Consider the following 43697-nt stretch of genomic DNA (forward strand, 5'->3'; position numbering starts at 1 on the left):
CCCCAGCCTGGCCTCGCTCCGCTGGGGAGTGGGCGTGCTCCAGATAGCTCCCGATCACCTGAATCCCGCCCCCCCTCCCAACCTCCCCCCGCTGGAGGGAGGAACGCACTTACCCAGGCGGCAATCTGGGCAAATTATTCTTTATCCCCTCTCAACCTCCCCCTGCTGGGGCTATGCATTACCCACAACTGGTGTCAACCACGTGTGTATCAGCGGGTATGATCGCGCCATAGGTGCTGTTTTGAGCGACTGGCCCGGTGGCAGCGTATTGCTCCAGCACGTGCCGGCACGGCTGGAGCGGCGTACTGCCACGCCGTCAGGTCATTCTCCGTCAAGCGGTAAGAGCAACTGATCGCCGTTGGTGTTGGTTCCCGGTGGAGGTGGTGGTGGCGATGGTTGTGGTTCTGCCGTTGTTCCGATCAATGCCAGCAGACCAGCTTCGTCGATGACCGGAATCCCTAACTGGAGTGCTTTGGCGAGCTTACTCCCGGCATTGGCTCCGGCCACCACATAGCTGGTCTTTTTGCTCACACTATCGGTCACCTTACCGCCATGGGCAACAATGAGTGCGCTGGCTTGCTCACGGCTCAGCGAGGGTAGCGTTCCGGTCAAGACAAATGTCTTGCCGGCGAGCGTGTCGCTCTGGCGCGTTGGACCACTCACCCCACCCATCTGCACCCCGGCTGCCCGCAGCTTCTCTATCAGCGTCCGGTTTGCTGGACGTGAGAAGAAATCAACAATACTGGCCGCTACCACCGGGCCAATACCGGGAATCTGTTCCAGTTCTTCCTGGCGCGCTGCCATGATCGCGTCGAGTGATCCCAGCGCCGCAACAAGAGTTTGGGCGGCGACGGTGCCGACGTAGCGGATACCCAGCCCGACCAGGAGCCGGTCGAGTGGCCGTTGCCGGGCAGCGTCAATGGCGGCGAGCAGGTTGGCGATCCGTTTCGGGCCGAATCCCTCCAGTTCTGCCAGTTGATCGGCTTTCAGGAAGAAAATGTCTGCTACATCACGAATGAGACCGCGCTGGACGAAGAGTTCTGCCTGTCGCTCACCCATCCCAACAATCTCGAGGGCTGATCGGCTGACGAAGTGTTCAACCCGGCGTACCAGTTGGGCCGGGCAGATGCTGAAATTGTTGCAGCGCCAGGCCGCCTCACCTTCTTCGCGCTCAAGCGGTGAGCCACAGGCCGGGCAATGGGTTGGGAATTGCCAGGGCCGCTCACTGCCATTGCGGCGGGCGATCACCGGGCCGACTACGTAGGGGATCACGTCACCGGCGCGTTTGACGATGACATAATCGCCGATCCGAATGTCGCGCTGGGCAATGTAATCGGCATTGTGCAAACTGGCGTTTCGTACTGTCACGCCGCCGATCTGCACCGGCTCCAGTTCAGCGTTGGGTGTGACGACGCCGGTACGACCAACATTGACCGTAATATCGAGCAAGCGGGTGATCGCTTCGCGGGCCGGGAATTTGAAGGCAATTGCCCAGCGGGGATCGCGACCGACAACACCCAGTTCGCGTTGCTGGGCGAAATCATCGATCTTGATCACCACCCCATCGGCTTCGTAAGGTAGATCGTCACGTTTGGCCATCCAGGCTTCGCAATAGGCCAGGACTTCAGCGAAGTCGGTGAATCGGCGAACATCCTGGTTGACCGGAAAGCCGAGTGTGCGCAGATAGCGGAGCGTTTGCCATTGACTGTTGAGTGAAATACCCTCCACGACACCAACACCGTAGGCAAAGAAGCGGAGCGGACGGGCCGCGGTAATTGTGGGGTCTTTCTGGCGCAACGAGCCGGCAGCAGCGTTGCGTGGGTTCGCGAAGATTTTCTCTCCGGCGGCGGCAAGCCGATCATTCAGCGTCTCGAAATCAGCCGTGCGCATGTAGACTTCACCCCGCACCTCTATCGTGGCCGGCAACGTCATCGGCAAGTCATCATCCTGGGGCGTACCGGTCGCTTGAAGTGTCAGCGGGATACTGCCGATAGTGCGCAGATTTGCCGTCACGTCTTCGCCAACCTCACCGTCGCCACGGGTGGCCCCCTGTACCAGACGGCCATCGTGGTAGGTCAGCGCAACGGCCAGGCCATCAATTTTTGGTTCGACCACATAGGCTACCATGGCATCGGGGCCAAGGAGGCGTAGTACCCGATCCCGCCATGCCAGGAGATCAGCCTTCGTAAAGGCATTACCGAGTGATAACATCGGCTGCGGGTGTTGTACTTTGGCAAACTGAGATGCAGGTGTCCCGCTTACCCGTTGGGTTGGCGAGTCGGGAGTGATTAACTCTGGGTGTGCCGCCTCCAATGTGCGCAATTCAGCCATCAGCGCATCGTATTCAGCATCGCTGACGATGGGATCGTCGAGCACGTAGTAGTGATAGTCGTAGCGGCGGATCAGGCTGCGTAGCTCGTTGATGCGATCAGCGACAGTCGTATGGCTCATTGGAAACTCCACGGTTACGGTAGAAGTTCGTCGGAGGTACTATAAAAAAATGGTCTAAAGTAGTACCGTTGGGGGGTTGCCAAAAAGTAAAAGAACCGTTATCATATAGATAACCCCCCCCACGCGAGACCCGCTGGCAGTTGTCAGGGGGTCTCGTGTTTCTCCAGCATTTTTTATACGAACATACGTGCATTATTGTAACACAGGTTTTCGGGAACGATGTCGGAGTCGCGTTTTGATACGCCCATCGCGTGTGGGGCAATGCGAATACACCGGCAACGAAATGTGTGTACGGCGATAACCACTTGCTGGTTGGAACGCCACAGGGTAGCCTGTGGCATCTGAGCAAGGTGGCTGGCGATCTTGTGTGGCAAGTGCCTGATTACTTCGGCGCCTGTGACAGCACCTCGTACCCATCGGTCGTGATGAGGGCCAAATCCTCAATCCGCACCCCACCCCATTCTGGCAGGTAGATGCCCGGTTCTATAGAAGTCACCATTCCGGCCTGCAACGGCGGGCTGGGAGGTGCGTCAGGGGCGGTAATTCGGAGCCAGGGTGCTTCATGGATCACCAGGCCAACGCCGTGGCCGAGGCTGTGCGCGATACCTTCAGCGTAGCCGGCCTCGCCGATGACGCGGCGAGCGATGGCATCAGCTTCAGACCACGGTAATCCAGGGCGAAGGGCTTGCATGGCAGCCTGTTGTGCCTTGAGGGTTGCCGCATACACTGCCCGAAAGGTGTCGTCGGGTTGACCGAGCACAATCGTGCGGGTCAAATCGGCGTGGTAGCCATCAAGACGGGCTCCCATATCGATGATGATCGGTTGGCCTTCACCCAAAACATCATCACCCGGCGTATGATGTGGGCGGGCACTATTGCGACCGGCAGCCACGATTATCGGGAAAGACGTTCCTTCGGCACCCAGGTCGTGCAGTGCTACTTCGAGGCGCCATGCCGCTTCACGCTCGGTCATGGTAGGGGTGAGTGAGGGTAGCACTGCGGCCAGGGCAGCATCGGTGATAGCGGCGGCCCGGCGCAGGAGCGCAATTTCACTTTCATCCTTGACCATCCGTAGTTCTTCCACAATATTCTCGGTGGGAACCAGCTCGATAGTATTACCAAGTGCAGCGGTGTACTGACGATGCTCAGCAACGGTCATGACTGCCGCTTCAAAACCCAATCGTTTGATGCTCAGTTCGTTCACCACGTCGGCGATCAGGGCGGTCATTGGTTTGGCAGGAGGACGTACCTCACGCAGGGTAAAGTGCGGTGCTTCAGCCGCAGCTCGTATCAGATAACGACCGTCGGTCAGCAAGAAGGCGGCTTCGGCACTGATAAGCAAAGCACCGGCGCTACCGGTGAAGCCGCTGATGTAGCGACGACTGGTTGGCGCAGTGAGCAACATTGCCGGTAATTCGCGTGCGGCTAGTGTTGCCCGTAATTGTTGCAATCGGTTCGTCATTATCTGTCCTTTCGTCTTTCCACGTAATCGTGTGACCCTGTTATCCTACACCATATATGCAGAGTGTGTGACAAACCGGTAAAGCAGACTGTGTGCGGTAAGGGGCACTATCGAATCCTGGTAGGTCGAGCGGGCTCCTGTCGGGACTCTCAGTGTTGAGTGACCAGTGGATGGGGCCTGCTCCATACTTTCGATGGGAGGCAGCTCATGTGAGCAGCCAGGCTTCTTCTGAGCAGAATGCCGACATGTGAACTGATTAAGGTGTGAAATTCGCACGGCATGCTCATAGTAGCGACCTTTTGCCTTCAGGCAGGAGTTGTGCAAAGCCAACAACCGGCTGTCTGGCAATACAAAGAGCGGGTTACCGATGCGTATGTGGTAACTATAACGGAGGACACGACATCACAACGCTTAGCCGTCGGCAACGAATTGAGATGAAGCTAACACACATTAGTCGGGTTGTCGGCGATTTTGTGGCGATTCTCCGTCGGATTATCGGGGAACGAATTGATATTCAGCTACAGCTTGCGTCAGATCTGCCACCGGTGCAGGCGGATGTCAATCAGATTGAACAGATACTGCTGAGTCTGGTGATCAAGGCGCGTGATGCCATTGAAGGCAACGGGACGATTACCATTACCACGGTGTCTGTGCAGGTTGGAGACGCTGAATTTCCCTGCCTCTCTCATATTCCACCCGGTCATTACGTCATTTTACAGATTAGTGATACCGGCTGTGGGATCGATCCGGCGATCCGTTCACGCATCTTTGAACCATTCTTTATCACAAAGCCGTCTGGTAAAGGTACCGGGCTTGGCCTGGCGACGGTTGCCGTGATTGTGAAGCAGCATCACGGCTACATCGATGTGCAGAGTTTGCCCGGTCAGGGTTCAACGTTTCCTGTATACCTGCCGGCGCTGATGGATACAGTGGCGGTTGTCGAAGATGTTGCGTTCGGTAAAGATCAGCTCTTTGGTCACGAGACGGTGTTGGTGGTTGAAGATGAACCGTCACCGTTGCACCTGATTGCCAGTGCGCTACGTTTGCATGGGTATCAGATAGAGGCGACGGATGTGTAGTATGGGTTGGGTTTAGCTTCCAGCCACGTGGGAACTATCGATCTTCTGATCACCGACGCGATGCTGCCGACGCTCAATGGTGGTAAACTGTATCAACGGCTTCGTATATTGCATCCGAAGGCACGGGTGTTGTATATCTCGGCCTATGTGGACAGCGAATACGTAGGTTCTGACATAACACCAATTCTGACGAAGCCGTTCACCCTGCAGCGTCTCCTGCAATAGGTACGCGCTATTCTGACGGCAGCGGTCTGATCAGGAGTGGTTCCAGTCGCCCCTGCCGCCAGACACCGATCACGTCAACGTAACCGTAGCGCACGTTGCCCCTGGCCTGTAATTGGCTCAAAGCTGCTTGATCACTCTCGCCATGCAAAAGTTTGACCTGACGGGCACCGGCCGCCGGAATACCGCCAGCCCCGATGGAGTCGACCAGTAAGCTGGTACCATCAGCCAGCAATAGCGCAGCCCTCACCTGCACCAGGCGTCCTTCGTAGCGGTTGTCACTGAAGAGTTGCCCCAGTTCGACACTATCTGGGATGATGGATTGAAACGATGGCGTGATGAGGGTGTAGGGCCATTGTCCGCCTGGCCCGTAGTTGCCGGCAGATTGCCAGTTTCCCTTGGCGATGACCAGCCCGTATTGCACACCAGCTTCATTAGTCAGAGATATATCAGCCGGTGGATCGAGACCACCGAGCCAGACCTGTCGCTCAGGTGGGTCAAGTGGTAGCGGACGATCTGCACTGACACTCAGACTACTCACCAGTCGTCCCCCTTGTTCATCGTAGTAGAGAAAAGCGATCATCTCCTGCGCGCCAGACGGCGTGCGGGTGAGCAGCTCAGATAAGAGCGGTGGCAACGGCGTTGTTGCACAGGCGCTCAGGTAAGACAGGACTACGACGAATACGAACAGACGTTTGTACATCACGTACTCTATTGTACCATACGTCAATCCACGCACAGTATAGCTCTCATGACAGCAACCAGACAGGCGTATGATAGGTTTTGACAGTTGTTGTTAACCGTTTCACGACTATTGTCGTGGTATCGTAACAATGGAGGGTAAATACGTATTGAGAGAAGGAGGCGTCCTCATATGGGGACTAAGAGTTCTCGTTTACAAGGTTTTTATCAGCTTAATCCATTTGAGCGACTGCAAATGGTGAAATCCTTTGATGGATTAGTCGATGAAGACTTACGCGCCTTGCACGGCGGTTATGGTGGTGCGCTCACGATTGAGCGTGCCGATAAAATGATTGAGAATGTGATCGGTACCTATAATCTGCCGCTCGGTATTGCAACCAACTTCCGCATCAATGGTCGTGATTATCTAATTCCGATGGTGGTTGAGGAGCCGTCAATTGTGGCCGGGGCCAGCTACGCGGCGCGGATGGTGCGAGACGGGGGTGGGTTTGAGACGAGCAGTACCGAACCACTGATGATCGGTCAGGTACAGTTGGTCAATGTTCACGACCCCGATCAGGCCCGGCAAACGATTTTGTCGCGTAAGGAAGAGATTCTTGCCCTGGCCAATGCGCAAAGTCGCTCGCTGGTCAGTCTGGGTGGCGGAGCACGCGACGTTGAGGTGCGGTTCTTCCCCACCAGCCCGATGGGGCCGATGCTGGTTGTGCATTTGATTATCGATTGCCGCGATGCGATGGGCGCCAACGCGGTGAATACGATGGCCGAGGCGGTTGCGCCGCTGCTGGCCGAGATGACCAGTGGTAAGGTCTATCTGCGCATTCTCTCGAATCTGACCGACCGTCGGCTGGCTCGTGCCCGTTGTGTGGTGCCGGCGGCATCGCTGGCCCGCGACGGTTTGAGTGGCGAAGAGGTTGTTGAAGGCATTCTCTGGGCCTATGCGTTTGCTGCGGTCGATCCCTATCGGGCGGCAACCCACAACAAGGGCATTATGAACGGCATTGACCCGGTGCTGGTTGCAACCGGTAACGACTGGCGTGCGGTAGAGGCGGGTGCGCATGCCTACGCCAGCCGCAATGGTCACTATACGTCACTCTCTCATTGGGAGCGTGATGCGCAGGGTAACCTGGTTGGTACGCTCGAAATGCCGCTGGCGGTAGGGATCGTGGGCGGCGCAACCAAAGTCCATCCCACCGCCCAGGCCGCGTTGAAACTGCTCGGTGTGCGTAGCGCTGCTGAACTGGCCGAGGTCTGTGTCGCTGCCGGTCTGGCGAATAATCTGGCGGCGATGCGTGCTCTGGCCTGTGAGGGTATTCAACAGGGACATATGAGCCTGCATGCCCGCCAGATCGCGATGGCTGCCGGCGCCAGTGGTACCCTGGTTGATGAAGTTGCCCGGCGTATGGTCGCCGAGCGGAATATCAAACTGGCGCGGGCTGAAGAGATCATTGCCGAACTCGAAGGGCGCACGATAGGTAACCCCACGCACAACTAATGTGATACCTCTGGCGGCTTGTTCTGCAGGCCGCCCCGACACCAACAGCGCGATGATGCGCCTGTGTTCACCGGCAGGTTGCCCGGTGAAGGGACTCTCTGTTTCCCGATAACAGATGAGGATTCGGTACGTATTGGTTCGCCTGCGGAAGGTGAGCCGGTCTGGGTATGCCTGACATCTGCATGGAGTACAGTTCATGATGAAACCACAGCATCCTGTCGGTATTGTCGGCTACGGTGCCTATATCCCGCGGTACCGGATTGCTGCCCGCGAGATCGCCCGAGTCTGGACTGATGGGCAGAGTGGAACGCCAATCGAGGCGAAGAGTGTTCCGGGTCCTGACGAAGATACGATTACGATGTCTATTGAAGCGGCCCGCAATGCGCTGGCCCGAGCCGCCATCCCGGCGACGGCGCTGGGTGCAGTCTGGATCGGTAGTGAGAGCCATCCGTACAGCGTGAAACCTTCGGGGACGGTGGTTGCCGATGCGCTGGGAGCCGGCCCCTGGGTAAGCGCCGCTGACTGGGAGTTTGCCTGCAAAGCCGGTTCTGAAGCGCTGACCGCAGCGATGGCGCTGGTTGGCAGTGGTATGCAACGCTATGCGCTGGCCGTCGGCGCCGATACAGCGCAGGGCCGTCCCGGTGATGCGCTGGAATACACCGCTTCCGCCGGTGCCGCAGCGCTGATCGTTGGTCCGGCCGGCGAGGCACTGGCAACCATTGATGCCACGTTGTCATATGTGACCGATACGCCCGATTTTTATCGTCGCGCCGACCGGCCCTACCCGGTGCACGGTAATCGCTTCACCGGCGAACCGGCTTACTTCCATCAGATTCAGTCAGCGGCTACCGAATTGTTACGCCAGCTCAACCGCACCGCAGCCGATTTCACCTATGCTGTCTTTCATCAACCCAATGCCAAGTTTCCGCAAGTGGTTGCCAAACGCCTGGGTTTCACCGATAAACAAATTGCCCCCGGCTTGCTCAGCCCTCAGATCGGTAACACCTATTCCGGGGCAGCGCTGCTTGGTCTCTGCGCTATCCTCGATGTGGCACAACCGGGTGAGACGATTTTTATGACGACCTACGGCAGTGGGGCCGGTTCCGATGCCTATGCACTTACTGTTACCGAAGCCGTTCTGGAACGTCGTGAGCGGGCATCGCTGGTCGCGGCCTACCTGCAACGGGCGGTGATGATTGATTACGCCGTCTATGCGAAGTGGCGTGGTAAGCTGGTGATGGGATAGTCTATCAGGAGTGCAACAATGACCAATGTCTATATTGCAGGGATGGGGGCAACTGCCGTTGGCGAACATTATCGCCGTGGCCTGGCTGATCTGGTGAGTGAGGCAGCGCGGGCGGCACTGGCGAGTGCGCCAGAGATTGCGCCGCATCAGATTGGAGCGCTCTATGTTGGCAGTGCCTTCAGCGAGGAACTCTACGGTCAAAGCCAGGCTGGTGCGTATCTGTCCAGCATCCTGGGGCTTTCACCGTCGATTCCGGCATATCGCGTTGAGGCGGCTGGTGCCAGTGGAGCGCTGGCGTTGTACCAGGCGGTGCAGTCCGTGCAAAACGGCGTGGCGGTGGCGCTCGTGATCGGGGTTGATAAGGTCACCGATCATCTCGAAGATGAGATCGAGGCCGCGCAGGCAATGGCTGCCGACAGCACTGAAGAGGCGTTGCACGGGGTGACATTAACGGCACAATGGGCGATGCTGATGCGCCGGTATATGCACGAGTATGGCTATACCGCCGATGCATTTGCGCCGTTTCCGATCAATGCTCACGCCAACGGTGTGCATAACCCGCTGGCGCTGTACCGCTTTGCGATTGATGCGAATAAATATCGGAAAGCCGCCCAGATCGCTTCACCGTTGAACATGCTCGATTGCAGTACGCTGGCCGACGGTGCTGCTGCGCTGATCGTTGTGAGTGAGCAGATTGCCCGTGAACTCGACCGCCCACGGTTTCGCATTGCCGGTTCGGCTGTTGCCACCGATCATCCGGCGCTCCATCGGCGGCGAAATCCGCTCGACTTGAGTGCAGCGCGGGCGAGTGCCCATACTGCGCTTGGCCGGGCGCATCTGGGTGTTGGTGATGTACAGGTGTGGGAATTGACCGATCCGCACGGAATTGCTGCCACCCTTGCCTTGGAGGCAATTGGCTGCTACGAACCTGGAACAGCACCGCGCTATGCAGCCGAGGGCGCAATCACCCCAACCGGGAAGACGCCAATTGCTACCTTCGGCGGTTACAAAGCACGCGGTGATGTGGGGGGTGCCAGTGGGGTCTATCAGGTGATCGAACTGACCCGTCAGCTTAGTGGGCAGGCCGGCCCGACCCAGGTGAGCAATGCCCGGATTGGTCTGAGCCAGTCACTCGGCGGGATCGGGGCGACTGCTGTCAGCCATGTTCTGATTCGCGAATCGTAAGTTCACCTCTTCACAGAAATGCTTGTGTCAGGTACAATAAGGTTGTCTTCGGCCTGTTGTACCCAAGGAGCGTTCCCGTGATTCAGGAAATGGTCAATGGTAGTATTGCTGTCCTTAGCCGGCCGTCGGTTCAGTCGTTCGAGCAACATGAGCGTGACAATCTGGTCTGGGCGTTGATCTATGCGGTCATTGCAAGTGTAATCAACGGTATCCTTGCAGCAATTACAGCACCTTTACGAGTTGGGGAGTTGCGTACGCAACTTGAGACGCAAGGTGTGCCACCTGATGCCATTGAAGCGGCCATTGCTCAGCAGAGTAATCCGATCATTGCTATCTTTGGAGGGATTTTCGGCACGATTATCGGTTCACTTATTATTTGGGGTTTCATCTATCTGTTAGGCAGGGCTTTCGGCGGTACTGGTAGCTTCGGTGAGCTGGCCTGGGGCATCTCGCTCTTCTCGTCACCGCTGGCAGTAGCTCAGAGCATTGTATCTGTCATACCACTGGTCGGCAATATTCTGTTGCTCGGTCTTTCCATCTATGGAGTGTATCTCACCTATCTGGCAATTCAGTCCGGCATGAACCTACCATCGCAGAAGGCGCTTTACATTGCCATCATTCTGCTGGTTATTACTTTGCTGTTCTTGTGTGTTACCGTTGGCCTTGCTGTTATAGTTGGCCTGATAGGAGGTCTGGCACCATGAAGATAGCCCGTCACTGGCGGGATCGGGTTCCGCGATACCGTCTCGAAGGACAACGTCACCGTTATACCGGTGAGATTCGTTTTCCGCCGCAGCCACCCGCGCTCGACGAAGATCCGAACGATTGGCAGCCGTATCAGTTGAGTGGGCGAGGTGAAATCTACAGCTTCAGCGTACTGCGACAGGCTCCCGAAGGATTCGCCAGTTTTGGGGTCTACCCGGTTGCCCTGGTGCGCCTGGAAGAAGGCCCGCTGGTAACGGCTCAGTTGACCGACTGTGATGAGGTCGATCTGGCAATCGGTATGCCGGTCGAGATGGTTACCCGCCGCTTGATGGATTCTGGTGAAGATGGGGTGTTAGTGTACGGGTATAAGTTTCGCCCTCGCCTTGGATAACCTCAATGCTACACGTGTGTGACAGGGTGTCCACATGCGGACACCCTGTCGTGCTGTAAGGTGTCTCATGCATCGCTGACAGACTCTATGATCGTAACGACCACCCCCAGCATCCCCGTGACCAGCAAGGTCAACCGTTTGACACGCACCCGGCATGAAGCACGGCTGGCGCGGCAGCATGGTTGTCACACTCCAAATGCCGCGCCACGCGCATGACGGTCGGTAATGACTCAATCCAATGAGTGATGGCTCTGGCTATGGTCGTCAGCCCTCCTCACTGCCATATCAGCAGCCTGAAAGTTGGCAATTAGTAAGCGTTATGCGCCTGTGCGACCGTCTGGGAACACGACCGCACAGCTTTTATGAGTTCTACTGCCCGAACACCGTCGGGTAGCCGGCGGCCTTCCATTCATTCATCCCACCGGTCACATTGATAGCCTGATAGCCGCGCTCTTTGAGGAGGTTGCATGCAACTGAACTGCGGTTTCCTGAACGGCAGATACAGACGACGGGTTTGTCGGTTGGCAGTTCACTCAGCCGTTGCTCAAGCTCCTGAAGTGGGATGAGCGTGGCCTGAGCGATCCGGCCATCCTGGACAAATTCGGCGGGTGTGCGTACATCGAGCAGGAAGAAGGTTTCGTTCTGGTCGAGCATACTCTTCAGCCGGGCAACGGTAATGTTCGCCGGTGTGCTGGTGGTCGAGGTTGATGCAGTGGTGGTACCACATGCAGTTAATAATGCCAGGCCGATCATCAGCATAAGCAGAAAACGGTATTTCATGGTCGAAAACCTTTCGGCATAGAGCTACTCAATTGAGTGGGCGAAGGTGTTGGCTTCACCCACTCGCAGAATGGTGTTTTCGATAAGCTGCTAATCCTGGCAACCCAATGCCAGCATAGCAGTATGGGTCGTCAGATGAATATGATCGTGACCGATTTTGTCAATTAATTCTGATTGCTTGAGCCGATCCATCACCGGCCCTTTGATGTCGGCCAGATGGAATTCGACGTCGGCATCACGCAGTTCGTCAATGAGATGTTCAAGCGTATGAAGTGCACTGGAGTCGATAAAGTTAATCGCTGAGCCGATCAACACAAGGTGTTTTACCGATGGTCGTTCAGCAACAATCTGCAACAGGGCACTTTCGAGGTAGCGGGTATTGGCAAAGTAGAGGCTCTCATCAACGCGCACCGCCACGACGTGCGGCCACGTTTTGACCTGATACCGTTCAACGTTGCGGTACACTTCACTGTCACCCAAGCGACCCACCATCGCGATATGAGGGCGGCTTGTGCGCCAGAGGTAGAGAACGAGCGCCGAGGCAACACCGGCGAAGATACCGGTTTCAATACCAAGGGTGAGGACCGCCAGGAATGTGATCAACCAGGTGAAGGCATCGCCACGGTTGGTGCGCCAGATACGGCGGGGTTCACGCAGATCGACCAGTCCGATGACGGCGACGATGACGGTGGCGGCCAGGACTGCCTGCGGCAGGTAGTAGAAGACTGGGGTGAAGAAGAGCAGAATCACCGCGATTCCGAGGGCAGTGATGAGTGACGCCAGACCGGTGATGGCGCCGGCCTGTGCATTCACCACCGAGCGGGCAAAGCCACCGGTAACCGGATAGCCACTGAAGAAGCTGGCAGTGATGTTGGCAGCTCCCAGTGCCACCAGTTCTTGATCGGGATCAATAGCCTGCCGGCGTTTACTGGCCAGGGCCTTCGCTACCGCAATAGACTCGACGACACTGATCAGCACGATGGTCAGGGCAGTTGGTAAGAGCGCCTGCGCATCGGCCATGGAAAATGCCGGTACACTGATTGGCGAGAGACCCGCCGGAATTGCTCCTACCACCGCAATGCCGGCTGTTTGATCCAGGAGGAAGGTTTGGGCGACCAGGATGCCCAGGATGACGGTGAGCAGCGGTGCGCCGCTTACAATCAGCGTGATCGCCAATGGCGGGAGACCTGTCCGGCGTAGCAAGGGCCGTAAACCCTGACGGAAAAAGACGAGGAGGCCAATGCTGACCAGACCGATGGTCAGTGTGACCAGATTCGTCTGGCTTAGACCGGCAATTGCCTGGCCGATGGTCTCGTGGATGTGTTCGCCGCCGATGCGGTAGCCGAGAATATATTTGAGCTGACCAACAGCAATGATCAGTGCTGAGGCACTGGTAAACGCTGTCAGTACTGGATGCGAAATAAAGTTGAGGATCGCTCCCAACCGGAGCACACCAAATGCCAGCTTGATCGCACCAACCATGAACGCCAGTAACAGCACTAACTGGATGTAACGTGCGCTGCCTGGCTCGGCCAGACTGCTGACACCGCTGAACACGAGGAGCGAGGTGATGGCAACAGGACCGACCGAGAGCTGACCGGAGGTGCCGAGAAGCGCGTAGACGATGAGCGGCGCAACAGAGGCATAGAGGCCGATCTGGGGGGGCAGACCGGCCAGTTGAGCGTAGGCCATGCTTTGGGGAATGAGCATGATCGCCGTCACAATGCCCGCAACCACATCGCTCGGCAGGTGTTCACGACGGTAATGACGTAGCCAGTTGAGGAATGGGAGATAGCGATAGATCATCGCTAGCAATGCTGCTTGCACATCGGGTCGATGAGCTGAAACGGGCGCCATAATTTCACTCCCTATGCCTGTGCCCCGACTCGTTCAAAGAAATCACCGGCGCAGAAGTCGAAGGTCTCGATAGCATCATCCTCGTAACCGGCTGCACGCAATTCGGCTTCAGCCTGCTCGCGGCTCCAGCCCTGATGTACCATTCGATAGAGCATCCAGATCAGGCCAACGCGCGTAGCACTGCGGCAGTGGAAAACCAATTTGCCGGTGGCCGGGTCTTCTACAATGCGGGCAAATTCGGCAAGATGTTCTGGTTCCAGTTCATAGGCCGGCCACGGGGCGTGAATGTAGCGTAACCCGGCAGCGCGGGCATTGGCAGCCTGTTGCGCCGCCCGTTCGGGATCGCTGCGAATATTGAGCACGGTTTGATAGCCGGCCTCAACAAATCGTTGCCAGTCTTCTGGCTGCGGTTGGGCAGCCAGCAACACGTTCTCGGTAACCGCGTAGCTGCGTAATGGTGCAACTTCGGTCTGGTGCTGAAGTGTATTGCATGTAGTCTGATGTTGCATAGTGGTGTCCATATCTTGTAAAACAAGAGCGATTCAACCTTAATATTGGCGACTCACCGGGTAACCGGCTCGCTGCCAGGCAATCATACCACCAACGACGTTCGTAACATTGGTGAAGCCATGACGCTGAAGCATCTCACAGGCTATCTGGCTACGATTACCTGAACGACAGATACAGACAATCGGCTGATCTTTTGGTAGTTCATTCAGGCGTGTGGCTAGCACTGGCAGCGGTAGCAGACGGGCACCGGATACGTGGCCGTCGTAAGCGAATTCTTCAGGCTGGCGTACATCAATCAATACCATCGGAGCACGGGCATCCAATTGTGTTTTCAGCTCCTGAACCGTCATAGTGGCAATGTGATTCTGGGCTGCATCACGGCGAAAGAGTTGTCGAAACATGGTCTCAATATCCTTTCACAAGAAACGACGGCGCACTCTGCTTGCGAAGTGATCGCGCCGTCGCCGATCAATGACTTTGCTAATGTTACCTGTTCTTTTAAGAGCCTATCCGGAAAGTAGGGCGAGATGCCATCTCGCCCTACGAAAAGTGCCTCAGAAGCGATTTTTGCGGATAGGTTCTAAATGAACAACGTTACTTTGGCCCGGGCCGCGTCGCCGAGGAAGGTTGCTACCCCACCGGTTTCCAATCCATCAACCAGCTCTTCATCTTTAATGCCGAGCAGCTCACGCGACATATCACATACGACCATCCGTACACCCAATTCGCGCGCCATGGCGAAGAGTTCTTCCGGCGATGCGACATCGTGCTGTTTCATCAGGTTGCGAATGATCTGGGCGCCGGCGCCGAAGAAGTTCATCTGCGATAAACCGAGTTCACCCAGTTTGCCGGGGAGCATAGCGGTAAAGCCCTGTTCGAGCAGGTTCTTTCCGCTGAAGACCTTCTGCTTCTTGACGGCACCAATGCCCCAGAAGGTGAAGAACATACTCACTTCCAGACCCATCGAGGCAGCGCCGGTAGCGATAATGAATGCGGCAATTGCTTTGTCGAGATCGCCAGAGAAGACGACCATCGCCAGCCGATCTTCGATGCTCTGGGCCGGTGATTGCTCGAGTGCGGCTACCCGCTGCTCCAGTTCGGCAATCCTGCTCAGCAGCGCCTGCATGTCAACTGTTTCTGTCATTGGTGTTGTCATTGTTTTCCATCCTCTGCCTGTGTTGATCTACCAGCGCAACCGAATGTGGGGTCAGGCGGTGCGGCGGAGATAGTGGACGTACAGCTCCTGACCATTCTCCTGTACCGTCTCCTGGGCGATCAGTTCGACATTCTTCGCCGTCTTGGCCCAGCCCTGAAAGTCGGCTACCGAGCCGCGGTCAGTCGAGATAACTTGCAGAATCTGACCTACCGGCAGTTCGGTAATCGCCTTGCGGCTCTTCACCAGTGGCATCGGGCATTTTGCCCCTTTGACATCAAGCGTTTGATCGAAGTGTGGCATATGATTCTCCTTCCTTGTATTGTACTGTATATGCGGCGGCAGTAGCGTGATCTGCCGCCAGTGCTCATACCTTTGTACACCGTTACCCGGCCAGTGCACAGATATTCTTGCCTAGCTCAAGCTCGCTGGCTTTGCCCTCACAGGCTTCGACCAGGCCAATGTTGACGCGTTTGATTTCCACGTACTCTGGTGGGAAGACCGGCAGGTGGCTCAGGACGTAGCTGGTAAACTCTTCGAGCGACCGCGGTTGCAGGCTGTCGTTTTGGGCACGAACCTGAGCAAACGGTGCGGCAAAGATGCCATTACCGGCGCCCTCATCGAGTGTGCTGAAGTGGGCCGGCAGGATCACGGTGTCGTCGGTCAGATGCCGGGGCAGCCACTCGAACATGCTGCGGTAGAGGATGGGGGTCCAGGCTTCACCCTTACCACCGAGGTCGGGACGCCCGAACGAGCGCAGGAAGATTCCGTCGCCGGTGAAGAGGTAGCGTCCGCCATCCGGCGTCTCGGCGAGGAAGTTCACCTGGCCGAGGGTGTGGCCGGGATACCAGATGGTGGTGATACGTACCTGACCGATCTGGAAGGTTTGCCCGTCGCGGAGTGGCTCGTAGGCGATCACAGCCGGCAACATGTCGATGGGGTGAATGGCGTCGTAGGGGTGGATATAGTACGGAGCACCGGTCTCTTTGCTGAGCGCAGGGCCGCCGCTGATGTGATCGGCGTGGACGTGGGTGTCGAGAATAGCAGTTAATCGGGCACCCGCGTTTTCGATCAGTTCGCGGTAGACCTGAATGTGGCGCAGTGGATCGACCAGTGCTGCCTGACCATCGCTGATCACGGCAAAGCTGAGATCGCCACGGGCAGGTCGGGCAATCTGAACAATGCGTCCCCAATCGGCCTTCACCACGTCGCGGACATCGTAGTAGTTGCCCCAACCGATCATGCCTTCGCTAAGCGATACGGCACGATAGCCATGATTGTTCAGTACCTCGGCTACGTACTGGGAAGCGCCGCCCTTGGCACAAATCACAATGACTTCTTCAATATCTTTTGGCAGGCGTGCCAGAGCTGCCTCTTCATCCTCGATGAAATCAAAATAGGGCAGATTGAGCGTGCGCAGCGTTGCTTGACCCTCAACTGGCATTCGCTTAAACTCCTCTTCGTTGCGCACGTCGAGGATAAAGAGTGGTTGCGCACTCAGCAAGCGGGCATACAGATCGCGGGGAGAAATTTCAGTAACCGTCGATTGTTCTGGTGTGAGTGTCATTACTTACTTACCCTTTCGTCAATTTCGTGAACCGACATACTTTTTTTGTTCACTTGTAGCATACCGCGCCAGCGTTAGAGTCTTACGAGGGTTTTGTTAGGGTTTGGTAAGGATTGGCGGCAGATTGAAGTGGTTGATACGATGATGGTGGGGTACTGGCAGATGATGGTATTGATATCTCAGCAACAAAGCATGTCAGGGAGCGCCACTTTGTATAGATGACCGCACAGGGTTTTGCCCTGATTGCTGCTCAATCACCACGATCCGTCGGGCGGACGATCCGTGATCGGTACGACAGCGCTACGATGGAAGCTGTCATAATTGAACGATCAGCGGTGAAACAAGGTAAGGAACGCTACTATGACCTCGTCGTCAGAGACGGTGTTGGCCCGCTATGCCCAGCGCAATTTCTGGTTAAATGTTCTCGATGGGAGTGCCTTTACGTTTGGGATTAGCCTGGTCTCGCGTTTTACGGTATTGCCGTTAATTGTCGAGCGCCTGACCGATGCCCGTTGGGTGCAGGGACTGATTCCGGCCATCTTTTTTGCCGGCTGGTTGCTACCGGGCTTATTTACCGCACCACTCATTGCTGCACAACCACGCCGCAAACCGTGGGTATTGATGGCAACCATTGGTGAACGGCTACCGTTTCTGGCGTTGGGCATTATTCTGCTGACGATGCCCGATCTACCGGCAAGTGTCCTGTTGGTGATTGTACTGAGTTTATACGCGATCTTCGCAACGAGTGCCGGTCTAACCTCAATCGCCTGGCAAGATTTGATTGCCCGTATCATTCCGGCGCAGCGCTGGGGTGTCTTTTTTGGTTTGCAGGCCGGTCTGGGTGGTCTGTTCGGGATCGGTGGTGGTGCCCTTGCCGCAGCAATTCTGGCGCAACAGCCCTTTCCTCAGAGTGCAGGCATACTGGCCCTGATCTGCTTTGCTGCGATGGTGGTTTCATACATCTTCCTGGCACTAACGGTAGAGCCGGCCCAGGCACCGATACCGGCCCGTCCCTTTCACGTCTTCTTGCGTGGCCTGGGGCCATTACTGCGCCGCGATGTTGCATTTCGCCACTATCTCTTTTGTCGGGCTGCGATTGCCTTCGGTTTGACCGGCCATAGCTTTCTCACGGCGGCTGCCCTAGAGCGGTTTCACGTACCGGTGGCTGATATTGGTTTGTTCACCGGTGTGATGCTGGCCGCTCAGGCGGTCGGCAATATCGGGCTGGGAGCGCTGGCAGATCGCTGGGGGCACAAACAGGTGCTGGTGCTGTCAGCCGGCACGGGTATGGCTGCGTTAGTGCTAGCATTGCTGGCCCCTGTCAGTACGTGGTTCTTTATCATCTTTGCGCTGGTTGGCGCGGCCCAGGCCGGCTATCAACTCTCCGGCTTCACGCTGGTTTTTGCATTCAGCCCATCTGCGGAACGGACAACATACATTGGGGTAGCGAATCTGGCATTAGCACCGGTAGCGGCGGCAGGGCCAGTTCTGGTCGGGGTGCTGGCAACCTTTACTGGCTACGGGATGATCTTTGTCTTACTGGCAATCGTCGGCTTGATCGGCATGGCAATGTTGCACTGGCAGGTGGCGGTGCCGGTGCGGGCCGAGCAGGTGGCGTGATGAGTGCAGATACGTGTCTGAGAACACACGCCTTTAGATCACACCAGCGCATCTCTTCTGATATGGTCTGGTGAGTAGTTACCGTCACACCCAATGTACGGTTCGCTCGCCGCTCGGCCTGGCGTATCAGCCCACCAGGTTGTACCAGAGTGATCTGGTCGTGGCGATCCATCTCTTCCACGTTGCCATACCGGTAGCCTGGGAGCAGGCTATGCTGCGTTGGCGCCCGGGCAACAGACTGGGAGCACGATAGCACAGCTTGTATGAAATAAGTTCTACATTAGCTTGAGAGACGTATCTTCTCCTGCATTGATACCACGCAGGCGCACGAGTACTGATTCTCGCATCCGTACCGTGACGGCCCTGTCACTCAGGCCCCGCAGTGATACCACGCAGGCGCACGAGCACTGATTCGCGGATGTGGTCTAGTACCCAACCTGATCGATGATGCAACCCGCAGTGATACCACGCAGGCGCACGAGCACTGATTCTCGCATCCGTACCGTGACGGTCCCTGTCGCTCAAGCCCCGCAGTGATACCACGCTGGCATCAGAGCGCTAATACCCCTTATTTCATGCTCAGTCATATTGCCAGAAGGCAATGCTGGCATTGCACCCTGCTTCCTGTGCTACCAGATGAGGTATTGTCCGTCTTCCATGCCGGTTCGTCACACACCCGGCGCGAACGATGCTGAATTGTGTGGGGTTGCTGGTAAGGGTAATGGTAACGATGGCCCACAGTAGTACAACCGGTCATCGCGCCAGTCGGCAAGCCCGATCTCGGTAAGCCAGGCGGTGACTGTGGATGCGCGTCGTTGGGCGGTTGATTCGGCCAGGGGAGCCAGTTGTTGCAGGATACGGGCAACATCGTTGCGGCTCAGACCTTCGGGGGCGTTGCGGAGGGCGGCAATGACGGAACGGGTTGGCTCGTAGCGCAGGAGCTGGCGGCGTAGTGCGGAGCGCTGATCGGCACGGTTATAACGGGTGAAGGCAAGTCCGAACTTGGTGAGTTGGGCTGTTTCGGTTTGCTCGCTGATTTCAATCAACCCGATGATGCGAGCGGCTTGCATGTAGTAAAGACCTTGACGCTGACCTTTTGCGCCGAGATAGGCGCCAATCTCCTCAGCCGTCATCCGCCCGCGAGCGATTGCTTCGGCGACACGCGCTACATCCCAAAGTACATCGGCCTGTGGAATATCTGCTGTGGTCAGCATCATGGTTCCTCCTCTTCCTTGCACGTACTTACTCGTACTACACTTTTACCATATCATACTCGAACGTTTGTGTCAATAGGGATTTTTAACACATGTTCGCATGATCTGGAATCCCGACAGCCTGTGCGGATTGTCGTGGCGGGGTAAGTGGCTCTGTTCAGCAGTTGTGGCGAAGGCAGGGTATTCGTTACGGTGAACTTCCTGGTCGTGGTCTGGACACTTGTTGATCATCCAGAATGTTCTGCCGTCAGTCATGTACATCGAAGTTGAGATGGTTGTACCTGTTTCCAGGTATGATACACATGGAATAATTCAGATCGTCAACGGAGGAAAGAGTTCATGCACTACGAGGAATTACCGCTTACGGCTGAGCACGACGTGGCAATCGTTGGTGCCGGCCCGATTGGTCTCGAAGTAGCGGTCTGTCTCAAACAGGCCGGGGTTGATTATATTCAGTTCGATGCACATCAGATTGGTTATACGATGACGTGGTGGCCGCGCAATACCAGTTTCTTCAGCACGACCGAACGGCTGGCAATTGCCGGGGTGCCGATTCAAAACAATCATCAACAACGGATTACCGGCGAAGAGTATCTGGCGTATTTGCGGTCGGTCGTCGAGCTGTTCGATCTGCATATCCAGAGTTACGAACCGGTAAGCGATCTGATTCCCGACCACGAGGGTTTTACGCTGATTACCCGACCGCACAGCGGTGAGCGTCGTTATCGTGCCCGGCGTGTGGTACTGGCTATCGGCGATATGCACTACCCGCACCGGCTCAATATTCCCGGTGAGGATTTACCGCACGTCAGTCACTATTTTCGCGATCCACACGACTACTTTCGGCGTCGGTTGCTGATCGTTGGTGGCAAGAATTCGGCGGTAGAGGCGGCACTGCGTTGCTGGCGTGCCGGTGCTCAGGTGACGCTGGCGTATCGCCGATCTCAGCTTGATTCGCAGCGCGTGAAGCACTGGTTATTGCCCGATTTTCTGGCGCAGGTCGAGGCAGGTACAATTCGGTTTTTAGCATGCACAACACCCGTTGCTATCGACAGCAGCGGTGTGGTGCTGGCACATACTGACGAAGAGGGTCAACCAACAACCGATCATTTCTACCACCCGACCGATTTTGTGTTGCTGGCAACCGGCTTTCGTGGTGATCAGCGTCTGCTCGAACAGGCTGGCGTGGTCTTGCAAGGGCCGAATCGAGTTCCGCTCTACAATCCGGCAACCATGGAGACGAATGTGCCGGGTTTGTATCTGGCCGGTACCGTTGCCGCCGGGATTCAGCAGCGCTACACGCTATTCATCGAGAATTCCCACGAGCATGCCGGCAAGATTACCAAGGCTCTGACCGGGCGCTGGCCGTCACGGTTGGGTGATGTGGCAACCCGAAATTATCAATTGAGTTTTGAGCAGATTGCGGCGAATTAAGCATTCTACTGCCGGATCGATCTTGCCAGAATTGCCCGGTTTGCAGTATAGTATGGGAATACGGGGCTGTAGCTCAATGGATAGAGCACCGACCTTCTAAGTCGATGGTTGCGCGTTCGAGTCGCGCCAGCCCCGCCATACTGTTATTGCTCATGTGCCTCTCGCTGAACTATCTCCGCCAACAATTGCTCAATCCGGGCAAGACGCTCATTAATCATTGCTAAATCGGCCTGACTGCGATCAACCGTATCTTCTTCAACAAAGAAGGCTGCTACGTTAGCTGTTAGTAGCCCGAAGAGAGCAATCCCCGCGATCATCAGAAATGTGGCAATTCCCCGTCCCAATGCGGTCACCGGATAGGTGTCCCCATAGCCGACCGTTGTGATAGTGGTCAGTGCCCACCAGATGGCATCGGCGAACGATGTGATCGGGCCACTGGAACCCCGCTCGGCGATGAACATCAGGGTCGCGGTAATCAATACCATAACCAGGCTACTTACCCCGATGAATGCCGGCATCTTGCGGCGTAGAGCACGCTGCGATTGCTTCCAGAGACGAGCGAGCACGATGGGTAGCCACAGCAGACGCAGGGGGCGAAGGAATGGTAAGACGATGATGATGACTTCAAACCAATGTGAGCGTAGATAGTGTAGACGATCAGGTGCCAGGTAGAGTTTTGCCACCAGTTCAGCCAGGAATATCCCCCAAATGAGCCAGAGCAGTCCATCAAGAACCAGGGTGATCGTTGCTTCAAACACGTTGCTCTCAACCAGGAAGAAGATGATCAGGAAGCCAAATGACAGCAAGAGCATCGGCAGTTCGCTCATCCGCTCAAATCGATACAAGAGGGTGGCACGTTGTTCCGATGACATTGTCACCTCCTTGGTAATCAACGATGGAGATACTGTAACGATAAACAACTTTTGGCTTTCAGGCAAGGATGTAGTCTTCTCCATGCGCTGACGCTCCTGCGAAAAGTCTGTTCGCTCACGAAGACACAAAGACGCTAAGACACGAAATAGCGGTTCTGCGCCTTCGTACCTTTAGGAGCATAAACTCTTTTTGCAGTGGACGCATGCGCTCGTTCGTCTGCCGATGGCCGGTGTTGAAACAAGTTCTCTCCACCAGACGATGTTCAGACGCACTACTTCCATTGTACAAGTTTGCCGGTGCTATAGGTTGAAACAAGTTCTCCTCACCAGATGATGTTCAATCCGAATCGCACGCAGGTGTGTCTCTGGTCTGGATGAACGGCGTTCGGATGGCTTTGTCATGCTGTCGCTTGCATCGAATGCCGTGGAGGATATTTGCATATAGTGGTGATCTGAAGGTATGCTACCCGTGCTGATATGTTGCTGCGGGCACCATCGGCCATACCGCAAATACGGTTTGTCGTTGGGAGAGTATAATACCTGCGAACCGCTATCGTATCGAAGGGACAATGACTATGCCGACAGTGAAAGAACGTAGCGCAATCCCCGATCAGTACAAGTGGGATCCATACAGCATTTTTCCGTCACAGGAGGCGTGGGAAGCGGCAATTGCCGAGACCGATGCCATGATCGCCAGTGCTGCTCAGTTTCGCGGTCGCCTGCATGAAGGGCCGCAGGTGATTGGCGAGTTCCTGGCGCTGAGTGAGGACATCCTGCGTAATGTTGGTCAGATTACGGTATTCGCTACCATGTTCTATACCGTTGACACCAACGACCGCGAAGCAAGTGCGATGCGTGATCGTGCGCTTGGTTTGCAGGCACGTGCCAGTGCAGCGCTGGCATTTGGTGAACCGGAGTTACTGGCCATCGGTGGAGATCAGTTGCTGGCGTGGGCCGAGCATGATGAGCATCTGACTACCTACTACCACTATTTCGAGCGTCTGATTGCGCGGGCAGCTCACATTCGTTCAGCCGAGGTTGAAGAGTTGCTGGGTCAGGTGCGTGATCCCTTCGCTGCCGCCAGTGCCGTACATGGCGTATTGGCCAATGCCGAGTTGCGTTTTCCACCAGCATACGATAGCAATGGAGAAACCCACGAAATCACTCAGGGTACGATCAACGCATTAATTACGCATTCAGATCGTACACTTCGTAAGAATGCTTGGGAAGGCTATGCGGATGCCCACATTGCGGTGGAAAATACGATGGCGCAGTGTCTGGCTGCCGGGGTGAAGCAGAATGTTTTCATTGCCCGTGCTCGTCGTTACGCTTCAGCCTTGGAAGCTGCCTTGAAACCGAACTTTATTCCGCTCGAAGTCTTCCATAACCTGATTGCGACCTTCGAGCGTCATCTGCCGATCTGGCACCGCTACTGGCGAGTCCGACGGGCAGTGCTGGGGGTTGATGAGCTGCACGTCTACGATACCAAAGCTCCCCTGGCGACACCGATGGTTGTGCCCTACGAGCAGGCTATTGATTGGATCTGCGAGGGTATGGCGCCACTGGGTCGGGAGTACGTCCAGATTATGCGGCGTGGTTTGCGTGAACAGCGATGGGTTGATGTCTACCCAAATCGTGGCAAGCGAGCCGGCGCTTTCTCGACGGGTGCGCCCGGCACTCACCCGTTTATCATGATGTCGTACAACGATGACATCTTTGGTCTCAGTACCCTAGCCCACGAATTAGGCCATTCGATGCATTCGTACTATACCCGACGCATCCAGCCCGTGATCTACACGAATTACGGCCTCTTTCTGGCTGAAGTTGCTTCAAACTTTAATCAGGCACTGGTGCGTGATTATCTCTTCAAGACCTTAACTGACCGTAATGCACAAATTGCCATTATCGAAGAGGCCATGGCCAATTTTCACCGCTACTTCTTCATCATGCCGACGTTGGCACGCTTTGAGCTGGCGATCCATCAGCGTGCCGAACGTGGTCAACCCTTGACTGCTACCATTTTTAATGACCTGATGGCCGATCTCTTCGCCGAGGGCTACGGTACCGAGGTAGTTGTTGATCGGGCACGGGTCGGGAATACCTGGGCACAATTCTCAACCCATTTGTACGCGAATTTCTACGTTTACCAGTATGCAACCGGCATCGCTGGTGCGCATGCGCTGGCTGAACCGATTATTGCCGGCGAGCCGGGAGCTGCCGAGCGTTACATCAACGAGTTTTTGAAAGCCGGTGGCTCACGCTTCCCGCTCGATATTTTACGGCGGGCTGGTGTTGATCTGGCTTCCCCCAAACCGGTTGAACGCACCTTTGCCGTAATGGCTTCGTATGTTGATCGGTTAGAGCAACTGGTAGCGAGTGCCGGCTAAACTGGCACTTGAGAGGTAGCCAACCCGCAGAGACGAAGCGTTGCTTTGTCTCTGCGGAGTATGGTGACTTCTATCCGATGCTCGTTAGCACGCTGGTCATGGGAGGGGTTGAAAGAGGTTTTGCATGCATTGGTCTGCCGGAAGGTTACAGATCGCTCTCGTAATCTGCCTGACATGGTTTTTCTGGCTTATTGCCACCCCAGTCTTTACCCAACCTCCGTATCGTGTTCATCTGCCTTTAGTGGTACGTCCGGCCCAAAATCCACTGCTGAGCGGTGAAGCTACCTTCTATCTCGAAGCCGATGGCAGCGGGAGTTGTCTATTTGATCCCATTCCTGGCGATAAGATGGTTGCCGCGATCAGCTATCTCAATTACGGAAATGCCGATTACTGCGGTGCGTATGTTGAGGTCTTCGGGCCGCAAGGTAGTGTCGTGGTACGGATTGTTGATATGTGCCCGGACAACCCCGGTTGTGGGCAAAACCATCTCGATCTCAGCCCCGAAGCCTTTGATCGCATTGCCCCGCGCACCTGGGGAAGAGTTCCGATCACCTGGCGTGTGATCAGCCCACCACTTAGCGGGCCGGTGCAATTTCATCTTAAGGATGGCAGTAATCCGTGGTGGCTGGCATTTCAGGTTCGCCATCATCGTAATCCGATTGCCCGCATGGAATATCGTACACCCCAGGGACAATGGGTACAACTGAACCGAACTACATACAACTATTTCATCAGGCAGTGTCAGTGTGCAAATGGTGAATTCGGCCCCTTTACCTTGCGCATAACTGACATTTACGGTAACGTCCTGATCGAGACGGTACAGTTTACGACACTATCAAGTAGCAGTCCTTCGCCAGGTGAACTGGTGAGCGGGACGGGTCAGTTTCCTTACGGGCCGTAGGTTACAGACTATGCCTCATCCTCTGCTGATCGCTGGAGACAATATGTCGTATGGGAATGCAGACAAGAACAACACCTTTACCTGATCGGTAAAAGGTGTTGAACTGTTTTCTTCATCTGTCGGATGTGAATAGTGTTACCGTCCAACGTGTGGCTGGGCAAAGCTATGGTCAAACCAGAATTTGCTCAGCTCTGCATTCCCATTCAGGAAGGGGGCAGAGGCATGTATGAACTGCCCCTGCTGTGCTGTCAGACAAACTCAAACCGTTCCAGCTCACTGCGTCGGAATGAAGCATAAACTGACAGATCACGAATGGTACGCTGAATCATATCACGCTCGATAGGATCATTGTAACTACGGACAAGACGCCGGATTGCCTCGTGCCATTCCGGCGGCGGTGTATATCGATACACGGGTTGACCACCTGTGACCTGGGCTACTGACAGGAAGCCGGCAGCGGTCAGGTCTTCAAGCGCCTGCTCTACACTCCAAATATCACGGAAGAGCCGCTCGGCAATTGCGGCTGCGGTCAATTCACAGCGTGGATGTTCGTGGAACATCAGGAGCATGTGCAGCTTGGTTGGTGTGTCGAGCACCTGCTCTAGCAAGCGTTGGACGAGTGGGTCGATCATAGTGCTGCTTCCTCCTTATGTGATCGACAATGATCACGTACTACACTACCTGACGAACGACTCCTGCGTCGTGGGAGGAGCATGAAACGGGGCAAAAATGAAAAATGTTTCTGGTAGCACAAAAATTATACATCATCGTTTCGTAAAATGCCATCCCTTTGCCGACTTTTTTCACAACTTTGATGAGCAAATTACAACAGATTTTGTTGTGTATGCAACTGTTCAGAAGCGGGTATAATGTGGGGTGACAATGTACTAGCGCCAGGAGGTTACAGATGACAACAATTCCGGTTGCAGTGCTTGGTGCCACCGGTGCAGTGGGCCAGCGCTTTATTCAATTACTCGAAGGACATCCATTGTTTCAGGTTGTTGCATTGACCGGTAGCGAGCGCAGTGCAGGGAAGAAATATCACGAAGTGTGCCGATGGGTACTCGACACCCCGATGCCGGCAGCCGTCGCCAATCTCACAGTACTCGATGCCGATGCCGATCTACCGGCTCAGCTCGTCTTTTCTGCTCTCCCCAGCACGGTCGCCGGCCCGATTGAACAGCGTCTGGCAGCAGCCGGGCATATTGTCTGCTCCAATGCTTCGAATCATCGCATGGAGCCGGATGTACCTCTGATTATTCCTGAAGTGAATCCCGATCATCTGGCCCTGATTCCGGTACAGCGCCGGCGCCGTGGTTGGTCAGGGGCGATTGTGACCAATCCTAACTGTACGTCCACGCCGGCAACGATGGTCTTACGCCCACTGCTTGATACGTTTGGAGTGCGGCGGATGCTGTTGGTAAGTATGCAGGCTCTCTCTGGTGCGGGCTATCCGGGTGTGCCCAGCTACGATGTGGTTGACAATGTCATCCCCTATATCGGTGGGGAAGAGCCAAAACTGGAAATTGAACCTCAAAAGATGCTCGGTCGGTTAGAGGGGGAGACGATTGTGCCGGCTAGGTTCGCGACCTCAGCCCATTGCAATCGGGTACCGGTGTTAGAGGGACATCTGGTCTGTCTCTCAATTGAGCTGGAGCAAAAAGCTGATCCAGCAGAGATTGCGACGGTGCTGAGTAATTTCCGTGCTTTACCCCAGGAATTGCGGCTGCCTACCGCACCAGAGCAACCGATTATCGTGCGCCACGAGCCGGATCGGCCACAGCCACGCCGTGATCGCGATGCCGGACGTGGTATGGCAACGGTTGTGGGCCGCATCCGTCCATGCTCATTGTTTGATATCAAGCTGATTGCACTGAGTCACAATACAATTCGTGGCGCCGCCGGTGCCTCTATTCTCAATGCCGAACTGATGCACGCACAGGGGTGGCTGGCATGAGTGCCTGGGCAACGATTGCTGATCTGACTGAAGATCGCGTCATTTATCGCGATTTACAACCTTGCGATGCCAGCTTGCCCGGCTTGCCGGAACTGCGCACGACTCTCGGCTTACCGGCCAATGCAACGCCGCGGAAGCGTGATACGGCGTATGCGCGGGTCATTCTGGCACTGGCACGTGCTGCTCAGGCGTTGCGGAATGGGCCACCGCTTACCCACGTGGTTGTGATCGGGGATACCGAGAATGATCGACTCTTGACCCTGCACCTCCAGGCGCTTGCCGAGGTCGCTGCGTATGGCTTCATCGGTGTTGATCGCCCGGTTGCACCGGCGACGCTCGATTGGGAGGGCGTGGTGGCAACGGCGACCCGTTGGGCGCTTGTGCACGAGTGGGCAGCCACGTTGACGGCTCGTGGGGTGCCGTGGGCGCAGACTGCGGTGTTAATCGATATCGATAAGACCTTGCTGGGACCACGTGGGCGTTCTGACGGAGCGATTGACGATGCACGGGCTGAAGCGGCCCTGATCGTAGCAACAGATTTATTAGGGGATCGGTTTGATCGCACCGTTTTTCGTCAATACTACACCACTTTGTGTCGCCGCGAATGGCACGCAATTACGCTCGATAATCAAGACTACACCGTGGCGATGGCTCTCTTCGCCACAGTTGATGTGTTCGATCTACCGGCAATTGAAGTGCAATTAGCAGCCGGGCTATCACCAACGCTGCTCGAATTGCTGATCGCTGCTCAGCAGGTGCCGGTTGAGTTACAGGCATTACGCCGGCAATTGATCGAGCAGATTGAAGCCGGTAACCCTACACCGTTCACCCAGTTTCGACGGGCTGAACTGGTCACGACCGCGGCGCGTATGGCAGATGGACGGTTGACGTTGAGTAATGAGCTGTTTACGCTGGGACGACGGCTACAGGCGCAGGGTGCTCTCTTAATGGCCGCCTCGGATAAACCGGCTGAATCTGCGTTACCCTCTCCTGAACAACAGACCGCCGGTCTGCTGCCGCTTCACCGGACACCTGCACTGCTGGATTGAGATGTAACGGGGCAACCGCCAGGGTTGCCCCGATGAGCGCTATTGAGCCTTTTGCGAGGTTGCAGGTAGTTGGTGACGGAGACTAACCATTAATAATCCGTTCTCGCATTTGTTTACTGCCAGGCAGAAGTTGCTTAATGTTCTCGATCAGTTCATCGATGAAGAAGGGCTTGGTCATGTAGCTATCAATAGCAGCTTCCTTCACAGCCTCGCGAACTTCTGCTGAATCGTAGGCGGTAACCACGAGGGTTGCCGGGTAATAGCCTCGTTCACGCAACGTCTTGACCAATCGCACACCATTCATACCCCGCAGATTGTAATCGCTGATTAGCAAGTCGAATGGCTGAGCCTCCCAGCGTTCGAGTGCTTCTTCCGCACTGAGAACCGACTCAAACTCGTAGGGCGTATTAATGCTGCGCATTGCCAGTTCAATAATCCGCCCGATATTATTATCATCCTCAACGAGGAGAATCCGCACCGGATGACCATTTGTGTTGACCATGAGACACCCCCTGACCCCTACCCTGCGCCGTTGCAAAGGTTGTCAGTTGAGAGGTGGCGCCAGTGACAATAGTACTTTTCTCCTAAATTCAGTTTAGCACAAATGGTACCTAAACACAATAACAGTTTTGTCAAGAAATAGCTGTTCAGGATGAGGAATAAGGCAGAAAATTCACAAATAGTTTGTTGGTTTGTCAAACGTATCTCGTAAAACTGTGCTGTGGTAATACTTTGTTGTCGCATATAACATGTGTGCTACTCGTGGATCAGGCTGGATGCCTGATCCTCAGCCTTCCTCCGCTCTCGTTTCGTGACGATGGTACAGGTGATGGAAGCGTGCGGGTAGGAATCCCACCCCTCGGAAAGGGTCAAATGCCATCATTGGACTGATGAATAACGATTATCAGTAGTATCAATTTCAAAAAATGGCTACGAGAAGGCATCTCATTCATCCTTGACCGACTCTATGATTGCGACGAGCACCCACCGCATCCCCGTGACCAGCAGGGTCAACGGCGTGCCACGCGCTCACGTGCATGATGAGCGGGCAAGGCCCCTAATTCAGCGTGCGATGGCACTGGCGATCGTCGTCAGCCCTCCTCGCTGCCAGACCGGCAGACTGGCAGCAGAATATGCTGACGTTAGCGATTGGCAAGCGTTCATGCGCTTGGGCGACCGTCTGGGAGCACGACTGCACAGCTTTTGTGAAATAAGTTCTAGTATCAATGAAGATGTGATATTACGTGGCATGCGAAGCGGATAAGGGTTCATCAGTGAGTGTGCTTTGGGTTTGTGTCGTACCGGGTATCTACCCGTCAATCATGCGGAAAACGTATTAAGCAAATTCTCATTTTCAATGACCTTCTGACGTTAGCGCTGGGATCCATCTGTATGGCCGTGACTCTGCCATTCTCAGGCTCTGGCCGGTTCATTAGTCGCTGTCTTCACCGTCAGATTTCAATATAACGCCATGGCTTTGACAGGCCATGAAAGCGAATCTATAATCAACTATAGGGGCTACCGAATGGTATGACCCATTTATCAGGGATATACTACTCTATGTTTTCCGATCAGTCTATACTACAGAATTTGCGTCGTGCTGTTGTTGCCCTCTTTGCTGTCTACCTCTTCATTTATCCCTTTGCAATCGTGTTGGTAGCGCTTGATAAGGTGCCGGTGTGGGGGACGTGGATGGGAGGAGCGCTGCTTATCTTGCAAGGCACGCTCATGGGGTTCTGGTTGATGGTTCGTTATCGGTGGTGGGGGGCGATTGCTGCTGCTCTGATCCTGGTCGTATCCTGGGCGGTTGAGCATGTGGGGGCAACCACAGGTTTCCCTTTTGGTAGCTATTCGTACACCGATGTGCTGCAACCACAAATTTTTGGCGTGGTGCCGCTGGCAATCCCGTTTGCCTGGCTCTTGATCGTGGTTGCGGCAGTGGGTGTCGCCGAGCGCATCGGCCACCGCGATGGTAAGCCGGTCAATGATCATCAGCTTCATCCAACTCGCGTGCTGACAGCGGCATCATTCGCGTTGTTACTTGACGTAACTATTGAGCCGTTTGCCGTCTATATCAACCGTTACTGGGTCTGGTCAAGTGCAGAGGGTGGAGTTTATTACGGCATTCCGGCTTCCAACTTTATCGCGTGGTGGGTGACGAGTCTGATCCTGTCGTGGGTGTTGCTCCATCAGCGACGATCAGCCGCTCGCCGTGGTCATACGCCACAGCCGTTTATGATCTGGCTGCCACCGGTGCTCTACCTGACCAATCTGACGATGTTTGTCGTAGTTAATCTTGCCCGTGGTCAGGTCTTGCCCGCTCTGATTGGTGGTTTGATTATGATCGTGCTCGCAGGCGATTGGCTGCTACCGCGGCTGGCCCGTCGTCTCCGCCGCGTCGCCGAAACCAACCCCTGACTGTGTCCCAGGTGCGGTCAATGCCCCAGCGTCCACTGAGTAGCGGCTGAAAGCGACCGAGCCGCTGCTCGATCACATCAGTACGTAATCGGTCAACCGCATCCGTCAGGCGCATTGCCACATCGCGCCGGATTGCTTCAATATCATCGCGACTGGCCGGTGGATGGGCAGGGCCAATCTGGACGAAAGCGTGTGGCCATTGCTGGCCCAGAAATTCGTAGCGTAAGGCAATCGGACAGAGGGTTACATCGCCGACCATTGCAGCAATGCGGGCAATGCCGGGATAAACGGTCAGTGGCCGATAGTCGTTTGCCTCGATCCGTCCCTGCGGAAAGATGTAGATCGCCCGGTCACGCCGTTCGCGCAACAGATTCGCAGCGTAGAGCTGCGAGCGTTGCGCATCATCAGGATCGCGTCGTTCAATAGAAAATGCACCGCACCAGGTGAAGAAGCGGTAAGCACGTAGTTGTCGCTCTTCCATCATGACATAACTATCAAACGCACGGTGCATGATGGCGCGATGGATCAGCATGAGCATGTACCCATCCCACCACGCCGAGTGGTTGAGGTAGAAGATGTACGGGCCGTGACGGGGGTCGGGCCGTGGGCCGTATTGAGCAAACCAGACGTGATCGAAGCTCCGTTTGAGCGCCGGACGTGCGAGCAGGTAGTAGATCGCTTCATCGGCGATCCAGATTTTGTTTGCCGGAATGCGTGGGGTCGTCATAGCCTATATGTGCTCTTCTCAGTGTGGCAGTGCTTGAGGGGCAAGAACGGCGCGTGCAGTAGCGTAAGCCGCCTGTACATCGGCAAGGGGTGGTTCATCGTCAGTGTTGGCAGCGCAGGTGCTGGCTATCCGCAGACCGCACGTGGCTGCCGCAGCCTGCAAAGCGGGTAACACAGCAGCGGCATAGGGTCCGACGGCGATCAGTGCGGCAAAGCGATCACCAACCCCGGCAGCGTAAGCCGCTCGCAAGAGATTGTTGAGGCGGTCTGGGAGTTGTGGCGTGGTAGCCGGCGTGACGATCACGATCAACTCGGCGTCACGCATGTCGGTGATTATCTCTGAAATAAGCTGATTGGGTTGATCTGGTCGAATTGTCCCTAGAAATGCAGCTCGTTTGACCGGCGGTAGCGCGGCCAGCAAACTGTTTAACATTACCGGCCCCGGATCATCCTCTTCAGCGCTGCCACAAATCCCCAGTGTAAACAGATACCCGTCATGCATACTACTGCCTGTCTGCTTTCTTCGCTCTTTCACTGTATTCCATAGTATCACAACTGGCAGGTCTTTAGGTCTCTTACATCAGGGCAGTGTGATTGTTCTGAGAGTGCAGGCCGCAGGATCGCGCCGGTGAGCAGTGGCTATGAAGCTTGCAGGTGGCAAATGTGTGACCAAAGGCGAGTTTTAGGTTTATGATAATGCTGCGCAATAGCCTGACCCCTCGCCTCTCCGGGAAGCCTGGAGAAGGGAGGGGCCAGGAAGCGATGAAGCTACGATCCTACCGCATAATCACCGGCAAATAGATACGAATTTCAGGCTGGTAGGTCACCTCGTTGTCAGTACTGGTACTGGCCGTATTCCCGTTCCCTGCCAGGTCTTGCACGACATTCGCCGGGATACTAGCGATGACCGTACCGTTGCCGTTCATCCCACTGACTACTACCTCGAAGGTAGTGCCGTTGTTTGGCGCAATCTCGGTGATGGTGACTTTCAGTGTGCCGGGTGCGCTACCACTGAGCGTAATATCGTCGGCGGTGAAGGTGGTCGGGTTAATCGGCTTACTGAAGATCGCGATGAAGCGGATCGAGCTGCTGATGGCTGGGTCGGTCTACACTAGAGCATAGTTGGTGTCATTGGTCAGAAGGCTCCGCTCACCTGCTGTTCAGTCGCCGGTGAACGGGTTGCCGTGTCGCCGATGAACAGGTTTCCGTGTCACCGGCTACCGCTTATCCGACAAACGGCTAATCCGCCGCTACCATCTCCCGCACAACTCGCTCCGATTCGAGGAATGGGGCAAAGAATCGTTCGATGGCGTCACGTGCCTCGACCAGGCTGGTTGAGGTGTGAACGGCTACCCGCAGGTGATTGCTGCCGGGCAGACCAACCTGAAACTGACCGATCAACTGCTTGATCTTGTTAAGCGCCAGCCGCTCCGGCAGTTCCTCGGCGCAAATTGTCATGTATTCGAGCAAGAGGTTTCGTTTGTCTGCCGGTGTCGGTACGTATGGCATCACGCCTCGTCTCAGATCAGCGATCTGGCGAAAGATCCAGGGGTTGGCCATTGCTCCCCGACCGATCATGACCCCGTCGGCACCGCTGTCGCGCAGACGGACAAGCGCATCGTGAGCGCTGGTCACGTCACCACTCCCGATCACCGGGATAGAGACTGCCCGTTTGAGCGCGGCTACTCGTGACCAGTCGGCCTGACCTTTGTACCCCTGCTCGCGCGTCCGTGGATGCAGGGCCAGTGCAGATACGCCAGCCGCTTCGGCCCGCTTCCCGGCTTCAATAAAGTTGAGGCTCTGCTCGTCCCAGCCGGCACGCAGCTTGAGGGTAACCGGCATCTGGACTGCCTCACGCACGGCGCGCAAGAGTCGTTCCATCTTCGGTAGATCGCGCAGCAGCGCTGATCCGTGGCCACCACCGGTCACTTTGGGTGACGGGCAGCCACAGTTGATATCGATAATGTCGGCCCCCAATTGTTCGACGACCCGCGCCGCATTTGCCACCAGATCGGGATCGTTGCCGGAGATCTGCATTGTCAAAGGCCGCTCTTCAGGCAAATAGTCGAGCAATCGATGCCGACGCAGGGCTTTGGGGCTAACACTGGCCGCATTGGTCATCTCGGTACTCACCAGGCCACAGCCACCCAGCCGCAGGATCATGCGGCGAAAGATGCTATCGGTGACCCCGGCCATCGGGGCGAGGATGATATTTGGTTCGATTCGGATGTGCGCAACCTGATATGACGTGGGTAGGTGCGCAATTTCTTCAAGCGTTATGTTGTTCATACCCTCATTATAGCAGAGAGTGTGGACTCCGCCTGATACACTCTCGCAATCCAGGGGGCATGATATGATCGATTGCGGTACAAATGCTGTCTTTTTTACACAAAATGCGCAAAGACCTGGTTGCCGAGCATCCGTCCACGTGGGGTGAGATAGACCCGCTGTGCGCTGCATTCGATCAATCCCTGCTGACTGAGCTGGTCGAGCGTTGGGCCGTAGTAATCCAGCAGTGATTGCCCAACCCGGGCGGCGAAGTGGGCAAATCCGACCCCGATGTCGAGACGCAGCCCCATGAACATGGTCTCCGCTGCCAGATCGGCGGATGTGAGTAGGGTGGTTTCGGCAATTGGCCGCCGACCAGATTGCACAGCCGTGATGTAGCTGTCGATGGGGCGTAGATTCGCGTAACGTTGTGGAAAGACGTGGCCATGGGCGCCGGCACCGGCGGCAAGATAGTCGCTGTTGAGCCAGTAGGCCAGGTTGTGCTGACAGGCCAGAGCGGGTGGCACGTCAGGGCGGTCGGACGCAGATGGGCGCACCCAGTTTGAGATTTCGTAGTGGCGATAGCCGGCAGCGCCAAGCATCTCCATCGCCAGCTCGTACATGGAACCGGTCAGATCATCATCGGGAATCTGCAAGCGTCCGGCGGTAACCTGTGCGTAAAGCGGGGTGTTCTCTTCCAGGATGAGCGAGTAGAGGGCAATATGGTCTACTTCCCATCGGATAATCTCGGTGAGGGTTGCCCGCCATTGCTCAATATCCTGCCCCGGTAAGCCGAAGATAAAATCCAGGTTGATTGACTCAAATCCAACCGCACGGGCGTCATTAAAACTGGCATAAGCCTCGGCTGCTGTGTGGATGCGGCCCAGCATCCGTAGCGTCGGGTCGTGCAGGCTCTGTACCCCCATACTGAGGCGATTAATCCCCAGACTACGCAGATCGCGCAGGTAATCGCGACCCAGGACGGTGCCAGGATTGGCTTCGAGTGAGATTTCCGCTCCTGTCAGTGGCACAATTTCCGCTGCGGTTTGCAGAATGCGTTCGATCTGCGCTGGCGAGAGCATGCTGGGTGTGCCCCCGCCAAAGAAGATGCTGGGACGTAAGGCCGCCGCTTCTGGCGATGCCGGCAATGGTGGTAGCCGGTCACGCAACATTGCCAGCTCCTGGCACAACGCATCAACATACGCTTCAATCCGGTGCTCCATGTTGGCGTAGGTGTTGAAATCGCAGTAGGAGCAGCGCCGGTGGCAGAAGGGAATATGCAGGTACAGGTGACGCATAGGTTATCCGATCAGGATTTGCTCTTCGGGATAGGTGATCGGTTGCGGGGTCGTGCTCTGGCGGGCTATAGCGGTAATGATAGTAAGTGCTCCCAGGCGTCCCCAAAACATCACCGCAATAATGATAAGCTGACCAAATGTGTTGAGCTTGCTGGTGAAGCCAAGGGTCAAGCCACAGGTGGCAAATGCTGATACAACCTCAAACACAACCTGGTCAAGAGTTGCATCGTGGGTGGCGACAATGAGCCAGGATGCAAAGAGAACAACAAAGAGCGAGATGGTGAGTACGGCGGCGGCCCGGCGTACCATGCCGGTAGCCAGGCTCCGCCCGGCAAACTGCGCTGTTGGCAAGCCACGTGCGTAGCTCCACAGCGAGATTGACAGTACGGCAAAGGTGCCGGTCGTGATGCCGCCTCCCATGGATGCTGGTGCACAACCAATAAACATGAGGGTGATGAGCAACAACTGACTGGCAGGCGTCAACGCTTCAAAACTGTCCATGCCGGAAAAGCCGGCGGTACGGGCTGAGATGGATTGAAACGTAGTCACTATAAGCTGGCGGTCGAGCGATTGGCCATGGAGGGTGCCATCAGCGTCGAAGCCCTCGCTGAGCCAGAGGCCGAACGTGCCAATCCCGACCAGGAGGATCACCACGATCAGCGTGATGCGCGTGTGCAACGAGAGCTTGTGTTCGCTGGCATACGAAATCAGGTCTGCAATCACTGGAATCCCCAGACCGCCGGTCAGGATCAGCGTTCCCATAATAAACAGGGTAATACTATCACGCGGAATACCGTTTTCAAAACCGGGCGTGCCGGTAAAGAGGTCAAATCCGGCGTTACAAAATGCAGAAACAGCGTGGAACATGGCGTAGAAGAATGCCTGCCCTTCACTGAGGCGGGGATCGGTGCGCCAATGGAGGTAGAGCAGCATGGCGCCAATGGCCTCGATAGTTACCACGGTGATCAGCACGCGCCGCGTGAGCGTGACGATTGCTGCCGGCGAGAGCAGACCCAGCGAGTCGCTCAGGGCAATCCGGTCGGTAAAGCTGATTCGCCGACCGAGCAGACGGAAGATGATCACGGCCACCACCATAAACCCGACACCGCCAACCTGGATGAGCAACATCAGCAAGATTTGCCCTACCGGCGAGAGGTCTTGTACCGGTGTAATGATCGATAAACCGGTCACACTTAACGCTGAAGCCGCTGTAAACAGGGCTTCCATCAACGTGAGTGGCCGAGTACTGCTGATTGGAAGCAGCAGTAGCAGCGTACCAATAACGATTAACAAGGCTAACCCACCGACCAGCCGGAGAGGTGGTGGGATCGGCTTACGCCGCAATCGAGCCAAATTGCGGCCAGCAACAAGTGTCGTCATGATGATAAATCGCAGAAGGTGCTAATACTCGAATCGGCGCCAATTATCAGAATCCGATCATCGCGGCTGAAGATATAATCTGGTGGTGGGGTAACTATCATTTTGCCGTTATGTTTGATGGCCAGCACATTAATGCCATATCGCCGACGTAGGCCACTTTGCATCAGAGTCTGACCGACCAATGGAGCCGGAACCCGTACTTCGGCGACGCTAAAACCGGAACCGAGATTAAGATGCTCTAGGACATGGGGTTCCGAAAGTTGCCAAGCCAGTCGGGCACCAGCTTCATGTTCGGGTAGCACCACCATATCGGCGCCGACCCTGGTTAAGATGTACTGTTGACGCTCGTTCAGCGCTTTACAAACAACTCGTTTGACACCCAGACTCTTGAGCGCGACTGTTGTCATCAGATTGGCTTCAAATTGCGAGCCAATCGCAACGACTACGGTGTCGAATGACATAATGTCAACTGCTCGGAGCGCGTCTTCGTTGCTGGAGTCTAGGGCAACCACCTGGGTCATACGGTCGGCCAGTTGCTGCACGATGTTGGGGTCACGATCAATACCCAGCACAGTGTGGCCTCGTTCGATCAGACTCAGCGCTACACTGCGCCCAAAACGACCAAGACCGATCACGGCAAATTCGAGCCGACTAGGCTTTCGTGCCATGCGACTCTTCCTCCTTGTGTATCTTCTCTGTCCTGATAGTCAGTCGTGACTATCAAGGATATTGTACCGCATGAGGGGTAGAGATCGATCTGCAAGCACTATGCAGCGGAGTTGGCAGATGGTCTACCATCTGAACGTGGTATCATTGTTTAAGAACGTGGGCAAGATGTTACCTGCATCTGCATGGATGCATCATCATTAAGAGAGGAAATCTTGCCCATTGAGATGAGGTATGCACGCACGATGTCTGAGTACTCACATGATGACAACAACCTCTCCTCGCGTTCATCGTCTTTTGCGCGGCTGGTGGATCGCCAAGCATCTGTTCGCGCTGATCATCTTTGTTACCTTGATAACGCTCGGTTTCTGGCAGCTTGATCGACTGGCGCAGCGGCGTGCAGCGAATGCTGCCCGGCTTGCCGCACTTTCCCAACCGGCAATTCCACTGACACCCGCAACTGATCCTGTCACAGTTATCGGGCGGCGGGTGGTGGTGAGTGGCACGTTCCGTAATGAAGAGAGTGTTGTGCTGCGTGGACGCCGTTCCGATAGCGGCGTTGATGGTGTGCATTTGTTGACCCCATTGCAGCTTGCCGGTAGTGATCAAGCCGTGCTGGTGGATCGGGGGTGGATTCCCTCGGCCCAGGGTGCGGCTACTGCCTACGCTGTTACTCGTCCGGTGACCATCGAAGGCATTGCGCGGGCACCGCAGGTACGGCCTGATAGTCCGTTGGCCGGGCGCGATCTACCGTTACCGGGTGAAACGCGCATCAATGCCTGGTTACGGGTGGATGTACCGGCGATCCAGCAGCAGGTCGGTGTGCCGCTTTTACCGCTCTTCATCGAGCAATTGCCCGATGGGAGCAGTGGGTTGCCCCGCCCGCCCGATCCGTACCGCCTCGACGAAGGGCCGCATTTGAGCTATGCGTTGCAGTGGTTTACCTTTGCCGGCATTGTCGGGGTGGGTTATATCTTCCTGTTGCGTCAGGAGTTGCAGCGCAGGTGAAGATTGACACTCTTCTTATACTTTGTAGACGCATCTTCAACAGCTTTCTGGTACACTACGTTACAGTGAAAACTATATCGGTGCAAGGAGAAAACAGGCATGATCACCGGAGTATCGAACAAAGCCAATCCAGCTACAGCCCAGGCTGTCGTTATTGATGTGACCGAGGCAACCTTTGAGCGTGAGGTGCTCCAACGCTCACAGCAGACGCCGGTCGTCATCGATTTCTGGGCGCCGTGGTGTGGTCCCTGTCGTGTGCTTGGGCCAACGCTTGAACGACTCGCACGTGAAGCAGGTGGGACGTGGGTGTTGGCCAAGATTAACGTGGATGAAAACCCACGATTGGCTCAGATGTTCCGGGTTCAGGGTATTCCCGCTGTCAAAGCGGTCTATCAGGGCAAAATCGTTGATGAGTTTACCGGTGCGTTGCCGGAGAGTCAGGTACGTGCCTGGCTGAAGCGGATCGTGCCAGACCGTAATGCCGATCTGCTGGCGATGGCACAGGCGCTCGAAGCAACCAATCCGGTTGAGGCGATTGCCCGCTATCGCCTGATCCTGGGGCAAGACCCGAATAACGAGGCGGCACTCTTCCATCTGGGGCGACTGCTCGCTTTGCGCGGCGATCCCGAAGGCATTACGACACTCAAGCAGGTTCCGGCAGGTGGTCCCTTCGGTGGCCGGGCGATTGCCGGTCTGGCTATCGCCGATCTGGTCAATGCGCCGGCAGAGCCGGCAGATGGCAGCGAAGGGCTGTACCGCCAGGCAGCGATTGCAGTGCGGAGTGGTGATTATGCCACTGCGATAGAGCATCTGTTAACACTGGTCGCTCGTGATCGAGCATTCCGGGATGATGGTGCCCGCAAAGCACTGCTCGCCCTCTTTGCTCTGCTCGGTGACGAGCATCCGTTGGTAGGCCCGGCCCGGCGGCGACTGGCGAATCTGTTGTTCTAACGAACCCGATGATACCGGCGTGTCTGGATCACGCCGGTATCCTTTTGTAGACTCCGCAGCGTGCTATGATAGTTGTACTTTCCGGCGGCGTTGGTGCCGCTCGCTTTATCGAAGGGCTGGCAGCAGTTGTTGCCCCAGAACGGATCGCGGCTGTCGTCAATACCGGCGACGATATGGTGCTGCACGGCCTATATATCTCCCCCGATCTCGATATTGTGACCTGTACGCTGGCAGATGTGATTGACCGCAACCAGGGCTGGGGGATTGCCGGTGATACCGATGCCTGTATGCAATGGCTGGCCCGTCTCGGCGCCCCTACCTGGTTTAAGCTCGGTGATCGCGACCTGGCGTTGCATATCTACCGGACGGCGCGGTTGCAGGCCGGTGCGACCCTCTCGCAAGTTGCCGATGAGATTCGGCAGGCATTGGGTGTGGCTGTCTCAATCATCCCGATGAGTGATGATCCGGCGCCTACCCACGTCCTTACCGATCAGGGCGAACTGCATTTTGAAGAGTATTTTGTCCGCGATCGCTGTCAACCGGTCGTACACAGCGTGCGCCTGCACGCTGCCGGCCCGGTTCGGTCAGCTCCTGCCTTGTTGCCTTTGCTGATGAGTGCGGAGGTCATTATTATCGCGCCGAGCAATCCGGTAGTGAGTGTAGGGCCAATTCTGGCCATTCCTGAGGTGCGTACCGCCCTGACGACAACGAATGCGCCAGTGGTGGCAGTTAGTCCGATTGTTGGTGGAGCAGCGATCAAGGGTCCGGCTGTCCCGCTCATGAAAGCGGTTGGTCTCACCCCGACTGCGCTCGGTGTGGCCGAGACGTATGCCGACCTGATCGATGGGATCGTGATCGACACCGTTGATGCGGAGCTGGCGCCGGCTATTCAGTCTCGCGGGATTGCAACGCTGGTTACCGACACAATCATGCGCGGTATGCCAGAAAAGATGGCCCTGGCCCGTGCGACGCTGGAACTGGCCAGCCTCATTGCGTCGTCCACAGCGAGGTCGTTAGTGTGATCGGTATTGTCATTCCCATCAAGCGTCTGCACCTAGCGAAATCGCGCCTGATCGATCTGCTCGATCCGGCGGATCGCCAACAGCTCGTGGTGACAATGGTGCGCCATGTAATCAAAACGGCGCGCCAGGCCATTAGCTACCGGTCAATTCCGGCCCGTATCTGGCTGGTCAGCCCTGAACCAACCCTGGCAACCGAGAGCGAGGGGATTGAGTGGCTCCCCGATAACCAGGAAGAGTTGAATGCAGCCCTGACCGAGGCGCGGCAGCGAATTCAGGCTGCCGGTGTGCAGATAATGATGGTTCTTGCCGGCGATTTACCCTTTGTGACAGTACGTGATCTGATCTTGATCAGCGAAGCGCTCACCGACAACGACGTGGTGGTTGCTCCTGACCAGCATGGTCAAGGGACAAATGCGTTAGGGCTGCACCTGCCGTCGCAATTGCCGTTTGGCTTTGGGCCGGATAGTGCCAGCTATCATCTGCGCACGGCTGCCCGGCTCGGTTTACGGGCCAGCCTGATCAGCACACCGACCCTGGCCTTCGATCTCGATGACGGTGAGCGCTTGCAGCAATACTACCGCTGTATCGCCTCTTGTGATAATTTCGCCCGGTAGTGGCGAACAGCGATAAAGCTATCAAGCGTATAAATGGCCAGTGCCGTCCAGATTGCGCCAAAGCCGATCAGTTGGGCAGTTGAGAATGGTTCGCCGTAGACCAGCACACCCAGCACGAGCTGAAGGGTCGGTGCCAGGTATTGCAAAATGCCGATTGTCGTCAGCGGGATGCGTCGGGTTGCAGCCCCGAAAAAGAGCAGCGGTGCCGCAGTCACAACACCGGTGCTGATCAAGAGCATCCACAGGCCGGTATCGTGATGAATCCCGCCGTTGGCACCGGCCAGCCAGCTCAACCAAAGGAGAGCAGGCGGAAACATCCATAACGTCTCCACCGTCAAGGCCTCGAACGAACCGAGTGGCGTCTGCTTCCGTAACAGACCGTAGAGACCAAACGATAACGCCAGCGCCAGTGCGATCCAGGGCAGCGCACCGGCACTGTAGGTCAGCCAGGCAACCCCGGTAGCAGCAATACCGATAGCCAGCCACTGGGCCGGACGTAACCGTTCACGTAAGACCAGCACACCTAGAGCAATACTTACCAGCGGGTTGATAAAATAACCCAAGCTGGCTTCGACGACCCGATTGATCTGGACTGCCCAGACATAAATACCCCAATTTGCCGCCAGCAGAATCGCACTTGCCAGATACGTCAGCCGCAGACGACGCTGTTGCCGTATCACCGTAATCCACTCCCACTGCCGGCGGATCGCCAGCACGCCAAGCAGAAAGAGGAGCGACCAGATCATGCGATGGGCGAGAATTTCGGTGGCCGATGCCCCGTTGAGCGCTTTCCAGTAGACCGGGAGCAATCCCCAGAGCGCGTATGCAGCGATAGCTGCACTGATGCCTTGTAACGTCGTTTTGTTGGTCATAATACTTTTCTACTACAAAAAGTAATACTATAATAAGAAGAATAACGAGATCTCCCTCCCCTTTCTAACAAAATATTCAACTTCAAGATGAAACGTTTGTAAGCCTCCAGCCCTCATTCAACATCAGTCTTACGACGGATTGTCGCAATTCTGATCCTCATCACCTCCTTTCCTGAACATACCACTCATCGAGTGTCATCGCCTACCGCCTGGATAACACTTTTTTTCATGTTTGTATCTTCACCGGTCGTAACAGGGGTTTCGGTAATGATTCGGTACAGAGTTCGGTTAAAATTCGGTTTAGCTGGAGCACATCATTGTAGTTCTGGAGAGGAGCCATGATCCGCCCAATACTGCGAGCACTGCTATCGACAGTAGCAGTCATTCTACTCTTGATCTGGTCGCTCGTGTTCAGTCCGGTTTTTGCGGCAACCAGTACCTGGATTGGAGGCAATGGAAATTGGAGTGATCCGACCAAATGGAGTGGTGGTGTACCGTCGAGTCGCCACGATGTGGCGGTGTTTCCGTATACATCGACACCGCGCATCATTTTGGTTGACAGCGAGAGTATTGAGATTGGTGAGATACGCTTTGAGAGTTTTGTGTCCTATTCTCTCCTTCCTGATGGTGCCGGCAGTCTATACTTCCCACCTGCCGGTGTAGGTGCTATTCGTGCCTTGAGCGGTAACCATATCATTGCTGCACCAATTGAGTTGCAAAAAACCATTCTATTCGATGTTGCTGCTTACAGTCGCCTGTTTGTCGTCAGCCCCAACAATCTCCTGCGCGGCAGTGGTGGCATTACCAAAACCGGTGAGGGTGAACTCTATCTGCTCGCCGCTAATGAGCACCGTGGACGAACGACGATTAATGGTGGGGCAATAGTTATTGCTCACAATCAGGCTTTTGGTACCTCGAAACTCGAACTGCTCAGCGGGATCCTGATCAATGCAGGATCAGATCGCATCATTATCAATAAAATCCTCCAGCTCGACAATGATTTCACCCTCGACAGCGGTGATTATCGTCTGGGCTTCAGCACCCCCTGGGATCTGCCCGGTAACCGGGAGATAACGGTTGAAGGTGATGTCATCTTCGCCAAAATCACCGATCCCGCAGCCTCGCGGAATCTGCGCAAGAACGGGGCGGGAGATTTGACAATTAATCTGACTGCAAGTGGCTCAAATATCGGTTCATTTGTTCGCAATCAGGGCAGTGGCAGGCTGAACCTCTACGGTAGCGGGACAGTAGGGGCGATTGTGTATAATCCCACCTCTGGCGGTGGCGAGATCGGGATTGGTGATCAACGCGATCTGAATACCGGTGCCGTCATTCGCGGGCGGGGAACACTTTTTATCGCAGGTAATGGCGATGGTGTTCGTCTCCATAGCCCGAATATCAGCCTCCATTTTGAAATCGGTCCTGGCGGCGATAAACTGGTGCTCAGTAACACCTCGAATAACAGCACCAAAAACGCCAGTATCGAACTGGTGGGAACGGGCAATCCTGCCGGTGCGATGCTCTCACTGGCGCTGGTACCTGGTTACACCCCGGCCACCGGTGATACCTGGACAATCCTTGAGCACTTGAGTGCCGGTTCAGGGGGGATTCTCGGTACCTTCCAGGGTCTCCCCAATGGTGCGGTAATGAATGTAGATGGCTATCCGTTCCAGATTGTCTACACCTCAAAAACGGTCTCTCTGGTTGCCCTACCGCCGTTAGCAGTAGAGCGGCGCGGTGGCAATAACCAGAGTACGGTCGTGGATGCCGATTTTGCTCAGCCGCTAGAGGTATGGGTGGGCGATGAGAATGGCAATCCGCTGTCTGGCGTTTATGTGAGCTTCACTGCACCGGCCAGTGGTGCCAGTGCTGTCTTCCCGGCAGGCAATGGTGCGGTAAGTGACGCGAATGGTCTGGTACAGGTGCCGGTGCGTGCCAACAACGTGGCTGGAACCTATACGGTGACGGCAAGCGTTGCGAATGCCAGCACTGACTTTACCCTGACCAATATCGCTGCGACACCATCACCAACGCTGTCCCCGTCGGCAACGGCGAGCGCGACGCCCAGCCCATCGGCCACGGCAAGCACGACCCCAGAGCCAACGGCAAGCACGACGCCTAGCCCATCGGCCACGGCAAGCACGACCCCAGAGCCAACGGCGAGCACGACGCCCAGCCCATCGGCCACGGCAAGCGTGACACCGTCGGCAACGGCGAGCGTGACACCATCGGCAACGG

At 55.8% G+C, this 43697-nt stretch carries 42 protein-coding genes and 1 tRNA gene; 21 read left to right on the forward strand and 22 right to left on the reverse strand.

The annotated features are described in order from the left end of the window. Positions 1-321 precede the first annotated feature (321 nt). Together ligA and VAE55_RS03735 are read right to left on the reverse strand one after the other, a co-directional pair. Positions 322-2451: an NAD-dependent DNA ligase LigA gene (gene ligA, locus VAE55_RS03730; RefSeq protein ID WP_322814470.1), complete on the reverse strand. Its 2130-nt coding sequence runs from the start codon at positions 2449-2451 to the stop codon at positions 322-324. Positions 2452-2833: 382 nt separating this feature from the next. Continuing rightward, positions 2834-3913, reverse strand: coding sequence for an aminopeptidase P family protein (locus VAE55_RS03735; RefSeq protein WP_322814471.1), 1080 nt, complete (start codon positions 3911-3913; stop codon positions 2834-2836). Between the two features lie 434 nt (positions 3914-4347). On the opposite strand from VAE55_RS03735, the gene VAE55_RS03740 reads away from it, so the two are divergent. Next, complete coding sequence (locus tag VAE55_RS03740; RefSeq protein ID WP_322814472.1) at positions 4348-4992, forward strand: sensor histidine kinase; 645 nt, start codon at positions 4348-4350, stop codon at positions 4990-4992. A gap of 27 nt (positions 4993-5019) precedes the next feature. Next, positions 5020-5217, forward strand: coding sequence for a response regulator (locus tag VAE55_RS03745; protein WP_322814473.1), 198 nt, complete (start codon positions 5020-5022; stop codon positions 5215-5217). 7 nt (positions 5218-5224) lie between these two features. Here the strand turns inward: VAE55_RS03745 and VAE55_RS03750 are convergent, their stop codons facing one another. Continuing rightward, positions 5225-5917 carry a hypothetical protein gene (locus tag VAE55_RS03750; protein WP_322814474.1) on the reverse strand — a complete coding sequence of 231 codons (693 nt, stop codon included), beginning with the start codon at positions 5915-5917 and terminating at the stop codon, positions 5225-5227. A 171-nt stretch (positions 5918-6088) separates the two neighbouring features. On the opposite strand from VAE55_RS03750, the gene VAE55_RS03755 reads away from it, so the two are divergent. The 5 genes from VAE55_RS03755 (at position 6089) to VAE55_RS03775 (ending at position 10935) form a co-directional block, all read left to right on the forward strand. Further along, positions 6089-7408 (forward strand): hydroxymethylglutaryl-CoA reductase, degradative, encoded by a 1320-nt coding sequence (locus VAE55_RS03755; protein WP_322814475.1) that lies wholly within the window; start codon positions 6089-6091, stop codon positions 7406-7408. 196 nt (positions 7409-7604) lie between these two features. Next, positions 7605-8654: a hydroxymethylglutaryl-CoA synthase gene (locus VAE55_RS03760; protein ID WP_322814476.1), complete on the forward strand. Its 1050-nt coding sequence runs from the start codon at positions 7605-7607 to the stop codon at positions 8652-8654. 18 nt (positions 8655-8672) lie between these two features. After that, entirely contained in the window at positions 8673-9839 is a 1167-nt protein-coding gene (locus VAE55_RS03765; RefSeq protein ID WP_322814477.1) for a thiolase C-terminal domain-containing protein, read from the forward strand. A 77-nt stretch (positions 9840-9916) separates the two neighbouring features. Then, positions 9917-10543, forward strand: coding sequence for a Yip1 family protein (locus VAE55_RS03770; protein WP_322814478.1), 627 nt, complete (start codon positions 9917-9919; stop codon positions 10541-10543). Beyond that, positions 10540-10935 carry a Zn-ribbon domain-containing OB-fold protein gene (locus tag VAE55_RS03775; RefSeq protein ID WP_322814479.1) on the forward strand — a complete coding sequence of 132 codons (396 nt, stop codon included), beginning with the start codon at positions 10540-10542 and terminating at the stop codon, positions 10933-10935. The genes VAE55_RS03770 and VAE55_RS03775 overlap by 4 nt, the downstream gene beginning before the upstream one ends. Before the next feature lie 369 nt (positions 10936-11304). Here the strand turns inward: VAE55_RS03775 and VAE55_RS03780 are convergent, their stop codons facing one another. The 7 genes from VAE55_RS03780 to VAE55_RS03810 form a co-directional block, all read right to left on the reverse strand. Beyond that, positions 11305-11715, reverse strand: coding sequence for a rhodanese-like domain-containing protein (locus VAE55_RS03780; RefSeq protein ID WP_322814480.1), 411 nt, complete (start codon positions 11713-11715; stop codon positions 11305-11307). Between the two features lie 90 nt (positions 11716-11805). Next, positions 11806-13572: a SulP family inorganic anion transporter gene (locus tag VAE55_RS03785; RefSeq protein WP_322814481.1), complete on the reverse strand. Its 1767-nt coding sequence runs from the start codon at positions 13570-13572 to the stop codon at positions 11806-11808. An 11-nt stretch (positions 13573-13583) separates the two neighbouring features. Continuing rightward, a complete protein-coding gene (locus VAE55_RS03790) occupies positions 13584-14081 on the reverse strand; it encodes a protein tyrosine phosphatase family protein (protein ID WP_322814482.1) in 498 nt (165 codons plus the stop codon). Positions 14082-14120: 39 nt separating this feature from the next. Beyond that, positions 14121-14483, reverse strand: coding sequence for a rhodanese-like domain-containing protein (locus VAE55_RS03795; protein ID WP_322814483.1), 363 nt, complete (start codon positions 14481-14483; stop codon positions 14121-14123). Between the two features lie 179 nt (positions 14484-14662). After that, positions 14663-15238: a DsrE/DsrF/DrsH-like family protein gene (locus VAE55_RS03800; RefSeq protein ID WP_322814484.1), complete on the reverse strand. Its 576-nt coding sequence runs from the start codon at positions 15236-15238 to the stop codon at positions 14663-14665. A gap of 51 nt (positions 15239-15289) precedes the next feature. Continuing rightward, positions 15290-15538: a sulfurtransferase TusA family protein gene (locus tag VAE55_RS03805; protein WP_322814485.1), complete on the reverse strand. Its 249-nt coding sequence runs from the start codon at positions 15536-15538 to the stop codon at positions 15290-15292. 82 nt (positions 15539-15620) lie between these two features. Then, on the reverse strand, positions 15621-16802 hold the full coding sequence (locus VAE55_RS03810) for an MBL fold metallo-hydrolase (RefSeq protein WP_322814486.1): 1182 nt from the start codon (positions 16800-16802) through the stop codon (positions 15621-15623). A gap of 360 nt (positions 16803-17162) precedes the next feature. On the opposite strand from VAE55_RS03810, the gene VAE55_RS03815 reads away from it, so the two are divergent. Beyond that, complete coding sequence (locus tag VAE55_RS03815; RefSeq protein WP_322814487.1) at positions 17163-18422, forward strand: MFS transporter; 1260 nt, start codon at positions 17163-17165, stop codon at positions 18420-18422. A gap of 668 nt (positions 18423-19090) precedes the next feature. On the opposite strand, the gene VAE55_RS03820 is transcribed toward VAE55_RS03815, so the two are convergent. Further along, positions 19091-19639: an AAA-associated domain-containing protein gene (locus tag VAE55_RS03820; RefSeq protein ID WP_012256132.1), complete on the reverse strand. Its 549-nt coding sequence runs from the start codon at positions 19637-19639 to the stop codon at positions 19091-19093. Between the two features lie 336 nt (positions 19640-19975). Between VAE55_RS03820 and VAE55_RS03825 the strand changes: the two genes are divergently transcribed. Both VAE55_RS03825 and VAE55_RS03830 read left to right on the forward strand, forming a co-directional pair. Continuing rightward, the gene (locus tag VAE55_RS03825; RefSeq protein ID WP_322814488.1) at positions 19976-21070 is read left to right on the forward strand and encodes an NAD(P)-binding domain-containing protein; all 1095 of its coding nucleotides are present in this window, start codon (positions 19976-19978) and stop codon (positions 21068-21070) included. Between the two features lie 62 nt (positions 21071-21132). Beyond that, positions 21133-21208: transfer RNA gene (locus VAE55_RS03830), tRNA-Arg, on the forward strand. 5 nt (positions 21209-21213) lie between these two features. Here the strand turns inward: VAE55_RS03830 and VAE55_RS03835 are convergent. Then, complete coding sequence (locus VAE55_RS03835) at positions 21214-21942, reverse strand: potassium channel family protein (RefSeq protein WP_322814489.1); 729 nt, start codon at positions 21940-21942, stop codon at positions 21214-21216. Between the two features lie 575 nt (positions 21943-22517). Between VAE55_RS03835 and pepF the strand changes: the two genes are divergently transcribed. Beyond that, positions 22518-24329, forward strand: coding sequence for an oligoendopeptidase F (gene pepF / locus VAE55_RS03840; RefSeq protein WP_322814490.1), 1812 nt, complete (start codon positions 22518-22520; stop codon positions 24327-24329). 124 nt (positions 24330-24453) lie between these two features. Continuing rightward, positions 24454-25230: an expansin EXLX1 family cellulose-binding protein gene (locus VAE55_RS03845; RefSeq protein ID WP_322814491.1), complete on the forward strand. Its 777-nt coding sequence runs from the start codon at positions 24454-24456 to the stop codon at positions 25228-25230. 248 nt (positions 25231-25478) lie between these two features. Here VAE55_RS03845 and VAE55_RS03850 read toward each other — a convergent pair whose 3' ends face one another. After that, entirely contained in the window at positions 25479-25862 is a 384-nt protein-coding gene (locus VAE55_RS03850; protein WP_012256127.1) for a hypothetical protein, read from the reverse strand. Positions 25863-26137: 275 nt separating this feature from the next. On the opposite strand from VAE55_RS03850, the gene asd reads away from it, so the two are divergent. Next, a complete protein-coding gene (gene asd, locus VAE55_RS03855) occupies positions 26138-27187 on the forward strand; it encodes an aspartate-semialdehyde dehydrogenase (RefSeq protein WP_322814492.1) in 1050 nt (349 codons plus the stop codon). Then, positions 27184-28236 carry a hypothetical protein gene (locus tag VAE55_RS03860; protein ID WP_322814493.1) on the forward strand — a complete coding sequence of 351 codons (1053 nt, stop codon included), beginning with the start codon at positions 27184-27186 and terminating at the stop codon, positions 28234-28236. Before asd ends, VAE55_RS03860 begins: the two co-directional genes overlap by 4 nt. Before the next feature lie 82 nt (positions 28237-28318). On the opposite strand, the gene VAE55_RS03865 is transcribed toward VAE55_RS03860, so the two are convergent. Continuing rightward, complete coding sequence (locus VAE55_RS03865; protein ID WP_322814494.1) at positions 28319-28738, reverse strand: response regulator; 420 nt, start codon at positions 28736-28738, stop codon at positions 28319-28321. Between the two features lie 1058 nt (positions 28739-29796). Between VAE55_RS03865 and VAE55_RS03870 the strand changes: the two genes are divergently transcribed. Continuing rightward, positions 29797-30654 (forward strand): carotenoid biosynthesis protein, encoded by an 858-nt coding sequence (locus tag VAE55_RS03870; protein ID WP_322814495.1) that lies wholly within the window; start codon positions 29797-29799, stop codon positions 30652-30654. On the opposite strand, the gene VAE55_RS03875 is transcribed toward VAE55_RS03870, so the two are convergent. The 3 genes from VAE55_RS03875 to VAE55_RS03885 all read right to left on the reverse strand — a co-directional run bounded on the left by VAE55_RS03875 (position 30575) and on the right by VAE55_RS03885 (position 32306). Continuing rightward, a complete protein-coding gene (locus VAE55_RS03875; RefSeq protein ID WP_322814496.1) occupies positions 30575-31381 on the reverse strand; it encodes a lysophospholipid acyltransferase family protein in 807 nt (268 codons plus the stop codon). The two genes, VAE55_RS03870 and VAE55_RS03875, sit on opposite strands and share 80 nt — an antisense overlap. 18 nt (positions 31382-31399) lie before the next feature. Further along, positions 31400-31882, reverse strand: coding sequence for a hypothetical protein (locus VAE55_RS03880; protein WP_322814497.1), 483 nt, complete (start codon positions 31880-31882; stop codon positions 31400-31402). Between the two features lie 274 nt (positions 31883-32156). After that, a complete protein-coding gene (locus VAE55_RS03885; RefSeq protein WP_322814498.1) occupies positions 32157-32306 on the reverse strand; it encodes a hypothetical protein in 150 nt (49 codons plus the stop codon). Between VAE55_RS03885 and VAE55_RS03890 the strand changes: the two genes are divergently transcribed. Continuing rightward, entirely contained in the window at positions 32284-32502 is a 219-nt protein-coding gene (locus tag VAE55_RS03890; RefSeq protein WP_322814499.1) for a hypothetical protein, read from the forward strand. The two genes, VAE55_RS03885 and VAE55_RS03890, sit on opposite strands and share 23 nt — an antisense overlap. Before the next feature lie 117 nt (positions 32503-32619). Here VAE55_RS03890 and dusB read toward each other — a convergent pair whose 3' ends face one another. The 4 genes from dusB to VAE55_RS03910 form a co-directional block, all read right to left on the reverse strand. Next, entirely contained in the window at positions 32620-33669 is a 1050-nt protein-coding gene (dusB, locus tag VAE55_RS03895) for a tRNA dihydrouridine synthase DusB (protein ID WP_322814500.1), read from the reverse strand. Between the two features lie 95 nt (positions 33670-33764). After that, on the reverse strand, positions 33765-34946 hold the full coding sequence (hemW, locus tag VAE55_RS03900) for a radical SAM family heme chaperone HemW (protein ID WP_322814501.1): 1182 nt from the start codon (positions 34944-34946) through the stop codon (positions 33765-33767). A 3-nt stretch (positions 34947-34949) separates the two neighbouring features. Then, positions 34950-36326 carry a TrkH family potassium uptake protein gene (locus tag VAE55_RS03905; protein WP_322814502.1) on the reverse strand — a complete coding sequence of 459 codons (1377 nt, stop codon included), beginning with the start codon at positions 36324-36326 and terminating at the stop codon, positions 34950-34952. After that, positions 36323-36994, reverse strand: a complete 672-nt coding sequence (locus VAE55_RS03910) for a TrkA family potassium uptake protein (RefSeq protein WP_322814503.1) — start codon at positions 36992-36994, stop codon at positions 36323-36325. Before VAE55_RS03910 ends, VAE55_RS03905 begins: the two co-directional genes overlap by 4 nt. Before the next feature lie 259 nt (positions 36995-37253). Here VAE55_RS03910 and VAE55_RS03915 point away from each other — a divergent pair, with 259 nt between their 5' ends. From VAE55_RS03915 to cofC, 4 genes are all read left to right on the forward strand, one after another. Then, complete coding sequence (locus VAE55_RS03915; protein ID WP_322814504.1) at positions 37254-38000, forward strand: SURF1 family protein; 747 nt, start codon at positions 37254-37256, stop codon at positions 37998-38000. A gap of 99 nt (positions 38001-38099) precedes the next feature. Next, positions 38100-38951, forward strand: a complete 852-nt coding sequence (locus VAE55_RS03920) for a tetratricopeptide repeat protein (protein ID WP_322814505.1) — start codon at positions 38100-38102, stop codon at positions 38949-38951. Positions 38952-39016: 65 nt separating this feature from the next. Then, on the forward strand, positions 39017-39973 hold the full coding sequence (gene cofD / locus VAE55_RS03925) for a 2-phospho-L-lactate transferase (protein ID WP_322814506.1): 957 nt from the start codon (positions 39017-39019) through the stop codon (positions 39971-39973). Continuing rightward, entirely contained in the window at positions 39970-40587 is a 618-nt protein-coding gene (cofC, locus tag VAE55_RS03930) for a 2-phospho-L-lactate guanylyltransferase (protein WP_322814507.1), read from the forward strand. Before cofD ends, cofC begins: the two co-directional genes overlap by 4 nt. Here cofC and rarD read toward each other — a convergent pair. Continuing rightward, a complete protein-coding gene (gene rarD, locus VAE55_RS03935) occupies positions 40548-41459 on the reverse strand; it encodes an EamA family transporter RarD (protein WP_322814508.1) in 912 nt (303 codons plus the stop codon). The two genes, cofC and rarD, sit on opposite strands and share 40 nt — an antisense overlap. A gap of 338 nt (positions 41460-41797) precedes the next feature. Here rarD and VAE55_RS03940 point away from each other — a divergent pair. Beyond that, on the forward strand, positions 41798-43697 hold a 1900-nt coding region (locus VAE55_RS03940), incomplete at its 3' end, for an Ig-like domain-containing protein (protein ID WP_416181164.1).

Source organism: Chloroflexus sp., from assembly GCF_034432675.1.
Taxonomy (GTDB): Bacteria; Chloroflexota; Chloroflexia; order Chloroflexales; family Chloroflexaceae; genus Chloroflexus.

Excerpts from the sequence above, each read along its gene's own strand:
- VAE55_RS03780 (WP_322814480.1), bottom strand. The coding sequence starts at position 11,715 with ATGAAATACCGTTTTCTGCTTATGCTGATGATCGGCCTGGCATTATTA.
- VAE55_RS03775 (WP_322814479.1), top strand. The coding sequence starts at position 10,540 with ATGAAGATAGCCCGTCACTGGCGGGATCGGGTTCCGCGATACCGTCTC.
- VAE55_RS03755 (WP_322814475.1), top strand. The coding sequence starts at position 6,089 with ATGGGGACTAAGAGTTCTCGTTTACAAGGTTTTTATCAGCTTAATCCA.
- asd (WP_322814492.1), top strand. The coding sequence starts at position 26,138 with ATGACAACAATTCCGGTTGCAGTGCTTGGTGCCACCGGTGCAGTGGGC.
- VAE55_RS03880 (WP_322814497.1), bottom strand. The coding sequence starts at position 31,882 with ATGCATGACGGGTATCTGTTTACACTGGGGATTTGTGGCAGCGCTGAA.
- VAE55_RS03795 (WP_322814483.1), bottom strand. The coding sequence starts at position 14,483 with ATGTTTCGACAACTCTTTCGCCGTGATGCAGCCCAGAATCACATTGCC.
- VAE55_RS03815 (WP_322814487.1), top strand. The coding sequence starts at position 17,163 with ATGACCTCGTCGTCAGAGACGGTGTTGGCCCGCTATGCCCAGCGCAAT.
- VAE55_RS03760 (WP_322814476.1), top strand. The coding sequence starts at position 7,605 with ATGATGAAACCACAGCATCCTGTCGGTATTGTCGGCTACGGTGCCTAT.
- VAE55_RS03735 (WP_322814471.1), bottom strand. The coding sequence starts at position 3,913 with ATGACGAACCGATTGCAACAATTACGGGCAACACTAGCCGCACGCGAA.
- VAE55_RS03885 (WP_322814498.1), bottom strand. The coding sequence starts at position 32,306 with ATGAACGGCAACGGTACGGTCATCGCTAGTATCCCGGCGAATGTCGTG.
- VAE55_RS03835 (WP_322814489.1), bottom strand. The coding sequence starts at position 21,942 with ATGTCATCGGAACAACGTGCCACCCTCTTGTATCGATTTGAGCGGATG.
- VAE55_RS03910 (WP_322814503.1), bottom strand. The coding sequence starts at position 36,994 with ATGGCACGAAAGCCTAGTCGGCTCGAATTTGCCGTGATCGGTCTTGGT.
- VAE55_RS03875 (WP_322814496.1), bottom strand. The coding sequence starts at position 31,381 with ATGACGACCCCACGCATTCCGGCAAACAAAATCTGGATCGCCGATGAA.
- hemW (WP_322814501.1), bottom strand. The coding sequence starts at position 34,946 with ATGCGTCACCTGTACCTGCATATTCCCTTCTGCCACCGGCGCTGCTCC.
- VAE55_RS03805 (WP_322814485.1), bottom strand. The coding sequence starts at position 15,538 with ATGCCACACTTCGATCAAACGCTTGATGTCAAAGGGGCAAAATGCCCG.
- VAE55_RS03845 (WP_322814491.1), top strand. The coding sequence starts at position 24,454 with ATGCATTGGTCTGCCGGAAGGTTACAGATCGCTCTCGTAATCTGCCTG.
- VAE55_RS03820 (WP_012256132.1), bottom strand. The coding sequence starts at position 19,639 with ATGATGCTGACCACAGCAGATATTCCACAGGCCGATGTACTTTGGGAT.
- cofD (WP_322814506.1), top strand. The coding sequence starts at position 39,017 with ATGATAGTTGTACTTTCCGGCGGCGTTGGTGCCGCTCGCTTTATCGAA.
- VAE55_RS03750 (WP_322814474.1), bottom strand. The coding sequence starts at position 5,917 with ATGTACAAACGTCTGTTCGTATTCGTCGTAGTCCTGTCTTACCTGAGC.
- VAE55_RS03800 (WP_322814484.1), bottom strand. The coding sequence starts at position 15,238 with ATGACAACACCAATGACAGAAACAGTTGACATGCAGGCGCTGCTGAGC.
- VAE55_RS03810 (WP_322814486.1), bottom strand. The coding sequence starts at position 16,802 with ATGACACTCACACCAGAACAATCGACGGTTACTGAAATTTCTCCCCGC.
- VAE55_RS03870 (WP_322814495.1), top strand. The coding sequence starts at position 29,797 with ATGTTTTCCGATCAGTCTATACTACAGAATTTGCGTCGTGCTGTTGTT.
- VAE55_RS03850 (WP_012256127.1), bottom strand. The coding sequence starts at position 25,862 with ATGATCGACCCACTCGTCCAACGCTTGCTAGAGCAGGTGCTCGACACA.
- VAE55_RS03915 (WP_322814504.1), top strand. The coding sequence starts at position 37,254 with ATGATGACAACAACCTCTCCTCGCGTTCATCGTCTTTTGCGCGGCTGG.
- pepF (WP_322814490.1), top strand. The coding sequence starts at position 22,518 with ATGCCGACAGTGAAAGAACGTAGCGCAATCCCCGATCAGTACAAGTGG.
- VAE55_RS03860 (WP_322814493.1), top strand. The coding sequence starts at position 27,184 with ATGAGTGCCTGGGCAACGATTGCTGATCTGACTGAAGATCGCGTCATT.
- VAE55_RS03890 (WP_322814499.1), top strand. The coding sequence starts at position 32,284 with ATGACCGTACCGTTGCCGTTCATCCCACTGACTACTACCTCGAAGGTA.
- VAE55_RS03785 (WP_322814481.1), bottom strand. The coding sequence starts at position 13,572 with ATGGCGCCCGTTTCAGCTCATCGACCCGATGTGCAAGCAGCATTGCTA.
- rarD (WP_322814508.1), bottom strand. The coding sequence starts at position 41,459 with ATGACCAACAAAACGACGTTACAAGGCATCAGTGCAGCTATCGCTGCA.
- VAE55_RS03865 (WP_322814494.1), bottom strand. The coding sequence starts at position 28,738 with ATGGTCAACACAAATGGTCATCCGGTGCGGATTCTCCTCGTTGAGGAT.
- VAE55_RS03740 (WP_322814472.1), top strand. The coding sequence starts at position 4,348 with ATGAAGCTAACACACATTAGTCGGGTTGTCGGCGATTTTGTGGCGATT.
- VAE55_RS03920 (WP_322814505.1), top strand. The coding sequence starts at position 38,100 with ATGATCACCGGAGTATCGAACAAAGCCAATCCAGCTACAGCCCAGGCT.
- VAE55_RS03765 (WP_322814477.1), top strand. The coding sequence starts at position 8,673 with ATGACCAATGTCTATATTGCAGGGATGGGGGCAACTGCCGTTGGCGAA.
- VAE55_RS03905 (WP_322814502.1), bottom strand. The coding sequence starts at position 36,326 with ATGACGACACTTGTTGCTGGCCGCAATTTGGCTCGATTGCGGCGTAAG.
- dusB (WP_322814500.1), bottom strand. The coding sequence starts at position 33,669 with ATGAACAACATAACGCTTGAAGAAATTGCGCACCTACCCACGTCATAT.
- VAE55_RS03825 (WP_322814488.1), top strand. The coding sequence starts at position 19,976 with ATGCACTACGAGGAATTACCGCTTACGGCTGAGCACGACGTGGCAATC.
- VAE55_RS03790 (WP_322814482.1), bottom strand. The coding sequence starts at position 14,081 with ATGCAACATCAGACTACATGCAATACACTTCAGCACCAGACCGAAGTT.
- ligA (WP_322814470.1), bottom strand. The coding sequence starts at position 2,451 with ATGAGCCATACGACTGTCGCTGATCGCATCAACGAGCTACGCAGCCTG.